The organism is Cytobacillus dafuensis, assembly GCF_007995155.1.
Taxonomy (GTDB): Bacteria; Bacillota; Bacilli; order Bacillales; family Cytobacillaceae; genus Cytobacillus; species Cytobacillus dafuensis.
The window spans coordinates 4,437,065-4,494,735 of the sequence record NZ_CP042593.1 but is presented as its reverse complement, the minus strand read 5'-3'; the positions used below and the strand labels follow the sequence as shown (position 1 = coordinate 4,494,735).

Genomic DNA, 57,671 nt, shown 5'->3' with positions numbered 1-57,671 from the left:
TAAATAATCTTCCATATCAAGTATGTTAATAATCTCAATCTTACTTCCGTTAGGCTTTAAAAAGAAGCTGCCTCTGTATGTAATTCCGTTGCTTACCCTCACTAAAGATGAACCGTCACCAATTTGCTCTTGCAAGTCAAAGCCTTTTACAGCATTTAAATTAGATCCATTCATACTGACGGATACGTTTGAACCATCTTTTTTTACTGTAATGCTTGTGCCTTTTGGTACGGGCGTTATTTCTCCAGTATCTTTGTTGTATAACTGATAATTTCCATTCACAGTCAAGGTTACACTAGCTGATAAGTAGACGGAAACATTTACTTCGAACGGATATTTTACTAGTTCAGCAGCTTTAGAGTCTGTTGGTAAATAGACTAGAAGTAAAAGTAAACTAGCAAGGATAGAAATGAATTTTTTCAATTTATTTCACCTCGCTAAGAGTTCCGGATACCCATCCCTTTACTCCAGCAGAAGTTTCAACATTATACCAAACTTCACCTGCTGCGTTTGTGAATGTTGAGATGTATTTCAATGTTGTTCCACTTTTTAGGGTTTGAAGGATTGGATAGGTTGTTGTTGCTCCTTTACGCAAATGAACATCCCCAAATGTAACAACCTGAGTAGGTGTGCTCGTACTAGGTTTATTTACTGATACATCATTTGAGAAAACCCATCCTTTTAAAGTAGAGGAGAGCTCAACTCGGTACCAAAGACCTGTTGCTGCATTAAATTTATCAATGACCTTTAATGAAGTGCCTTTTGCTCTAGTAGCAACAACTTTATAGTTCTTTGATGCACCAGAATGGATATTAACGGATGCGTTGGCATAAACGACAGAAGGAAGCTCTCCTTCAACTGGCGGTTGTGTCGGTGGTGTACCAGGATTTGTACCTATTTGTGATATTTGGGATTTAAGATTATTAATTTCTTGCTGCTGTGAAGCAATCTTATTCTCCAGCTCTGTCATTTTCGATTTCATTGGATTTAATTGGGAGGTAACCCAATCAACACTTGCTAGGACTACATTACTTGAAGCATTCATTGCTTGGGGTGTAAATATAATGGCTCCTGTCCCAATGCCAAGTGTTAATGCTCCAGCAACGATAAGTTTTTTAGACCGGTTCATTCTTTTTCCCCCTATGTATTATTCAGAAAAAAATTGGGGTATTTATCCTAATACCCCAATTCATGTTCATATAGTAGACTATCATATTTATTTCTGTCAGGAAATAGATTACAAGTTTTTAGAACTTGTTAAAGTATTCTTCTAAGCCTTTCGTAATCCCGACTGCAGCTTTCTTGCGGAATTCCGTTGTTTTTAGTAAAGCTTCTTCCTTCGGATTCGAAATGAAGGCAAGTTCTACTAATATACTTGGAAGCTGATTCATTCTATTTACATAGAAGTTTTGCTCTTTAACGCCTCTATTGTAAGTTTTCAAGGAAGAAATCATGTTTTTCTGAACGGCATCTCCCATTGTTTTGCTTCTTGGACCATTATAGTTAACGGTTGAATTATAGTATGTAGTCGATCCATTTGATGTGGAAGAGAAAGAATCTGCATGAATACTAATAAATGCATCCGCATTTGATTTATTGGCAATGGTTGTTCTTTCGTCCAATTCTAAAAAGATATCTGTGCTGCGTGTTAATGTAACAATGGCACCATATGCTTCAAGCTCTTGTTTAAGCAATAAAGCTGTTCCTAAGTTTACATCTTTCTCTTTTAATTTAGTTGGACCAACTGAGCCAGAATCCTTGCCTCCATGTCCTGCGTCAATAATGATTTTTTTCCCAAGAAGACCGTATGGTACGATTTTGATTGACAGTTTGTCTGAATAGTCTCTAAAGGTAAAGGAATATCCAGGCTCAAAGGTAATCACGACAGATTTTTCGCCACCTGAGGAGAAGGATTCTATCGATTGAATACCCTTGATTTTCTCTTTAGGGATTTCTACATCTGTTATACCACCAGTCAGCTTTAAGCGATTGGAGGATAGAACTTGATAAGAAATTGGGTATTTACTTGGCTTCACCCAGTTTAAAAATTGATCTCCATCCACAGTAGTTACGGTTGGAGAAAGTAGTTTTTTCTCGACTAAATGCAAAGAATCCATTACAGAGCTAGGTACCCATCCTTTTTTTCCAGTTGAGCTTTGAAGGTTGATCCAGTGTTGGCCAAGAGAGTTCGTAAAATCGCCTAATACGGTTACTTTGCTATTATATTTAAGTACTTCAGTGACTTTATATTGCGTGGAGGCACCGGAATATAATGATATATTATTTGCTCCAACAATAAGCGTTGTTCCTGCTGTAATGGCAGGTTGTGTAGATACAACGGATGCGCTTACCCAAACGGTTTTATTGGAGGTTGTTACAGCTTGATACCATACATCTCCACTTTCGTTTGTTACTTGTTTTATGGCTTTTAGCATGGTGCCCTTCGTTGCTTGATCAACGACAGCATCGTTTGTGGAGGGACCACTTCTTAAGTTAGCCACGTCTGCACTTACATATAAATTTAAATTCATTGCTTCTGAAGTACCAACCGTACCAGCTGGAATCCAGCCCATTAGGGAAGGAGTCACTTCAACTCGCAGCCAAGTTGCTCCATCTGGATGACTGAAGTGATCGATAACTTTTACTTTTTGGTTGAGCGAAAGCTTACTGACAGATGCGTATGTTTCAGACGCTCCTTTTCTTACATCTAACCCGTTTTGATGACTATAGACATAGCTGCCAATCTCAGGAATAGGATCCGTTGTTTCAGGTGGACTTGGAAGATTCGAACCTGGTTTAAAGGCACTTTCATGAATCCAGCCCTGTACTTTTCCTAAATCAATTCGATACCATGTTTCTTGCTTGGCATTTTTAAATGTATCAATAATCGTCACTTTTTGATTTTTAGTAACATATGTAACAATGCCGTACGCATCGGTAGCCCCTTTTCTTACGGGAGCTTTATCTGCTTGAATGATTTTGGTTTCAGTACTTGGTGGAGGAGGATTCAAATCACTTGCTGGCTTCAAATAGTTTTGCATAACCCAGCCAGTGGTCGAACCTACTTCAATGCGGTACCATACTTCGTTTTTGCTATTTTTGAAGCTGTCGGTAATTTTCACGACAGTCCCTTTTGATAGCTTCTTAACGACTTCATAGGAGGTAGTCGCTCCTTTTCGAACATTCACATTGTCTTCAGTAATGGCAGCGTTTTTTCCGATTTGCAGCCCGTTATTTCCATTTGGATTTGATGAGAAATGGCTAGCTAAGCCCCATCCCTGTTTATCCCCTAAATCAACACGATACCAAGTCTCACCAATAGAGTTCATGAATTCATCGGTAACAGTAACGCTTTTTCCTGATGGAAGAGAAGTTACAAGAGGATATGATGATGTTGCGCCTTTTCTAATTTCAACATTTTGGTCTACTAACATATTTGCCGGGGTATTTAGATTTTCTGCATGTACGAGGGCAGGAAATAAAGCGGCAGTAGCAAGAACCGAGGAAGCAATAAGTTTTTTCAAAGTTTTTTTCCCTCCGTCGACAAAAGTTTTGATTACTTATCCTATTCTAGCGAATTTTGTCTAATGTTCCAACCCAGAAAAGCAAATATAGTAATTTATTATTATGAAAATGTAATAGGGATCATTTTTTATTAGGGAATTATAAATAATTAATTGGAAAATTAATAATTAAGAGGAGGCCGATAGAAGGAAGGGGAGGCTGATAAATTCAAAGATTAGCTAATAAACAAGATATCATCCTAAAAAAGAGCAGCTCTTTCAAAGAGCTGCTCTAAAAATCAAAATCTAGTATTCTTCATTATTGGCAGCTTGTTCTGACGCTTGTTCTGACTGCTGGGATTGTGAAGATTGATTATCAGTTAAATTTTTATCTTTCGTGTTATCTAGAGTATCATTTAAGGTTTTGCTAACTTCAGCGAGTGATTCTTCATCTGGAATATAGTAATAAATATTATTGATATATTCGTCAGTTCCTTCAATAGCTAGGTTTTGAATTTCGGTATCTTTTAATTTTGTATATAGTTTCATGAAGCTAGCAAATTTTGAAGGAGGAATGTTTGTTTTAACATTATCACCCAAGTCTCCTAATATATCATTAATTTTTGTGATGGAGCTGATGGAGGTTCCTTTGTCGATAATGGCTTTAATGACTTGCTTTTGTCTTTCGTTTCGTCCTTTGTCACCTTGTGGATCCTTTTTTCTCATCCTTACGTAGGCAAGCGCTTCATTTCCATTTAGTTCCATTGGTCCTTCGTAAAAAGTTTTCCACTTTAAGCTTCCTGTTAATTGGGATTTGAATGTAAATGGAACATCGACTTCAATTCCTCCAAGCGTATCCACAATATCCTCAAAGCCTTCAAAGTTAGTCGTAATATAATAATCAATTGGTACATCGAGCAATTCATCTATTGTTTCTATTGTTGATTCAACACCGCCATAGCTATAAGACTCAGTGATCTTCGTTTTATATCCAGCAGCTGGAACCATTGTTCTTGTGTCACGCGGGATGCTGAGCATAGAGATTTCCTCTGTTTTCGGATTGACAGTAACTAACATTTGTACGTCAGCTCTTTCGCCGCCCCCTTGCTCCTCAATTCCTAATAAAAGAATATTAAAGGCATCCTTTGTAATCTGAACTTCTTCTGTGCGGTGATTTTTCACCTTATCACGATCAATTTCTTGATACATCTTATCAGTAGCCTTTTTGGCGTGGTTAGCGACATCGTATGCAAAGTATCCCCCGCCTCCAATCACAAGGAGCAGGATCAAAAGGACAAAGGTACGCCAAAGGCGCTTTTTCCTGCTTTTTCTCCTGTTAGACCTAGATTTAGACATTCTATCCCTACTTTACGTATTTTAGTTAGTTTTAATGGTCTAGTAAAAAATAATTAAACCAATAGTTAATTTTACCCGAAATAATATGTGGTCGTAAATATAATTATTTTCCCACTTCTTCCTCTAAATATAACCGATCCCCCTCAGTAATCACGCTTTGTCCATTGGTAAGCTCGACCATCCAATTCGTAAAGCTTTCCGTTTGATCTTCTTCTACAAATGTTTCAATTTCCACATTGTCAAGATAATGGATGTCTTTAATGGAGTATACAGAGGATCGCAGTTCGTTTTCGAGTTTCCCAAGCCATGTGTAGTCAATTTTTGTATGCATGATTCTCATTAATTTTCTTTCGACAATGCCTGTAAAGTCGATTCCTTCGGAGGTTGCTTTGCCGTATGCACGGATCAGTCCGCCAGCCCCAAGCTTAATCCCGCCAAAGTAGCGGGTAATGACCACGACGGTGTCTTTTAGATGCTTTTTTTTCAATACTTCAAGGATTGGAACTCCAGCAGTGCCGCTTGGTTCCCCGTCGTCATTCGCTTTTTGAATTTGATCATGTTCACCGATCATATAGGCAGAGCAATTATGTGTGGCATCCCAATGCTTCTTTTTTATTTCCTGAATGAATTCTTGAGCGTCTGCTTCTGATTCCGCTCTGGTCACATATGCGATGAAACGTGATTTCTGAATCACAATTTCGTTTTCACCATAACCTTTTACAGTATAGTAACGGGGCAGCATATAACCGCTCCTTTCTAAATCCGTCAATTCTTTTCTAAATAAATTAGGCTACCTCACTTCGCTGTAGGTAGCTTTCGCCTTTCTTTGTCTAGCTACAGCGTCTACGAGTATTCGCCTTTCTTTGTCTGGCTACAGCGCCTAGGGGCTCGAGGTCATAAGCCAAGCCGTCAAGAAGGTTAAAGAACAACCTTCTCGTCGACTCGTCTTATGCTTGTCGCCCCTGATCGAGGCGCTTTCGCCTTTCTTCATTATAATTCGACATTCATCAAAACATCAATTAATAGCAAGGAGGTAATATGCTTTTCCGCAAAATTTAATGAATTTGAAAAATATATCAATTTTGTAATAAAACTTTAATATAGTAAAAATGCGACCATGATATAATAACACTATCTTTGTGGTGAAAATCACAATCTTTCTTCTTATACGGAGACTGATGCAAAAGATACATTATATAGGATATAAGACATGGGTCAAGAATACAAGCATGAGTCTTTTTAACGATTTTTAGTGAAAATTGTATAATTTGATTAGTTGATAGATAGTATATCCTGCCAATTCAAGCTAAAATAATGGTAATAAGAAAAGGCTTTTTTTAGAAGGGGAAAATATTTAAGCAAATCAATACTTCTAAAAAAAGCAGTTTAAAGCTCTCTAAGCTCCGCCTAATTGTGTTGGAGTCTGCATAAGCAGAGCACTTATGTAGGTTACATATTACCGGAGGAATTCTATGAGCATTAAGAAATTTGATACAAAAGCGTTAGATTTGATACTAGAAAAAATGATTGAAACAGTAGGAATCAGCAAGGATGAGGTTTTTCGAATTGGCGAGCAATGCCGCAAAGAGCATTTAACCTTAACGGATGAGTTGAAAGATGTGAAAGTTCTCGTCATGAAGGCGATTGATGAAGGAGACAGGCTAGAGGTTCAAACTCGGTTTGCCAGAAAGCGTCTTTCAGAGGTTAGTATGCACTTTAAGGATCACACGGAAGATGAGGTTCGTGATGCCTATGAGAAGGCTCATCGCCTGCAAATGAATTACTCCATGAATCAGCAAATGGAGAAACAGCTTCGGGACCGGCGGGATGATATTGAAAGAAGACTTGTCGGTTTAAATGAAACGATTGAACGGGCAGAACACCTTATTTCCCAAATTACGGTTGTCATGAATTATTTAATGAGCGACCTTAAGCTAATGGGAGAAATGCTCGAAGATGCGAAGCTAAAGCAAGACTTTGGTTTAAAGATTATCGAAGCCCAGGAAGAAGAGAGAAAGCGGTTGTCTCGTGAAATTCATGATGGCCCAGCACAAATGATGGCAAATGTCATGATGCGTTCAGATTTAGTTGAGCGTGTGTATAAGGAGCGCGGCGGAGATGAAGCGTTAAAAGAAATTCGTGATCTTAAGAAAATGGTCCGCAGTGCACTATATGAAGTTCGCAGAATTATTTATGATTTGCGACCGATGGCTCTTGACGATTTAGGACTAGTGCCTACCCTCAGAAAATACTTGCAGACAACCGAAGAATATCATAAAACGATCAAAATTAATTTTACCAATTTAAAGGAGGAAAAACGTCTTCCAGCCAAGTATGAAGTCGCTCTTTTCCGACTTATTCAGGAATCCGTTCAAAATGCCTTGAAGCATGCGGAGGCAAGTGAAATAAAAGTTGGGCTGGAAATTGATCCTTCAAAGGTTGTTGTCGTTATTAAAGACGATGGAAAAGGCTTTGATATCCAAGAAAAGAAAAAGAATTCATTTGGCATTATGGGCATGAGAGAAAGAGTTGAATTGCTAGAGGGCCAGCTATCAATTGATTCAAAGGCTGGAAAAGGAACGATCGTCATTATACAAGTACCTATCAATCTGAAATAATTAGCCTTTGTTAAATATGACTGCAGCTGTTTTATAAAAGCTTGTGGGGGTACAAGTCAAAACGGGAGCTAAAGATGGGTCCATGTTTTGCTGGATTAGCTGATAAAACTGTGTAGTTGACTGTTAACGGACATAGATTGGCTGATAGTCAACAGCATTCATGAACAGGGCCAATGAATAAAATGTTAAAATAAACCGGGAATTTTTAGGAGGGAATACAATTGACTACAAAGATTGTCATAATCGATGACCATCAGTTGTTTAGAGAAGGCGTGAAAAGGATTTTAGATTTTGAAAAATCATTTAATGTAGTTGCTGAGGGTGACGATGGCGGTGATGCTGTTGCTCTTGTAGAGCAATATCATCCAGATGTAATTATTATGGATATTAATATGCCGCATATTAACGGCGTTGAAGCAACAAGACAATTAATTGAAAAGTTTCCAGAGTCAAAGGTTATCATCCTATCTATTCATGATGATGAGAACTATGTATCGCATGCTTTAAAAACGGGTGCAAGCGGATACCTTTTAAAAGAAATGGACGCAGATGCATTAGTAGAAGCAGTTAAGGTAGTAGCAGACGGGGGATCTTACCTGCATCCAAAGGTTACTCATAATCTTGTAAATGAGTATCGCCGACTTGCTTTAGAAGAATCTGGACAAGGTATGGCGTTTATGCAAAAGGTCGAAATTCGCCGCCCACTTCATTTATTAACACGCCGCGAATGTGAAGTGCTTCAGCTTCTGGCAGATGGCAAAAGCAACCGTGGAATCGGTGAGGCAATTTTCATTAGCGAAAAAACCGTAAAGAACCATGTAAGTAACATTCTTCAAAAAATGAACGTTAATGACCGTACACAAGCCGTAGTCGTTGCTATTAAGAATGGCTGGGTGGAAGTACGATAAACGTGCTATGCAGCAAAAAGACAGGAGGGTTATCGTCATGTGCGATAGCTCTTTTTGTACATTAAGAAAGTATAAATTGTCAGCATAGAAGATGTTTCGACGCAGTTGCCGATTTTAGGAATTAAGTACGACGGACAGGACAAGGAAGGCTTCGATAGCGATTAACATCGCACGAAGGAAAAGCGATAGCTTTTACGAGGATGTCCTAGTCGGGCGAATGCCACAGGACGTTGAATAAACTTCCCCGAATAAACACCGTACGAAGGAAATGCGCATGCATTTTCGAGGAACTCATGCCTTCCGCCCCAATCAACAACAAAATAGCATTATCAACACTGAGCTTTTACACAGCCTTCCACTAAAAAAACACATGACAAGTTATCATGTGTTCTCTTAGGTGCTTACTTTAATAGTGCAGCTGCTATGGTTTGTAGGATCGTCTTCATTCCGGAACCTCTCCTCTGTACACATTTGATCATTATTATAATTTCCTCAATCTCTTTTGGAGAAGAAACCTCTAATATCCAATCAGCTAGTGCCTCACCACTAATGGTATCGTTTATTGTTGGGACCTTTATGGATTTAAACCGACATAGTTCGCCTTTTAATAAACTTATTTTAAATTCCTGAAGAGTGTTAGGCTCATCCGAACTTACTGTTGAAAAGATTTTGTTACCCATCCCTTATCCTCCCTTGTGAATAGACAACGAGGGCCTTTATTTCATAATGCGTATTTTACCATAGAAAGGCAATGTAACCAATTGTTCTTTAAAAATGTATAAATTATGACATTTTGCACCATTACCTTTACAAATTTTGGATTATTAGGCAAAATAGGTATAAAGTAACGCGGCGGGGTGACGAAATGTCTAGTTTAGCCAAATTATCAGACGTACTTTTGGTCGATACCTATACTAAGGCTGTTGCTATTCAAGTAGATCCTGACTTTATTCATTATTTAATCGTTGAAATAAGAAGAAGAGGATTAGATTTAGTGATTGAAGAAAAAAATAAGTTAGAAATGTCTGTCCAATGATTTTTAATTTGAGCTTTAGAAGACTCCCAATTTTTCTAATCAAAAAGTAATTTATTCGAGCTGCCTCCTCAACAAACCTCCACTTTCACCCAAATTTAATGCATTTCCAATCATTTTCATATAAAATGGACTCTAGATATTAGTTGAAGCTTAAGGATGGTAAATTTTTTATGAAAATAGCAGTTGTCACGGATAGTACATCCTATATCCCGAAGAACTTGCGGGATAAACTGAATATACATATGATTCCACTTAGTGTCATTTTTGGGAACGAAACATATAAGGAAGAAGTTGATATTACTGCTTCCGAATTTTATAAAGAGGTTAAGCTTAAAGGGTTGCCGACGACTTCACAGCCTCCAGTCGGTCAGTTTGTCGAGCTTTTTAATAAGCTTTCAGAGGATTATGATGCTGTTATTAGTATCCATCTTTCGAGCGGCATTAGTGGCACATACCAAGGTGCTGTTACTGCGAGTGGCATGACGAATGGGATTGAGGTATTCCCTTTTGATTCAGAAATTAGCTGTATGGCACAGGGATTTTATGTTCTTGAAGCTGCTGAAATGGCTGCTGCGGGAAAATCCATTCAAGACATTATGGCCCGATTAGAGGAAATAAAAAAATCCGTTCGCGCTTATTTCATGGTTGACGACTTATCCCATTTACAGCGGGGAGGAAGACTTTCGAGTGCTCAAGCATTAATCGGCAGCTTGCTCCAAGTAAAACCGTTACTCCACTTTGTAGATAAAATGATTGCCCCTTTTGAAAAAATTCGCACGAGCAAAAAAGCAATGAAGCGAATTGTTGATTTGCTTGAAGAGGATGTTAAATCTGGAGAACCATACCGAGCAGTTATTATTCACGCAAACCGGGAAGAAGGGGCAAAGGAATGGGCAGCAGACCTTGAAGCACGTTTTCCAAATGTTGAATTTATGATTAGCTATTTTGGTCCCGTCATCGGCACGCATCTTGGTGAAGGCTCGCTGGGGCTGTGCTGGATGAAGAAATAATAAGGTATTCAGTACTATCATTTTAGTGAAAAATAAGAAAAGTGGTCCCAGGGGAAGCTTATGAGACCATTTCATGATGGAAAAAGTAAAAATGTGGTGTCAAGAGAAGTCTATGAGACCACCTCAAGCAGAAAAAAGAGAAAAAGCGGTCTCATAGAGGGCTCATGAGACCACCTCAAAAAGAAAAAAGTAAAATAGTGGTCTCAAAGAGAGATAACGTGCCATTCCTTAGGGATGGCGTGCTTAATATATTGTTTGTATGATTTTTATCCCGCATTAACGGGCAGTAAGACCCCCACCTCAAGATTGAGAGAGAAGCGAGGAAGATAGGTGGGGGATAACTACCCGTAAAAGCCCCTATAATGAACACAGACTAAAAGCGCCACATCGTGTGGCAACGTCTGCGTGACCCACTTCGTGTGGGCCGCAACTAACCATCAGTGGGGGATGAAAGCCGACTAAGAACACCACGTCCTGTGGCAACGTCGGCACTAGCACGTCCTGTGCGTCGAAAAACTCCCACTGATGGAAGTTTCACTTTATCATATTCCAGAGGTGATTCCATGAGGTTTGCCGTATTTGAAAACACAATCATCCCCGATAAACTATTAGATTCTACAGAAAAAACACTCCCAATTTCCTCTATCGAAAAAATTCCACATCAGCAAATAAATCCTTCTTATCAATACAATCAAGAGCTCCAGCAACAACTATCCGGTAAACAGCTTTTACTTGATGATCTGGCCTATCCGATCTCAGAAGTCCATCAGCATTACGAAAATGGTTATCTCCAATACCGAAAAGGAATCATAACAGAAAAAAATAAGCTTTCCTGCAACCGCTGCGGTAATAGGGACAAGCATCTCTTTGCCTGGTTTCCATGTGCGCGATGTGGGGAGAAGTGCTTTTATTGCCGGAAGTGCATCATGATGGGGAGAGTGACCACATGTACGCCCTTGCTTAGCTGGACAGGTCCGGAATCTCAGCTAAATGAAACAGGCCCCCAACTGAATTGGAGCGGAACCTTATCCGAAGGACAGCAAACGGCTTCGAAACGAGTGGAGGAAGCTGTTCTAAATAACAAGGAGTTACTTGTGTGGGCCGTATGCGGAGCAGGTAAAACAGAGGTTCTTTTTGAAGGAATTGACGCAGCACTTACGACTGGCAAAAGAGTGTGCCTCGCGACTCCTAGAACAGATGTTGTGCTTGAGCTCACCCCCAGACTTAAAAAGGTATTTCCGAATATTCCTGTCGCCTCACTTTACGGAGGCAGTGAGGATCGCCATCTCAATGCACCGCTCACCATCACGACCACCCATCAGCTTCTTCGTTTTTACCAAGCTTTCGACACAGTCATTCTTGATGAGGTAGACGCCTTTCCTTATTCAGTTGACGAAACGCTGAAATTTGCCGTCCGTCAATCCCGTAAACAAGTCTCTTCCATGATCTATCTGACCGCAACACCAAATGAAAAGTGGCAAAAGGAATGCAGCCAAGGGAGAAGAGAATTCGTCACGATTCCAGCACGCTTTCATCGCCATCCTCTTCCAGTTCCCCATTTTACATGGTGTGGAAATTGGGAAAAGCAGCTCAAAAAAGAGAGGCTTCCACAGAATGTTTTTCAATGGATAAAAAAGCGACTAGATTCTCAAAAGCAATCTCTATTATTTATTCCAAAAATCGATAAGATGGAAAGAATTCTTCCCATCGTCCAACAACTGCATCCCAAAATTGAAGCCGTTCATGCTGAAGATCCGCTGCGAAAGGAAAAGGTACAAGCCATGCGCAACAAGGAAATCCCGATGCTTCTCACTACTACGATTTTAGAAAGGGGCGTCACTTTTCCAAATATTGATGTAGCTGTGATTGGTGCAGAGGATCGAATCTTTACAGAAAGTGCCCTTGTCCAAATTGCAGGTCGTGTTGGAAGAAGCTCACATGCACCTGGAGGCGATATTACTTTTTTTCACTACGGAAAAACGGAGGCCATGATACGCGCAAGAAAACAAATCCTTCATATGAATGTTGAAGCGAGAAGGAAAGGACTGATCGATTATTGAACATTGTCTCGTTTGCCTAACGGAAATAACCCCTCAGATTGGCTGGACTAGCCTTTTTTCAAAAGAAAATACGGCCCCCATTTGTGAGATATGCTTTGATAAATTTAAAATTATTGAAGGTGGAACTTGTGAAAAATGTGACAGGCCATTAGCTCACCTAGATGTGAAATATAAAAGCGGTAACCAATGTACAGACTGCATCCGCTGGGAGCAAGATCAGGAATGGGCAGGAACTCTAGTAAAAAATTTCTCTCTCGTTACTTACAATGATTTTGCAAAGGAGATGGTTGCTCAATTTAAATTCCGTGGTGACTACGTCCTTGCAGCTGTCTTCGCTGCTTTTATGAAAAAGAAACTTTCCTCGATCCAATTTGACGTGATGGTTCCTATTCCACTGAGTGATGAGCGCCTATATGAACGTGGCTTTAATCAGTCGGAAGCGTTAATTCAAGCATGTGGCCACGAACCAAGGAGACTTCTCTCTCGAATCCACACCGAAAAGCAATCAAAGAAATCGCGTTCTGAGCGTATCCATCTCTCACAAGTCTTTCAAATCGTGCACACCATACCCAATCAAAAAATCCTTCTCATTGATGATATTTACACAACGGGGTCAACTCTCAGACATGCAGCTAAATGCTTAAAGGAAGCGGGTGCTCACTCGATAAGCTCGGTTACTTTTGCAAGAGGTTAAGTAATTTTCAGTAAACTGTCATTTTTTAAATGGAAGACTAGGGATATAATGGAGGAAAAAAACAATTATGTTCATCATAAGGAGGAGCAAAAATGGCAGAGTTAATAAATTGTCCTAATTGCGATAGTATTTTTGTGAAAAGTCAATTTCGAGATGTTTGCGAGAAATGCTGGAAAGAGGAAGAGAAGGCCTACGAAACCGTTTATAATTTCATGCGCAAAAGAGAAAATCGCGCCGCAACAATGAAACAGGTTGTTGAGGCAACAGAAGTAGAAGAAGAACTAATCTTAAAATTCGTCAAAACTGGCCGCTTAAAATTAACGCAGTTTCCGAACTTAGGGTACCCGTGCGACAAATGCGGCTCCATTATTAGGTCGGGGAAAATCTGTGATAAATGTACAGAAGAGCTGAGAAAAGATTTAAATATTCACTCCGCAGAAGAAGAACGCCGAAAAGAAATTGAAAAAAGAGATAAACAGGCGACGTATTTTGCAGTGGATGAGAAGTTTCGGAGACGGGGTAAATAGTGGATTTGAAAATATTGTCATGAAACTTCTTCCTTTTCAAAAATAATGTTTAAAAAATCGTCACTTTTATCCGATAATAAAAATATAGAAATAGTTCGGTGTGAAAGTGAGGGGTATAAATGAAAATCAATAACTTCGGGGCATCCGGTGTGAATCCGTACAAACGCCAGATGAATAAACTCGACCAAGTCGACAAATTAGCTAATAAAGCTGCTGATAAAGTAGAAATCTCAACAGAAGCAAAGGAAATGCAACATGTCACTCAAATTGAGAACGAACGACAAGCAAAAGTTGAGGAATTAAAAATTCAGGTTGAGAACGGAACTTATAAGGTTAATCCAAAAGAAGTTGCGAGAGGAATTTATCAGTTTTATTTTAAGAAATAATCATTTTATCCTCCGACCGTTTAGTTAACAAGTCTTTCTATTTGGAGCGTGAAAGATAAATGCAAGTTAATTTTGAACCAAAACTTACATCTTTTGTATCAAACGATCACCTTCTTTCTATGAAAGAAGGTGAAACTTATTCTGCTACTGTTAAAGAGAAGCTTCCTAATAATGAAGCCATCCTTCAAATAAAGGGGCAAGAGGTAAGAGCGAAATTTAGCGGTCAGATTCCACTGGAAGGCAAGGTGAGCATTGAAGTAATCGATGCGAAGCAAAGTCCGCCGATTGTAAAAATAAGTCCGCCTGCAGATTCCTCAAAACCAAAGGAATCTATTAATATTGATCAAATTTTGCAGCAGTTTACTGGTGGGAAAAACGTCTCCGCAGAACTTCGCGCAGCGGCTCAATACTTATTGGATAAAAACTATCCACTAAATAAAGAAGTGATAAAAAGCTTACAAGACTTTATTCAGAATACGAAAGGCACGATAGACCAGAAGCTTGAAACAATCGCTGCATTGGTAAATAAACGGTTAGAGGTTTCTCCGGTTCATCTCAATGCCATTCATGAGGCTCTACACGGAAGTCCTCTTGGTAAGATGATTAACGAGCTTGTTCATTCCTTTAATTCTAAGCCTAATTTAAATGAGCAAGCCATGATGAACAAAGACGAAATTGTTAGTAAAATATTAAAAAATTTCTCTAATGCTTTCAAAATGGAACTGTCAGAATCTTTGGATGAGTTATCAAAAGATAATCCACAAAAAACTCTCATAAATGAGCTTCAGCTTGCAATCAAAAAAGTACAAAAAGAGCCCAATCTTGAAAAGGTATTCACATCCATCCGCGAGCAAATAATCAATTCAAGAAACGTTTCAGATTCTCATCAAGATATATTAAAAAATATGATGAGCACTGCTGAAGAATTTGCAGAAAATGGCCGGGAACTAACAGCTAGGAAGGAATTAAGCTCTACTCTAGCAGGTCTTGAAAATGAAATAAAACAGTCTAGCAGTCAGAATATTATTTCTTACAATATACAAGATGATTTTCTACAGCCGCTATCGATCCAATCGAAGGATGTAATCGTGACAACGATTACAAAAAAGCTTTCACAAGTCGCACTCGATTTTAAAGAATTGAAGCAGAGTGTAGCTAGAAATCTACAAACGATTCAGCAGCAGCTGTCTACTGTTAATCATTCTACTAATCAAGTAAAGCCATTGCTTGAAGCAACGATTAAGTCATTAGATCAAGCGATTTTACGAAGCGACTTTATGCTGTATACAGATATGTCTACGGAAAAGAAGCTGCTTCAAGCAAGCTCACAGCTTGCTGAGGCAAGAAAGCTCTTAAGCAAGGGGGAAATTGCTGGAGCCAATCGATTAGTTTCAGAAATAAAAACGATGATGGATAAGCTTATGTTTAAGCCATCCGATGTCCGTGTGAAGCATTTTGTTTCAAACGAACTATTGAAGCTGGAACAACCGACATTAGAGAAACAGCTAGGTCAGCGTTTTGATGAAACATTACATACTTTGAAGCAGGGAACTTCTTCGAGACAAGCATTAGAATATATTCGAAATCTAGGATTGACTTATGAAGCCGATCAAGCACATGCATTGCTCTCTAAAGCAGGAGGAGTCAATGAAGGGGCGGATTCCTCGCTAAAAGGAATACTGTTGAAGTTATTGCAGACAGCGGATCATGGGCAAACTCAAAAAGTAGAGCAAATTTTGCAGCAAATGACGGGTCAGCAGCTGTTGAGTAAATCGGATTCGTTTTCTTTACAAAGTATGATGTTTACGATTCCGTATCCACTTCAGGATCAGATAGAGAATGTAAAGGTGTATATCAATTCGAAAAATAATCAACAAGGTGTAGATTGGGAGAATTGCAGTCTCTATTTTTTATTGGAAACGAAAAGAATGGGGGAAGTAGGGATTTTACTAACCTCAGTTGATCGAACTTTGTCATTTACGATAAAAAATGATCAAGCTAATTTTAAAGAGCGAATGGAGCCATTGGCGGAAAAAGCAAAGGAACGTTTGCAGGAGATTGGCTATCAAATTGGAAAAGTGCAATTTACGTCCTTAAGTCCTGAAAATAGAGAACCTGAAAAAGAGAAAAAGCAAGTGAAATCGCCCGTCACACCGAATTTTACTGAAGGGGGCTATAATTTCACAATATGAGACCGAAATATTTTAACCAAATTAACCGAAAACATTTGAACGGACCAACCGCTGCAGTGATTCGTTACGATGAAAAAGATGACACCCCTACTGTCGTAGCCCAAGGAACTGGACAAATGGCAGCAAAAATTATTGAGCTTGCAAAGGAACACGGTGTTCATATGCAAGAAGATTCGAGCCTTGTTCAAAACCTATTAGACATTGATTTGGGAGAAAATGTACCTCCTCAACTGTACTCGGTAATTGCAGAAATTTTATTATTAATAGAAGAAATGGATGCAAGTTATTAAAATCGAAAAAAATTAACCGATATTATCTATGGTTAAGGAGGAGTTCGTTTGGAATTTCTAACAAAAGAATTCATTTATCAAAAATCTTCACAAGAAATTACATCGCTTTTATATGAAGCTTGTATCAATAACTTAGAAGAAGCGATATCAAATATTAATCAAAAGAATTATATGGATGTAAATCGCCAATTGCAAAAGGTGAATGATTTATTAGAGCGGCTGGGAGTCGGAATCAACTATGAAGCTGGAATCATCGCCGACCAGCTAGATGCCCTTTATAACTATATGGCCAATCGTGTTATTGAAGCGAATATGAAGAAGGATGCTGCAATGCTCGAAGAAGTGTTGAGAATCTGTGAGGCTTTGGCGAGTGCTTGGAATACAGCAATGAAAAACAATGTCAATCAAAATCAGAGCGCATTAAAGAAAACGAATGCATACGAACAACAAATTCGAATTCTTGACCGTAATCCATATTAAGCTTAAGAGGAGAAATAGAGATGAAAATCAATCATAATATTCAAGCATTAAATGCATACCGTAATTTATCAAATACAATGAATCAAACATCTAAAAGCTTAGAAAAGCTATCATCTGGATTGCGAATCAATCGTGCGGCAGATGACGCTGCAGGACTAGCCATTTCTGAAAAAATGCGTTCGCAAATACGTGGTCTTGATATGGCAGAACGGAATGCATTAGATGGAATTTCGTTAATCCAAACAGCAGAGGGAGCCCTCAATGAAACGCATAGTATTTTGCAGCGTATGAGAGAATTAGCTGTACAAGCTGCAAATGGAACGAATGATAATAAAGACCGTGGTGAACTGCAAAAAGAGGTAGATCAGCTAGTTGCAGAAATTGACCGTATTGCGAATGATACAGAGTTTAATACGAAGAAATTGTTAGATGGCAGTCTAAAAACAGGAAGTGGTTTGGTTTTCCAAATTGGAGCGAATGAGGGTCAGAATGTTGTGTTGGAAATTGAATCTATGAAGGCAGCGGATTTAAAAGTATCTGGTATTAAAATTGATACTCAAGCTGATGCAGATAAGAATATTACAGTAATTCAATCAGCAATTGATGCCGTGTCTTCTGAACGTTCGAAGCTTGGAGCGATGCAAAACCGCTTAGAGCATACAGTCAACAATCTCCAAACATCAAATGAAAACTTAACATCTGCTGAATCGAGAATACGTGATCTTGATATGGCAGAAGAGATGACACAATTCACACGAAATAATATATTAAATCAAGCAGGTCAAGCTATGTTAGCGCAAGCGAATCAGCTGCCGCAAGGGATTTTACAATTATTGAAGTAAGAAAAAAGAGGAGGTTGCACTTTCGCTTCCTCCTCTTTTTTCTATCCTTCGTCTACAATAGAGAAAAGCGTTTTATCTTGGAGTGATGATGGTGGAAGTTAATAAAATTAAACGAACAGAGATGAGTAATGTTCAAAAGAAAAAACAGGTAGCTACAGAATCTGTTTCTTTTTCGGATGTTGTATCAAAAAAGAGAGAAAATCTCGTTCATGAAAAGCTGATGCTGCTTCAAGCAGATATTGAAGATCAAGGAAAAAATTTAGCGCAGTCCCGAACGATAGAAGATTTAAAAAAGTATAAACGCTTAGTAAAGTCATTTATGGAGGAAGCGGTCAATAACGGCTTAAAGCTTGAAGAACAGCGTGGATTTTTTCGTCATGGACGTACGAAGGTATATAAACTAGTGAAAGAAGTAGATCAAAAGCTGATCGATTTAACGAATGAAGTCTTGGATAAGGAAAAGAAAGGCTTAGATATTTTAGGGCTAGTCGGAGAAATTCAAGGCTTATTAATTAATATTTATACGTGAATAGATAAAGGTAAATAATCGGACCTATTAACCGATATACAAGGGGAGAGGACTACTATGGCAGCTTCAGCAATCATAGCAGTGTTGGAGAAATTACTAACCCTTCATCAAGATTTGTATGATATCGCCAAAAGGAAAACAATCATCATTAAGTATGGTGAGTTAGAAGCATTAAATCAAGTCATGAAGGATGAAAATAAAATCATTGTCGCTATTCAATTGGCTGAAAAGGAAAGGGAGAAAGCCATTCTTCTTCTGTCAAAAGGGGATCCTGTGAGGGGTACTCCTTCTACTATTCTTGAATGTCTAGATTGGATAGATGAGAAAAGCGATCAAGAAAAGATCGTAGAATTAAGGTCAATGCTGTTAGATACAATTGAAGTTTTAAAAGATATAAATAACTTGAATCAGCAGCTTCTAGAGCAATCTATGCAATTTGTGAGACTAAATTTAGATTTATTTAGTCCTGAATCAAATTTAGATAATTATTCAAAAACAGCAAATGAAGAATCTGAGACTATAAGGTCATTTTTTGATTCAAAGGCCTAATCTTTAGATTATGACTGTTCGAGTTTAAGTTTTTTATAGGAGGAAAAACGATGCGTTCTACATTTATGGGTTTAGAAACAGCACGCAGGGGAATGTTTACCCAGCAAAGTGCTTTATACACGACTGGACATAACATTGCAAACGCAAATACTCCAGGGTATTCAAGACAAAGGGTGAACTTTGTTCAAACGACGCCATATCCCTCGATTGGAATGAACAAACCTCAGATGCCAGGTCAAATGGGAACGGGCGTTATGGCAGGAACGATTGAGAGAATCCGAGAGAGCTTTTTAGATGTTCAGTTTCAAAATGAGTCCAATAAGCTAGGATACTGGGAATCAAAGGCTGTTTCATTAGACAAAATGGAAGATATCATGAATGAGCCAAGTAATAATAGCTTAGCTGCTGTCATGGGAGAATTTTGGCAATCATTACAGGATTTAAGTGTTCATCCAGAAGATGATGGAGCACGTTCTGTTGTTATTGAACGTGGACAATCGGTAGCAGATACATTTAAATATCTCTCTGAATCATTAAATCAGATAAAAAGTGACTTTGGTAATGAGATCAGTGTCAATATTAAAGCAGTTAATTCATTATTAAAACAAATTGCTGACGTTAACGAGCAAATTTCTCAAGTTGAGCCTCATGGATATTTGCCCAATGATCTTTATGATGAAAGAGATCGTTTAGTGGATGAACTTTCTCAATTCGTTAATATTAAAGTAGAAAAGAAGCCTTCAGGTGGTAATGCACTTGATATTGCAGAAGGTTCATATACGATTAAAATGGTTGGAGCAGATGGTTCAGAGTTCTTTTTAGTGAATGGATCTGATTACAATAATATTGGGATAAAAAGTGACAAACCTGCAATAGACACAGATCAAGATGGCATACCAGATAAACCAGATGGCAAGATAACTGGTTTTACAGTATATGACGTTCCAAAGTCAAATGAACCAACAAAACCTCCAGTTCCCGTCTATGACGTGCCTTTTGTTGCGGGTTCTGAAGTTGTTTTTTCGCAAGGGAAATTAAAAGGTCTTGTTGAATCATATGGGTATGATGTAGGCGGAACTGAAAAGGGAATTTATCCAGATATGATTGAAAATCTAGATAAGCTAGCTTACTCATTTGTTTCGCTTTTTAATGAAGTTCATAAAAAAGGATATGATTTAGACGGTGCTGGAGGTAAAGATTTCTTTGTACCATTACCAGCAGGAGGTCATAAGGACGCGGCGAAGAATATTAAGCTTTCTGGCATAACGACAAGAGAATTAGCCGTATCATCCATTCCGGGTGATGGCGGAGATGGAAAAAATGCCATCAATTTGTCAAATATCCAAGGCTTTGTTTTATCTGATGGCACAGTTAAGCTTGAAGGTGTCAGTGATCTTGATATAGCTTCATTAAATTTACCGATTAAGACAGGAACGGTTAACTCTTTCTATGAAGGAATGACAGGACGCTTAGGTGTTGAAAGCCAGCAAGCGAAGAGATTGGCTGGCAATAGTGAGTTATTACTGATTTCTGTAGATGAACGTCGTCAATCCGTGAGTGCGGTTTCGCTTGATGAAGAATTTACAAATATGATCAAATACCAACACGCCTACAATGCTTCAGCGAGAAATATTACGATTGTTGATGAAATGTTGGATAAAATTATTAACGGAATGGGAGTATCCGGCCGTTAAGGAGGTATATAACGAATGCGTGTAACTCAATCCATGCTTGCAAATAATATGTTAAGAAATTTAACATCGAGCTTTGATCGATTAGGGAAATACCAGGATCAACTTTCAACAGGTCAAAAGATTAACCGTCCCTCTGATGATCCGGTAGTCGCGATGAAGGGGATTACGTACCGTAGAAATTTAATGGAAGTAGAGCAATTCAAACGGAATTTCTCTGAGGCTTATAATTGGGTAGAAAATAGCGATGCAGCACTCGATAAGGCAAAAAAAGGGTTAGATCGAGTTCGTGAGCTTTTAGTACAGGCTAGCAATGACACCTATGATGAGAGCCAAAGAAAATCAATGGCAGAGGAAATTAAGCAATTAAAAGAGCATTTAGGTGAAATTGCAAACACGAAATTCGGAGATAAGTATTTATTTAATGGAACAGATACGTTAAATAAGCCGGTTGATTTAACTCAAACTCCTATAGTGGTTTCAGATAATACAAACCCAGTTGAAATTGAGTTATCGAAAGGCGTCACCATGCAAGTCAATGTAGATCCTACTAAGGTATTTAGTCAAGGTTTATTTGACGACATTGATAATATTATTACAAAATTGACAGATCCTGCCACTACAGGGGATGATATTGATGGTTTCTTAGCAGATGTGGATAAACATTTGGCCTCAATGACAGATACACGTGCAGAATTAGGTGCAAGAGTAAACCGTCTTGAATTGATGGAAGAGCGTATAGACGAACAAAAAGTAATTTCTACACGAGTGATGTCTGATAATGAAGGAATAGAAGTAGAAGAGGTTATTACAAATTTAAAGATGCAAGAAAGTCTGCATCGAGCTGCATTATCAGTAGGAACTCGAATCATTCAGCCGACATTAATGGACTTTCTCAGATAGGAGCTATTCAATTTGAATAGCTTCTTTTCACTACATAGAAAACCTCCTATAAAGCGTATTAAAACGACTTAACGATTACGAGGTGATTTCGTTCATGCAATTGCCACAATTACGTATGCAATCACAAACAGCACAATTAGGAATGGATATTTCACCCCCTGTCCAATCCATTGAACAGCCCGCCGCACAGCTCGATTTGCAGCAGCCGGCTGCTGAAATGTACATTAATCGTATTTCAACTCGATTAACAATTGATCAAACAGCAGCTTGGGAATCGATGGGGATCAAAAGTGCCTTCCGCAGTATTGAAGAGAACGCGGCTCAAGCCTACCAAGATGTATTGGCAGGAATGGAAAGAAGGTCATTTGAGGGCGACGAGCTCATGAGAATTGAAAATGGCGGAAATGTCATCGCCAATCAAGCAGAGCGAAATGGGGAGGATCCAATCTATGACTTTAATATTGGGTTCATACCACCAAATTTCAGTGTGAAAATTCATTTCACACCTGGTCAACTAAACATCCAGTGGAAAACCAATCAAGTGATCAATCAAACAAGACCACAAAAGCCGATCATTGATTATCAAAAAGGCGATATTACGTACCGAATGAAACAGCATCCTTCATTAAAGATCGATGTTGTGAACCTACCGTAACTGAGATAGGATAAAGTTCAACTAACCATTAGTCGGGGGTCATTTCCCTAACAGATGGTTAGTTGAACTTAGCGGGTTCTTAGCGGCGCTTATCTCCCGCCAAAACAATTTTTGAGTTCCTTATGCTTGAAGTAGGAGATTTTAGCGCCGTTTAGAACGGGATAAAACAAAAATGGCTTAAAAAGGAATGTGGCTTATGAACATAGAAACGAAATATCATAGTGTAGTAGAGATCATTGAAGATGAAGTTTGGCATTTTGAAAAAGGTATTCCCGGATTTTTAAGCGAAAAACAATTTGTCATTTTAAATCTTCCAGAAAACGATGTCTTTTCAATTATGCAATCCGTTACAACACCAAACCTTGCATTCGTTATCACAAACCCATTTCAATTTTTCCTAGACTATCAATTTTCAATTGATGACCCTTCGATAAAGCAATTAGAAATTGAAACAGATAGTGATGTGCTTCCATATGTCATTCTAACAGTTCAAGAACCGTTCGAAAAAACGACGGCAAACCTACAAGCACCTCTTATCTTTAACACAAAAAACAAGCGTGCCAAACAGCTGATCTTAAGCGACAGCAGCTATCAAACTAAGCATCTACTCAAACCAGCGCACGTTATCAAGGGGTGACGGTATGCTTGTATTAACAAGAAAAACAGGCGAAGCGATTCAAATAGGTGATGGAATTGAAATAAAGATCGTTAGTGTCCAAGGGGATCAAGTGAAAATTGGGATTAGTGCACCGAAGGAAATAGAGGTTTATCGGAAAGAAATTTATGATAATATTCAAAACGAAAATACAAAAGCGGTAGCGGAAGTAAAGGATATATTTTCCATTCTGTCACAAAACGACAAAAACTAAAATTTTTTATAAAAAACTATTAAAAGATTAATATTTATGTCGATATAAATGTTGTAAAGGGACAAAGGTACGGCCGACCCGAGTCCTAACAAAAAACTAACGTTCACAAGGATGTGAACGATACATTCAAGGAGGAAAATAAAATGATTATCAATCACAATATTGCTGCATTAAACACACACCGTCAATTATCAAGTGCTACAAGTGCACAAGGTAAATCAATGGAAAAATTAGCTTCAGGTCTTCGTATTAACCGTGCTGGAGACGATGCTGCTGGTCTTTCAATCTCTGAAAAAATGCGTGGTCAAATTCGTGGTTTAGACCAAGCTTCACGTAATTCACAAGATGGAATTTCATTAATTCAAACAGCTGAAGGCGCACTTAATGAGACTCATTCTATCCTTCAACGTATGCGTGAACTTGCTGTTCAAGCTGGTAATGAAGGAACGAATGAAGCTGAAGATTTAACAGCTATTAGTGACGAGATTACTCAATTACAAGCTGAGCTAGACGGAATTGCTGACCGTACAGAATTTAACGGTAAAAAGTTGCTAGATGGTAACTATGATTTTGATTTACAAATTGGAGCGAACACTGGTCAACAACTTAAAATTACAATTAACTCTGGTGCGGCTGGTTCAGGTTTTGATTCAACAGACTTAGGTGTTGCAGCAGCTGATTTAGTATGGGATGGAGCGAAAGCAAGTACTGATGCTAACCTAATAGCAATTGATGCTGCAATTGGAAAAGTTTCATCCGCTCGTTCTAATCTTGGTGCTAATCAAAATCGTTTAGATCATACAATTAATAACTTAAATAATGCATCTGAAAACTTAACTGCTGCAGAATCACGTGTTCGTGACGTTGACATGGCGAAAGAAATAATGAACCAAACAAAGAACTCAATTCTTGCACAAGCATCTCAAGCAATGTTGGCTCAAGCTAATCAACAACCACAAGGTGTTCTTCAATTATTACGTTAATATGTTTTAAAAAGGGATTGGGGAGTTTCCCAATCCTTTTTTGCATTTACATTGATTAACATAGATTTCTTCCCTTAATGAGGAAATCTATGTTAATCAATGGAACATCAAGAGGGAGAGAAAAAAATGACTGGAAAAGCAAGTCCTTTATTAATTCCGCAATATGTGCGTGAATTTTCATGTATTGGTTCTGCTTGTGAAGACTCATGTTGTGCTGGTTGGCGAGTAAATATTGATGAAGCTACATATAAAAAATATAAAAAAACTCAAGATAAAGAACTAAAACCCTTATTCGAAAAGAATATTATACGGAATAGATCTAATCCTTCATCAGTTAATTTTGCCAAAATTAAAATGCGAGATGGAGGAAGATGCTCTTTTTTATCTGAGGAGAATTTATGTAAGGTACAATTAAATCTTGGAGAAGACTTTCTATCGAATACATGTGCTATCTATCCACGAACCTTGAATAAAATAAACGGTGTAGTTGAGAAATCACTAACGATGTCTTGCCCGGAAGCGGCAAGATTAGCTTTATTGAACCCGAATGGAATGGAATTTGATGAGGCAGAAGAATTAAATACACATGGTTTTATCCTAAAAGAATTAGATACGAGTAATCCGAAATTAATGAATAAACCAATTAAGTATTTCTGGGAACTTCGTATTTTTACCATACAAGTCCTACAGGACAGAACATACTCTCTAAATGAACGTCTAATTTTCCTAGGATTATTCTTTAGAAAAGTGCAAGAAGCGGTTGACCATGGTAAATTAGATTCTTTTCAAGATATCATTGCACACTACGCAACAATGTTGGCAAATGGAGGAGCAAAATCTGATCTTTCTAACGTCCAGACACACTTAGCAATTCAAATGGAGTTATGCAAAGAGTTGCTTGATTATCGGGTAGCGCACGGGATAGGAAGCGAAAGATACAAGAAATGCTTATCAGAAACTTTACAAGGAATTGAATACACAAATGAAGCAGATGTAGAAGAGATTGCAGAGAGGTATAAGGAGGCTTTTGAAGAGTATTTTATGCCTTTGATGAGTGAACATGAATATATTCTTGAAAACTATTTAGTAAACTATGTCTTCAAAAATATCTTCCCGTTTGGGAATAAAACTATGTTCGATGATTATGTAATGCTTATCCTACATTATTCTATAATTAAACTTCATTTAATCGGTATGGCTGGTTTTCATAAGGGACTAACAACAGAATTAGTTATTACACTAATCCAATCATTTTCTAAATCAGTTGAACATAACAATGTTTACTTGAAAAGGGCTTTTAATTTACTGAGAGATAACGGATTTACAACAATGGCATATATGGCTATTTTAATTAAGAATTAAGGTCACTCCTCGAGGGAACATGAGGGTAAAGATATAGTCTATTCTGTAACTGAAAGGTACAGTCACAAAGTAAGCGAACCAACAACCACAAGGAGTTCTACAACTTCTTTGCTAATTTAAGATTATCTGAAAGGGATCCTAGTTTTGCTAGGGTCTCTATATTCCATTTAGGGGGATTTTAAATGAGTAATTTTGGTCGATAGTGGCTTTGACACATCTTCTACTCTTAGATGTGTGGATTGTGGCAATGAGGAAGAGTCCAAAGTAGGAAAAGTAGCAATGCCGTCTGGTGCAAGTGCTACCATAGAAGAAATAATTACGCAAGCTAAAATGGAAGCTGGAATCTAAAAAAAGTACCTTTATAAAGGCTAATAAATCGCCTGAATTTAGGTAATATTTTTTGTATTTGGAAATGATCCCTATACTGAAATTGATTCGAAATGCCTTGCGAAATTATGTTTGTTCTTTAAGAAGATCTCCGTATTCTTTTCCTAAGTAAAAATAAAAATGAAGGTTGATACCTCGAGGATGAAGAAACTCATTCCTTTCATTTCAGATTTTTCCAATTCCATTATTAATATTCCAGGTGTACTACCGATATAAAGAATAGGGATTATACCGAGGGGAGAATAAAAGATGTTGGAAAAAATTTCTACTTTTAATGGATCAATACAATCGAATGTTTATACATCTACTGCGCCACAAGTGATTAAGCAAACGACCCATGAGAATAAGGCTGAAATAGACCAACAACAAGATAAACATCAGCAGCCCCAGTCGAAAGATCAATTAGAAAAAGTCGTGAAAAGCATGAATGAATTTGTAAAAGCCTCAAATACCCATTTAAAGTTTCAATTTCATGATGAACTTAAGGAATATTATGTTTCGATTGTTGATAATACAACGAATGAAGTGGTGAAAGAAATTCCGCCAAAGAAGCTGTTGGATATGTATGCAGCTATGACGGACTTTCTGGGAATACTCGTAGACCGAAAAGTGTAAAAGGAGTGAATCGATAATGAGAATTAGTGGAATAGCAAGTGGAATGGATATTGATCAGATGGTTAAGGATTTGATGAAAGCTGAACGTGCGCCTCTTGATAAGATGAAACAACAGAAGCAAACTTTACAATGGCAGAGAGATGACTATCGTTCACTTAATACATTGATGCTTGATTTTCGCAGTACATTAACGCAGATGAAATTAACATCTAATTATCGTGCAAGACAAACATCATCAACCGATGAGTCAAAATTAACTGCTATTGCTAGTGGATCAGCGGGTAAATCATCTTATTCTATATCGAATGTGACACAATTAGCTAGCGCTGAAACACAAGTAAATGGTGGTAACATAGCCGGAATAGGAAAGACTTTTGATTCTAGCAAAGGGATTTTTGGACAAAAGGAAAGTATGGCTCAATCTGGAACGGATGTATGGAAACAAGGTGTTGTCGAATCAAAGACAATTAGTAATCCAAGTAGTGGCGCTACAATTACTACAGGACTCACCAATATTGATGATACGACAATTGATTCATGGAGTGTAAAAGTTAGTGGTAAGTCCTATAAGGTTATTACAGGCGGCACTCCCGGTGACAATGAAGTACTTGTGGATTCAAATGGAAATTTAACATTTAATAAAGAAATAGCTCAAGGAACTTCGATTCGTATAGATTATGTAGCGAAGGAAAAAACAGATTCATTTAAACTACAATACAATTCATCGCAAGTACAAATATCACGTGGTTCTATTAATAATGTGTCGTCAATTCTAATAAAAGATGGCAATGGTACTACCATCGATAATTTAACCATTCAAGGCAATCCAAATGATTTGACTCGCGAAATTAAAAATTCGAGTGGTGATGTAGTTGGTACTTTAAATTCGGAAACAGGAAAAATTACATTTACTGACAAGATGCCATTACCAGCTGAAGATGTTACAGATCCTGGTGACTTAAGAAATTTTGAAATAACGTACGACCAGAACTACACAACCTTTTCAATGGATACCCATACATCAAAAGGTCAGAAGCATGAGTCATTCTTAATTCAAGGAAATGAGTCATTGAATTCCGTTATAGGTAAGGTAAATGGGTCTAGTGTTGGTGTTACGATGTTCTATGATTCTAATACAGGACAAGCTTCCTTGACGCGAGCAGAAACAGGAGATTTTAATACAGGCGCAGGCAGAGAAATTAGTACGAGTGGAAGCTTTATCAATGATGTATTGAAATTCGGCACTGCAACTGTTACAGGTGGACAAAACGCTAAATTTGAAATAAATGGTTTAGAGACAGAACGTTCCTCGAATACATTCGAAATGAACGGTGTTACCTTTACAATTAAGCAAAAATTTACAGATGCAGTTAGTGTAAACGTTAGTAATGACTCGAGTAAAGTGGCAGAAAATATTAAGGAATTTGTGAAGAAGTATAATGAATTGGTTGATAAAATTCAATCAAAACTGTCTGAGGATCGCAATCGAACTTATTTGCCTTTAACAGATGAACAACGGGAAGAAATGAGTGAAAAGCAGCAGGAATTATGGGATGAGAAGGCGAAAAGTGGTTTGCTGAGACATGATCCGATTCTATCAAGCGTATTATCTGAAATGCGGTTGGATTTTTATCAGCCTGTTCAAAATAGTAATGTTGCAGACGCATATAATCAGTTAGCAAAAATAGGTATTACAACTTCAAAAGACTATCTTAAAGGTGGCAAACTAGAAATTAATGAAGCAAAATTACTGAAAGCGATTGAAGAAGATCCTGAATCAGTTGAAAATTTATTCCGTGGGGAAGGTACGACCGAGAGTGAAAAAGGAATTGTCCACCGTTTATATGATTCTGTATCGGTATCGATGGATAAATTAAAAGAAAAAGCAGGGAATTCTACCACAAATTCTCAACAGTATGCTCTTGGGCGTCAACTCGATAATGTTGATAAGCGAATCGACCGCTTTGAAGACCGCTTAAAAGACGTGGAAGCACGTTATTGGCGTCAATTTACGGCAATGGAAAAAGCGATTCAGCAAGCCAATTCACAATCGGCTTATCTTATGCAGCAATTTGGCGGCGGAATGTAAGGGATTTAAAGGAGTGTAATAAATGGTGGTAAATAATCCGTATCAAGCATATAAAAGCAATTCAGTGACAACGGCTTCTCCTGGTGAACTTACACTCATGTTATACAATGGTTGTTTAAAGTTTATTCACCAGGCTAAGATTGCGATTGAGAATAATCAAATTTCAGAGAGAAATACGAATATCATTAAAGCTGAGAATATTATTAGTGAGTTAATGGTCACTTTAAACATGGATCTAGAAGTCTCTAAAAATATGATGACGCTCTATGACTACATGCATCGCCGTCTTGTGGAAGCTAATGTGAAAAATGATATTGCAATATTAGAAGAAGTTGAGGAGCTTGTTGTCGAGTTTCGTGATACATGGAAACAGCTTATTCAGTTGAATCGCCAGCAGCAATTTAAAGAAAGCAGTCAAGTGTAATGAGTGCAGTTCAAGAATATTTTGACTTGACGAAACAGCTTTATATGATTCTGCAAGGACAAGTAGGTGCCGATGAAAGAGAGGATATCATTCATCAAGTAGAGGCTTTACTTGAAAAACGAGGTCCTCTACTGGTACAGCTTACTCCTCCTTATTCGCTTGATGAACAAGAACTTGGAAAGCAGATCATCCAGTGGGAACAAGAGATTAATCGTCTAATGAAGAACCTAAAGTCTCAAATCCAGACGGATCTTCAAGAACTAAAGAAAAAGAAGAATCATGTCCAAAGTTACTCAAATCCATACGAAGCAGTGAATGGATTAGATGGAGTTTATTACGATAAAAAGAATTAACCTCTGAGCTCTAGGAAAACAAACAGCTTTATTCCTTAAAATGAAACATAAAAAGGAGGGCTCTATGTGGATAGTGCTCTTATGTCAATGGCACTAAGTCAAAGTCAAGTTCAGCAACAAGCTTCAATCCTAGTGATGAAAAAAGCAATGAATCAAGCAGAAGGAAATGCTAATTTTATCAATGAGATGCTAGGGGGAGCTAACTTGCAAGCTCTGCAGCAAGCTGCACAACCGCATCTTGGCGGAACCATCGATCTAAAAGGATAAGAAAAACAAAGGAGTAGCCAATCGGTTACTCTTTTTCTTGAAAGATAATTCTATGATTCGCCCATATCAAATTAGAGGTGCGAAAATCTCTACCACAGAGCATTGAGCTTACACCTCCTTTTGTTAGACACAATTAACAATTGGAGGTGTTTTTTATTGGGGAAAATTTAAATATTTTACATTTACATGACCCTTTAAAAGATTCTTAATATTCATTCCAGTTGGTTTCACTTCCTAATACTAATCATTTATACTTCACAAAACCGTCAAATCCCACAAACTTTTTCACTGTACTAGCAGGAGTTTTATAGGGTAAAATAGAATTGTAATATATAGTCTTTATTAAAAGACTTAGTGCTTTTAAAGGAAGCCGTTACAGATCGAGCAAACCTTGAAAGCACGGCATTTGTATAATGAAAAGGAGGAGCTCACTTATGAATTTTAACATTCGTGGTGAAAACATTGAGGTAACTCCAGCAATTAGAGAGTATGTAGAGAAGAAGATTGCTAAATTGGAAAGGTATTTTACTGAAACTCCTGAATCAACCGTGCATGTTAATTTAAAAACGTATCAAGATAAAACTTCTAAAGTAGAAGTAACGATTCCGATGCCGAATTTAGTGCTTCGTGCAGAGGAAGTTCATGATGATATGTATGCAGCAATTGACTTAATTACTGATAAATTAGAGCGTCAAATACGCAAGCATAAAACAAAGGTAAACCGTAAATTCCGTGAAAAAGGCAATATTCCTGCTATGTTCGTTACTTTAGATGAGTCAGAAAGAACAGTAGTAGATGAGGATCAGGATCTTGAAGTTGTTCGTCAAAAGAGCTTTGATCTGAAGCCAATGGACAGCGAAGAAGCCATCCTGCAAATGAATATGCTAGGCCATAGCTTCTATGTGTTCACGAATGCTGAAACAAGCTTAACGAATGTAGTGTACAAGCGCAAAGACGGCCGTTACGGCTTAATTGAAGCACAATAATAGAACAAGACCTTCACTCTGACTGAGTGGGGGTCTTTTTACGCCTTTGGCAGATAAAGTGAAACTTCCATCAGTGGGGGTTTTTTTCATCCCCCACTGATGGTTAGTTAAACTAATGGGGCTTTTACGGGCGGTTGTCCCCCACCTATCTTCCACATTTCTCTCTCAATCTTGAGGTGGGGGTCTTACTGCACGTTAATACGGGATAAATTTTCCCTTTAATTGTTTTATTATTTGGTATAATCAAAATAATAAAACAATTAAAGGGTGATCCCCATGAACTTTGATTTTCATTATTATCCATATACGTCGCAACGAACAACGGTTATGGCTAAAAGAGGGATGGTTGCCACCTCACAGCCGTTAGCCGCACAGGTCGGTTTAGAAATATTAAAAAAGGGTGGAAACGCGGTTGATGCAGCGATTGCAACGGCCGCAGCCTTAACGGTCTTGGAGCCGACATCAAATGGCATTGGCGGGGATGCTTATGCACTTGTTTGGATAAACGGAAAGCTGCATGGATTAGATGCAAGCGGTCCTGCCCCGAAATCGATTTCGATTGAAGCGGTGAAGGAAAGAGGATATGAAAAAATGCCTGTCCACGGATGGCTGCCTGTTACCGTACCAGGTGCACCATCAGGGTGGGCAGAATTATCGAAACGATTTGGTAAGCTTTCATTGTCGGAAGTGCTGAAGCCTGCCATAGAATATGCAGAAAATGGGTACCCTTTGACCCCTACTTTAGGCAAGAATTGGGAGTATGCCTATCAAAATTTCAAGCAAATTCTTAAAGGTGATGAATTCAAGCATTGGTTTGAAATCTTTGCTCCTCATGGAAGAGCCCCGAGAGTTGGAGAGATCTGGAGTTCAAAGGATCATGCTGCAACATTGAGATCTATTGGGGAAACAAACGCAGAAAGCTTTTACAAAGGGGAATTAGCTGAGAAAATTTCCGCATTTTCTAAGAAGTATCATGAATTTCTATCAAAGGAGGATTTGGCAGGCTATCAAGCGGAATGGGTAGAGCCGATTAAAGTTAATTACCGCGGATATGATGTGTGGGAGATTCCCCCGAGCGGACAAGGATTGATCACGCTTTTAGCTCTTAATATTGTAAAAGGCTTTTCATTTATTCATCGGGATTCTGTTGATACCCTACATAAGCAAATTGAAGCGATGAAGCTTGCTTTTACAGATGGCCGCGCTTTTATTACAGATCCAAGGGATATGAGGGTAGCGGTGGAAGATCTGTTATCAGAGGAATATGCGGCTTCAAGGAGAGCTGAAATCGGCGAGTATGCCATAAATCCATGGCCGTATCAGCCGAAAAGCGGAGGTACTGTTTATTTGGCCACAGCGGATGGAGAGGGGAATATGGTCTCTTTCATCCAAAGTAATTATATGGGATTTGGCTCAGGGCTTGTTGTTCCCGGGACGGGCATCGCCTTGCAAAATAGAGGGCATGATTTCTCGCTTGATCCGCATCATCCTAATGCATTGAAGCCTGGGAAAAAGACGTATCATACGATCATGCCAGGATTTTTAACAAAAGGAGATCAAGCATTTGGTCCTTTCGGAGTAATGGGGGGCTATATGCAGCCGCAAGGGCATATGCAGGTGGTGATGAATACAATTGATTTTCACCTAAATCCACAAGCTGCTCTAGATGCACCGAGATGGAAATGGGTTGAAGACAAAAAGGTGCTTGTTGAGCCGCATTTTCCCTATCCATTGGCCCAAGCACTTATTAGAAAAGGGCATCAAATTGAAATGATGGTTGATTTAGGTGGCTTTGGCCGTGGGCAAATCATTTGGCGAGATATTAAAACAGGTGTGTTAATGGGCGGAACAGAGGCGCGAACAGACGGAATGATTGCAGCGTGGTAAGAGGATGAGAAACAAGGAAGTTTAACCTAGCCTAAAAAATGATAAGAACCTTACTAAGGTTGTCCTATAAGGTGTCTGGCATCCACTTAATACACAGTATCTAAATCCCACACACTTATTGATATTAGATATTGTTCGTGGAGCCTGACACCTATGCTTTTGGGACAGCCCTTTTTTCTTAGCAGTGACTCCCGTTTTCCTCTCCACCCCACATAAGTTGTCACTCCATTTTGAAAGTGGTAATATTAATAGGAATAAATTCGAGCTTTCATGGGAGGATTTAGCCGGAAAGCGGCGAAATTCTAAAAACAGGCCATTTTTTGGCCATTTTTAATCGCTTGTTTTAAAAATGCGTTTTGCCTAGGGCTTTCATTATTGTCCTCTCATATCCAATATAAAGGAGCGTTTTAAATGCTTGGGATTTTAAATAAAGTGTTCGATCAAAATAAACGCGAACTAAAACGCCTTACGAAAATAGCTGAACAAGTTGAGGCTTTGGCTTCAGATATGGAAAAGCTTTCTGATGAAGACCTTCGGGCAAAAACGGAGGAATTTAAAGCGCGATATCAAAAGGGTGAATCATTGGATGATTTGCTAGTTGAATCGTTTGCGGTTGTTAGAGAAGGAGCGAGACGTGTCCTTGGATTATATCCGTATCCTGTCCAAATCATGGGGGGGGCTTCCCTTCACGATGGAAATATTTCCGAGATGAAAACAGGAGAAGGGAAAACATTAACTTCTACGATGCCTGTGTATTTGAACGCATTATCAGGCAAAGGGGTTCACGTCGTTACGGTCAACGAATACCTTGCAAGCCGTGATGCGAATGAGATGGGGCAGCTATATGAATTCCTCGGTCTAACTGTCGGTTTGAATTTAAACGGTCTAAATAAAGAAGAGAAGCAAGCTGCATATGCTGCCGACGTAACGTATAGCACGAATAATGAGCTTGGCTTTGATTATTTGCGCGATAATATGGTTCTTTACAAAGAGCAAAAAGTACAGCGCCCGCTATTTTATGCTGTTATTGATGAGGTTGACTCGATTTTAATCGATGAAGCTCGTACACCGTTAATTATTTCTGGTACAGCACAAAAGTCGACTTCGCTTTATATTCAAGCCAATGCGTTTGTCCGTACTTTGAAAAAAGAAGAAGATTTTACGTATGATGAAAAAACAAAAGGAGTTCAGCTGACAGAAGAAGGAATGACGAAGGCTGAGCGTGCTTTTGGAATTGAAAACTTATTTGATATTACGCATGTTTCTTTAAACCATCACATTACTCAGGCATTAAAAGCTAATTCAAGCATGCATCTTGATGTTGATTATGTCGTTCAAGATGGAGAAATTGTCATTGTTGACCAATTCACAGGCCGTTTGATGAAGGGACGTCGCTATAGTGATGGTCTTCATCAGGCAATTGAGGCAAAAGAAGGTCTGGACATTCAAAATGAAAGCATGACGCTTGCTACGATTACATTCCAGAACTACTTCCGTATGTATGAAAAGCTTTCGGGAATGACGGGTACTGCGAAAACAGAGGAAGAGGAATTCCGCAATATTTACAATATGTATGTTGTTGTGATTCCAACGAATCGTTCGATTGCTCGTGATGATCGCGCAGACTTGATTTATTCATCCATTGATGGAAAATTCCGTGCCGTTGTTGAGGATATTGCTGAGCGTCATCAAAAAGGCCAGCCTGTTCTTGTTGGTACCGTTGCGATTGAAACATCAGAAGTGATTTCAAAATATTTAACGAAAAAAGGGATTCGCCATAATGTGTTGAACGCGAAAAACCATGGCCGTGAAGCTGAAATTATTGCTGATGCTGGTGAACAAGGATCTGTCACGATTGCAACGAATATGGCTGGTCGTGGTACGGACATTAAGCTTGGTGAAGGGGTTAAAGAATTAGGAGGCTTAGCCGTCATTGGAACGGAGCGACATGAGAGCCGCCGTATTGATAACCAGCTCCGCGGACGTTCTGGACGTCAAGGAGATCCGGGGATTACTCAATTCTACCTTTCAATGGAAGATGAATTAATGCGCCGCTTCGGTTCTGATAATATGAAATCAATGATGGATCGTCTTGGCATGGATGATTCACAGCCAATTCAAAGTAAAATGGTATCCAAGGCAGTTGAATCTGCACAGAAACGTGTAGAGGGCAATAACTTTGATGCTCGTAAACAGCTTCTTTCCTATGATGATGTTCTCCGCCAGCAGCGTGAAATTCTTTATACACAGCGTAACGAGGTATTAGAATCAGAGAATCTTCGCGAAATCGTTGAGAATATGATTACGACTACCATTGAACGTAATGTTGCAGGTTTTGCTCCTAATAATGGAGATGAGGAAGAGTGGAATTTACAAGGTCTTATCGATTATGTGAATGGAAATCTTCTTCATGAAGGAGATATTACAATCGATCAGCTCCGTGGCAAGGATTCAGAAGAAATCGTTGAAGTTATTTTTGCCAAAGTGAAGGAACGATACGATGAAAAAGAAGAAGTTCTTCAGTCTGAGCAAATGCGAGAATTCGAAAAGGTAATCGTGCTTCGCGCTGTTGATTCGAAATGGATTGATCATATCGATGCAATGGATCAGCTCCGCCAAGGGATCCACCTTCGTGCATATGGACAAATTGATCCACTGCGCGAATACCAGCAGGAAGGCTTTGCGATGTTTGAGCATATGATTGCTGCTATTGAGGAAGATGTTGCGAAGTATATTATGAAAGCTGAAATTCGCAATAATCTAGAGCGCCAGGAAGTGGCAAAAGGCCAAGCCGTGAATCCAAAGGAAGACGGAGAAAAGGTGAAGAAAAAGCCAGTCACCAAACAAATTGATGTTGGCCGAAATGATCCATGTATATGTGGAAGCGGTAAAAAGTATAAAAACTGTTGTGGAATTTAATAGATGAAGAAGGCCGGCGAGCCGCTAATGACAGCTAAGCCGGCTTTCTTTTTTGCTTTTTAGAAGGCTGTTTAGGGGTTAAAATACACAATAATTGCCTTTATTAAAAATAAAATTGACGAACACGTACTTTTATGTGAAATTAATTTATTGAAGCAGTATAATAAGTATCATGTTTTTAAGCTAATCGGAAAGTTTAAGTTTATTAACGTGCTAAAGTGAGATTGAGACTTTAATTTAGTCTCTGCAAAAAATATCGCGTAAGAAAGACTAAGGCATCGCCGGAAAAACCTAGCGGATGCCAAGTTTTTCTAAAAGTGGTTACGATTTAAACTAAATAAGAGGTGACGAAATTGGAATTAGCAGATATTCGAAATGAACTAGAAAAAACAGCTAAGCGATTGGCGGACTTTAGGGGGTCTCTTTGACTTAGAAAATAAAGAGGCACGGATTGCTGAACTTGATGATGAAATGCTTCAGCCTGGATTTTGGGATAATCAGCAGCAGGCTCAGGTTGTCATTGGGGAGCTTAATGGATTAAAGGATCAGGTTCATGAACTGTATGATTTAAATGAAACTTATGAAAACCTTGAGTTAACGTATGAGCTTGTTAAGGAAGAAAATGACCAAGAGCTGCAGGAAGAGCTTGAGAGTGAACTGAAGGAAATGACGAAGCGTTTAAACGAGTTTGAGCTTCAGCTTCTTCTTAGTGAGCCATATGATAAAAATAATGCGATTCTTGAACTGCATCCAGGAGCTGGAGGAACGGAGTCTCAGGATTGGGGTTCCATGCTTCTTCGTATGTATACTCGTTGGGCAGAGAAGAAAGGCTTTAAAGTAGAAACATTGGACTATCTTCCAGGTGACGAGGCCGGAATTAAAAGTGTTACACTTGGAATTAAAGGTCACAATGCATATGGATATTTGAAGGCGGAAAAAGGCGTGCACCGTTTAGTTAGGATTTCACCGTTCGACTCTTCTGGCCGCCGACATACTTCCTTCGTATCCTGTGAAATCATGCCTGAGTTTAATGATGAGATCGATATTGATATTCGCACAGAAGATTTGAAGGTTGACACTTACCGTGCAAGTGGTGCTGGTGGGCAGCACATTAACACAACAGACTCTGCTGTGAGGATTACCCATATTCCAACGGGTGTGGTCGTTACTTGCCAAACGGAGCGTTCACAAATAAAAAACCGTGACCGTGCTATGAAAATGCTTAAAGCAAAGCTTTACCAAAAGAAAATTGAAGAGCAGGAGCAGCAGCTTGCAGATATTCGAGGCGAACAAAAGGAAATCGGCTGGGGTAGCCAAATCCGTTCTTATGTTTTCCATCCTTATTCCATGGTAAAGGATCACCGGACTAGCACAGAGTCTGGTAATGTTCAAGGTGTTATGGATGGGGACCTTGATCCTTTTATTGATGCATTTCTTCGTTCGAAATTAAGTTAAAATAATAGCCTTTGCCAAATATTCAATTCGGCAAAGGCTTCTTTATGTTGGAAAAATTGGCGTTTGCCTATGAAAAAATTGAGGCAATTACTTGACGTGGATTTTTCTTATGACTGCATCCATTACTGCTTAATGAGTGCCGCTTTTATCATTGAGGTATTTGCTATCACTTTTGTTTCCTGTTAACTTATCGGAAATAATACGAAAGGTTTCTTCATGCTGATCCAGCTTGAACTCGATATGCTTGAAATGGCTTCTAAATTCTGTTGCATTATTATTAATCGTGTTTTCAAGCTTGCAAAGGCCATCTTCCACATTCCCTAATCGACCTTTGACATCGCTTAATTCGCCTTCGACATTCTCTAATTTAACTTCAACATTCTCTAATTTAAATTCAACATTCTCTAGTCGATTTTCGACATTCTCTAATTTAAATTCAACATTCTCTAGTCGATTTTCGACATTTTCTAACTTAACTTCAACACGATCTAATCGATTTTCGACATTTTCTAACTTAACTTCAACACGATCTAATCGATTTTCGACATTTTCTAGCTTAACTTCAACGGTATCAAATCTCTTATCCATTAAGTCAAATCTATTCGAATGCTCTTTTAACTCGGCCAAAATTTTATTAAGAATTTTCTCCATTCTCTCACCTCCTTTTCAAGATTATACCACGGAAACATAATAAAAAATCTTTCAATATTAATTAATAGTATAAGGAAATATTCCATAACCTACTACAAAATGAGTTCAAACAATCGAATTCAGTTTATTTCTTTAATACAGCAATCTAATGGGATTTACACATGATTATTCCCCATGCTATACTCTGTCGGTAACTGTCGAAAAAAAGATTAACTAAAAAAATTAAGGCTTTTCGAGGCTGTGTTCTTCACATGAATAGAAGATATAACATTGACAGAGAACTAAAGGAGAAGTTGTATGGGGAAAAATAAGCTTGATTCCATAAAAAACTCAGAATCGGGGATTCTACGAGAGTATATTTACGTACTGATTGGTGCTGCAATCATTGCGTTTACTTTTAACGTGTTTTTGCTTCCGAATCGGGTCGCCTCTGGAGGGGTGAGCGGAATTAGTACGATTTTGAATGAGCTTGTTGGCTGGGAGCCTGCGTACGTACAGTGGGCATTAAATATTCCACTTTTTATTGCTGGAGTAATCTTACTAGGTAAGCAATTCGGTGTAAAAACACTTGTAGGAACGATTTTTCTTCCTTTTGTCGTTTTTTTAACAAAAGATTTTGAGGCATGGACCCATGATCCTTTGCTAGCCTCTTTATTTGGCGGAATCGGCGTTGGTCTGGGTTTGGGAATTGTTTTCAAAGGGAAGGCATCTACAGGCGGGACAGATCTCGCTGCCCAAATCATTAATAAATATACCGGCCTTTCTTTAGGGACATGTGTTGCGATGATTGATGGTTTGATTGTTCTTACAGCAGCGATTGTGTTTGATATTGAAAGAGGCCTTTACGCCTTGCTGGCCCTCTATGTAACAAGTAAAACGATTGATATTGTTCAGATAGGGTTTGGTCGTTCAAAAATGGCATTGATTATTACGGATAAACAAAATGAAATTCGTGAAGGAATTTTGAATAAAATCCATAGAGGAGTGACAAAACTAACAGCATACGGTGGTTATACTGATCATGAGCGCCCTGTTCTTATGTGTGTCGTTGACCAGACGGAGTTCACAAAGTTGAAACAATTAGTCAAATCCATTGACCCGACAGCGTTTATCGTGGTAACTGACGCTTCTGAGGTCCTTGGTGAGGGTTTCAAACGGGTGTAGAATATTGGTATAATGTAGCTGTAGTATGTAATTTTTCCAGAGGGGGATTTTGCAGTGAAAAAGAAGCTTCTTGCATTACTTATGGGTACTTCTCTTGTTCTTGCAGCTTGCGGTGGCGCAGATGATACAAAAGAGAAGGACACAGGTACAACAAAAGGTGGAGAAACCACAACAGCTGCTGGAGATGCTCAAAAGCTATATGATCAAAAGTGCTCAAGCTGTCATGGCGGCAACCTTGAAGGTTCTGTAGGTCCTGCACTTGATAAAGCAGGTTCTAAGCTTTCCAAGGAAGATATTGAAAACATTATCGCCAATGGTAAAGGTGCAATGCCAAGTGGTCTTCTTAGTGGTGATGAAGCATCACAAGTTGCTGAGTGGTTAGCAGCTAAAAAGTAATTAGCTCTCGAAAGACGTTCTGTTCGCGCAGGACGTTTTTTTAATTCATATGAACAATTTTTCACTGTCTTTGGATGATAGAGGAAAATGACGGACAGTGGTCTATTTAACACTTTTTCTGACCACTCATCCGCTGAAAACTACAAGCGATGGTCCATTTATCTTCCTTTCTGACCACTTCTCCTCTTAAAACTGCAGGCAGTGGTCTATTTAGCACTTTTTCTGACCACTCATCCGCTGAAAACTACGAGCGATGGTCCATTTAGCTTCCTTTTTGACCACTTCTCCTCTTAAAACTGCAGGCAGTGGTCTATTTAGCTCTTTATCTGACCACTCATCCGCTGAAAACTACGAGCGGCGGTCTATTTAGCATCCTTTCTGACCACTTCTCCTCTCAAAAACTGCAGGCAGTGGTCTATTTAGCTCTCTTTCTGACCACTCATCCGCTGAAAACTACGAGTGTTGGTCCATTTATCCTCCTTTCTGACCACTTCTCCGCTAAAAACTACGAGCGGTGGTCCATTTATCTTCCTTTCTGACCACTTCTCCGCTAAAAACTACGAGCGGTGGTCCATTTATCTTCCTTTCTGACCACTTCTCCTCTTAAAAAATAGATTATTAGGTGTAAAAAAATAGATAGAATAGGTAAATTTTCATATTGAAAAGAAAATGTAATAATTTTTCAACGTAATAAGACAAATTATGATGTTATAATGGGGTGTACGGAAATTACCAAGAGCATCCTAGTTATGTTCTGTTCAAATGTTGTCGTTTTTTATCGAAAGATGTTTTAATAAAATAATATGTGATGAATTCGTTTTACTATATAAAGATTAATAGAAGCGAAGCAGCTTCCGCTTTTCTTTGTCTAGCTTCAGCGACTAGGGGCTCGAGGTCATAAGCCAATCCGTCAAGAAGGTTAAAGAACAACCTTCTCGCCGGCTCGTCTTATGCTTGTCGCCCCTGATCAAGCCGCTTCCGCTTTTCTAAATAAACACAATAGATTAGGTGATGTTAATGATAGAAATGCAAGATGTATATAAGAAGTATCCAAACGGAGTTATTGCAGCCAATGGAATAGATGTGCATATTAAAGCAGGAGAGTTTGTGTATGTGGTAGGTCCGAGCGGTGCGGGGAAATCTACTTTTATCAAAATGATGTATAGAGAAGAAAAGCCTACGAGTGGAACAATTATGATCAATGGTGTAAATCTTGCAAAATTAAAATCTAGCAAGGTACCGCTTCTTAGACGTAATATTGGGGTTGTTTTCCAGGATTTTAAATTGCTTCCGACTCTAACTGTATACGAGAATGTTGCATTTGCTCTAGAGGTAACAGAGGAGCAGCCAAAATATATTAAAAAACAGGTCATGGAAACTTTGGATCTTGTAAACTTGAAGCATAAAGCTCGGATGCTTCCGACTGAATTGTCTGGAGGGGAGCAGCAGCGTGTATCCATTGCACGTTCCATCGTGAATTCTCCTAAAGTGGTTATCGCAGACGAGCCGACAGGTAACCTTGATCCAGATACTTCATGGGAAATCATGAACATCTTTGATGAAATTAACACGAGGGGTACGACTGTGGTTATGGCAACACATAATAAGGAAATTGTAAATACCATTAAACACCGCGTAATTGCAATAGAGGGCGGGAAAATTGTCCGTGATGAACAAAGAGGTGATTACGGATATGAAAGCTAGAACCTTAAACCGTCATTTAAAAGAAAGCTTGAAAAGCCTTGCTAGAAATGGTTGGATGACCTTTGCATCTGTTAGTGCTGTTACGGTGACCCTTTTATTGGTCGGAGTATTTTTTGTTATCATGATGAATATGAATAAAGCGGCTACTGATATTGAAAAGCAGGTAGAAATCCGCGTTCATATTGATGTCGCTGCCAATGAGCAGGACCAAAAAGCGTTAGGCCAGAAAATTGAAAAGATCCCTGAAGTAAAATCGGTTCGCTATTCCCCTAAAGATGAGGAATTAGATAATCTTATTGAGAGCTTTGGAGAAGAAGGGGAAGCCTATAGGCTGTTTGAACAAGATAATCCATTAAATGATGTCTTCGTTGTAAAAACGAAGGACCCGAACGATACAATGATGGTTGCTAAGAAAATTGAAAAAATGGATTATGCAGCTAAGGTAAACTATGGCCAAGGAAGTGTTGAAAAACTCTTTTCCTTTATTAATTCAAGCCGAAATTTCGGAATTGTGCTGATCGTAGGATTGTTGTTTACGGCGATGTTCTTAATTTCTAATACAATTAAGATTACGATTACGGCAAGAAGAAGAGAAATTGAGATTATGAGATTAGTAGGAGCAACGAATTCCTTTATTCGATGGCCATTCTTCCTTGAAGGGCTGTGGCTCGGCATTCTCGGTGCAGTTCTGCCAATCATTCTTATCGCTACATCCTACCATTATTTCTTTGATTTCTTAGAGCCGAAGCTAAAAGGCAATTTTATTGAGCTTCTCAATTATAATCCTTTTGTATATCAAGTATCTGCATTGCTTCTTCTAATGGGTGGTCTCATCGGGATCTGGGGAAGTATGATGTCTGTAAGGAAATTTTTAAGAATATAGTAAAATTTAGAGGAAGAGGCTGCGGCTTCTTCCTTTTTTCGCTAAAAGGAAAGGTTAAGTCTATTAACGTGCTAAAGTAAAGAGTGTGTTCAATTAAATATCTGCTAATAAGATCGTATAATAAAAACTAAGGCATTCGCCAAAAAAGACTTGTCGAATGCCAAGTTTTTCTGATTTTAAAAAGAAATCTCCTCACGATCCAAGCTATATTCCCGCTTGTAATAAAATTCTCATAACCCGTCCCTTTTTTTCATATATTGAATTATTAATAATCATCTATACCTATTTGAAATTAGGTAGATGTGAAGGAAAAAGCGGTGAGAAAGGAAGAGGGGTATGAACAGGAAGTGGATAGCGCTGCTAATGACTGGTTCCTTGTTGACCGGAGCTGGCGGTACCTATGCAGGAATGAAGTGGATCAGTCATCGTGCACTTGAGAATAACATCGAAAACCATTCTTCCCAATTAGATGAGGGGAATTTTCCAGCAGAGATGAGTGACGAAGATCTAAAAAAAGTAGAGCAGGCATATGGCTTAATATTAAACAGCTATGTAGAGAATGTAGAAGAAAAGAAGCTTGTAGAAGGGGCTATTCAAGGGATGCTTGCGTCCCTCTCAGATCCATACTCTATCTACATGGACGAGGAGACCGTGAAGCTATTCAATGATACGCTTGAGTCTGCATTTGAAGGGATTGGAGCTGAAGTAGGCATGGAGGAGGGGAGAATTATTATTGTTTCTCCATTTAAAGATTCTCCAGCGGAAAAAGCAGGCTTAAGGCCGAGGGATCAAATTTTAAAGGTAGATGGTGAAAGCATTGAAGGCTTGGACTTATTTCAAGCAACTTCCAAAATACGTGGGGAAAAAGGGACGAAGGTAAAGCTGGAAATTGCCCGTCAAGGATTGAAGGAGCCCCTCGTTATTCATGTTAAGCGGGATAAAATTCCTCAAATCACCGTTTATTCTGATTTAAAAAAGCAAAGCGGAAAGGCAATCGGTTATTTAGAGATCACTTCGTTTTCGAAAGAAACGGCAATTGAATTCAAGGAGCAATTACAAGAACTTGAGAAAAAAGGGATAGAAGGCTTAATTATTGATGTCCGAGGGAATCCAGGAGGACTTCTAATATCCGTTGAGGAAATTTTGAAAGAGCTTGTCACAGATGAAAAACCATATATACAAATTGAAAAAAGAGACGGGAAAAAGAAAAGATATTTTTCAAGCTTGAAAGAGGAAAAGGACTACCCGATTGCTGTTCTGATTGATAATGGCAGTGCCTCTGCTTCAGAAATATTGGCAGGTGCCCTTAATGAAGCACAGGGCTACGCCCTAATTGGCGAAAATACATTTGGAAAAGGGACTGTTCAGCAGCCGTTTCCGATGGGAGATGGCAGTAATATTAAATTAACTCTCTATAAATGGCTGACCCCAGATGGAAATTGGATTCATCATAAAGGCATAGAGCCAACACTTAAAGTAAAGCAGCCAGCTCTTTATCATACACCTCCCCTTCAGGTTGAAGAAGCCTTAGTGAAGGAAATGAATAATGAACAGGTGAAAAATGCACAAGAAATCCTTGAAGCTCTAGGCTTTGCCCCAGGTCGTAAAGACGGCTATTTCAGCGAAACCACAATGAGTGCTGTAAGAGCCTTCCAACTGCAAAATGACTTAAAGGCTACCGGTAAAATTGATAAAAAAACCGCTTTGGCACTTGAACAGGCAGTAGCTGAAGAAAAGAAAAAAGAAGAAAATGATATTCAGCTGCAAACAGCACTGAGGTTTCTTGCTCGGTGATAAGTATCACATTAGCATGGAGCGTGGTCTCTGTGCTTTTTTTACGTGTAAAATAAACTTGTCGCCGGATTCGTTGAGCAAGCCTAGATGTACGAAGTAATCACCTGCACAGTGAAATGAAAATGACGGTATTTTACATAAAAGGTTAAGAGTGAATACTCTTGATTGTTTTTTTCACCAATATTGGCATAGGCTTTAAGAGTACAATTTGGTAGAATATAGAGTAATAGATATTTGTGTTTGTAAGTGGAATGCAACTTTTTTACATACTTTCAATCGTATTTATCAGTAGAGGTAGGTGGATGGCTTGGCTTTAGAATGGCTGATTGAAATATTAAAAGGAATAGGAAAGCTTTTTCTTCACCCTGTTTTCTATTACCTTTTCTTTATTGCGGCAATATTGGGCGTTTCTCGTGTGAAGCGGGAGAGAAGGGATTTTCATGTACGGGCAGAGAATGCATATTTTGAGCTAAGACAGCTGCTGCCGCTCGGAATCTTAATTGGGCTTGTAACTTCTCTTATTTCAATATCCGCAGGTCTTGTGATTCCGATGGAGACCATTCTCTTTACTGCTGCTTTTACAATTTTATGGAGTTTAACAACAAAGATAAGGTGGATGGCGCCTGCATATACATTGGGCTTCGCCTTTTTTGCTACGATATTTGCTATTGAGCAAAAATGGCCGCTTCCATTCTTCTTAACCTCGGTTTCGGATCAGGAGCAGACGGTTTTTCCATCTATTGCTGTTCTTCTAGCTCTCCTTTTAATTGGGGAAGGGATCCTTATTTTCAAAAATGGACGGAAGGGAACTTCTCCTAAATTGATAAAAAGCAAGCGGGGGCAAAGGGTTGGCATTCATGAGGTGAAACGCGTTTGGCTACTTCCGTTGTTTTTAATTATCCCTGGTGAGGCTTTGCAAGCTCCATTTGAATGGTGGCCAGTTTTTTCAGTTGGCGGAGGCACTTATTCCATTATACTCGTTCCTTTTGCTGTCGGATTTTTTCAGCAGGTTCAAGGAAAGCTGCCTACTGAAGCCGTTAAAGCAGTCGGAAAAAAGGTTATGGTGCTTGGAATTCTCGTTTTGCTTTTATCCGTTTCAGGCTATTGGTATCCACTCGCAGCCATTGCCGTCGTGACAATTGCGATTATTGGCAGGGAACTTATTACATTAAGGCAGAGAATGATAGAGGGAAATCTTCCATTCTATTTTTCAAAAAGAAATAATGGCGTGATGATCCTAGGAATCATTCCTGGTTCTCCAGCTAGCAATATGGGTTTACAGGTTGGTGAACTTATTGCAAAGGTGAATGGCGTATCAGTCCATGATAAAAATAGCTTCTATGAAGCACTTTTGAAAAATCGTGCACATTGCAAGCTGGAAGTGTTTGATGTAAACGGACAAGTTCGCTTCGCACAAAGAGCCTTATACGAAGGAGATCATCATGAGCTCGGCATTCATTTTGTGCAGGATGAGGTTAGAAGGGGTAGTGAAGCGGTTTAATGTAATTTTTAATAAATAATCGGAATCTATCTTTATTCTTCGGAAACGGATTCATAAATAAACGGAATTTAACTTAAGTTTACTTACCGGACTCTATTATCATTAAAAACTGGAATGAATAATAAATGAAAGTGAATAGTATCCACTAAATAAATTCAAAGAGAAGCGATGAAGTCGTTTCTCTATTTTTTTTAAAGGGAGGTTACAATTCTGAAATTATACACAACATGATAGTTAAAATCTATAGTCTTTCAAAAACGGGGCTAATGGAATAAAACACTAAAGCAAATACGGTTATTTATGTGGGATTGTGATGAAATGTACTTAAACTAAAGTGCAAGAAAAAGCAAATGGGTCCCACAATATATCCATCAAGCTAAACCCTGTAAGGACGCGAATAGTTATATTCTTATATGAACAAGCATACCTAATTGTACATATAATGATTTAAAAGTAACTTTGGGGGAATGAACTTGGATATAAAGAAGGATGGTATCTGTATAACTTCCGTTACAGGTGGGATTCTCAACTTTGGTGGGGCAGTTTTTATTAAACCGATATCTGTATCAAAATCAATTGTTGGGCCTGGAGGAGGCAACACAGGGACAATAGTTATAACTAATTCAAGATAACAGGGGGAGTTACCAGCGTAACAACTTAATGGGGTACGATCCCGGGGGGAGCTTCCATTCGGCTCTTTATCCTGAGTCCGGGATTAAACTCGCATTCCCTTCAAACAAAAGTTCAGGGCCATTTAAAGTTATGAAAGCGATAGAAGAATATTTTGAGATTTAACTTCGTACATCTTTATGATGTTGTCGATTAAAACTCGCATTCCCCTGGTGGTGGTGCATTTTAGCTTGGGAACGATAGATACTATAATGACAAGTTGTTCAATTAACTACCTAATAAAACAAGAATTAAGTTTTATTCAAGAATCGGGCAGATAATTGAATAAAAAAGGGTGCCCGCCTTTTCTAAGTAGTTCAAATAAAAGTAAGGGGTATAATGTGAAAATCCAAAAGTCATTGTTTATTTTTATTTTAACCTTGGTTCTATCCGCCTGTAATCAACAAACCATTGAAGACCCTGCAGACCCATGGGTTAATGGTGAATATAATCTTTCTTATAAGGAAATAGAGGATGTTATAGAGGAACAGGGACTTGAATTAAAAGAGGCTGTTCTATCAAACGGCGATTTTATGAGTGAGTTGAACGGGGTTGAACCGAAAAGCTATCGGTTAGAAGGGAACCCTTTATCGGTTTATCTATTTCCTGCAGGAGCTGAAAGGGCTGAGGGAGTCAAAAGCTTTGAAGAATCAAGAACCGGGGAAGAACTGGAGAAGTATAGAGCCTATGGGATTGAAAATGTATTGGTGATTTATGTGGACAACGCAAATGGAATAAACGCCAAACTATCTGAGGCATTAGGGAAGTTAAACAAACAAATAACAACATCCATCTATAATTAACGGGGATTCACGGAATAAGAATTGCGCTCTTTTACTTTTAAGGGTAATTTAGTTGAAGAATATAACCGAATAAAAAGACACCCTTTTACAAAGAATGTCTGCAATTAGTTATTTCATTTGGCTTTAACCTTCTGCTTTTGACATCAATAGCCCGCCACTCCATAGTATTTTTATTACTAAAAGTGATAGTCACCAAATCAAATGGGAAATCGTGTGCACCTTCAAATGTTGTTAGCTGCAAGGTGACGTTGAAGTAGCTGTAGGTTTCGTGTTCTACTTTCTTTTTGATTTGGAGAATCTGTTCGCAATAAAACTGCTTCGGTTTGCCGAAATGTTTTTCAATTGCTTTATCGATGGATGGAAATAGTAAATTGAGTATTACATCATTACGCAGCTGTACATCATTTTTAGTTACGGTTTCAGCTTGAACGGGAGAATAAGAGAAAAAAGTTAGGAAGGCAATCAATATTAAAAGGCTTTTTTTCATAAAGAACCTCGCTTATTGGCTTTTTCTTATTTTGCCCACTTTACAAATAATAAAAATGACCACCAAGAGTGCCGCAAACACTCGTCGGTCAACAATAACAGATTCCGGTAAGGGATCAGCCTATAGAAAAAATATACTTCTCCATTACTTTGATGGAGAAGGGAATTCTATATCCCCATCATCATCCGAAATTCACGATTGATGAAGATGCTCTCTTAATTGGCATGAAGGTGTTCATCTCTTCCGCTTTAAAGCTACTGGAAAAAATTAAAATAAGAAGGATATTGGCTACTTATACAGTCAATATCCTTCTTATTTGGCTAGTAGGAAAGTATAAGTTTTTTAACGTACTAATGTAAATTCCAAATTACTATAGGTATTCTATTAATAACATCGCATAAGAAAAGCTAAGGCTTTCGCCGGAAGAAATTGGCGAAAGCCAAGTTTTTCTAATCTGGATTGCTTAATCCATTTGTTAAATTGTAAGTGGCACATTAAATTCATTTCCCTGTTGATTCAGACGTAATGAACAGGAGTCTTCGAAATAATATTCCATTTCCATGCATATAGTGGGGCATAGGGAGGGTATGCCATGTGCGATGTAAAAAACGAAATAACACAGATACAAATAACCTTTCGAAAATGGCCAAGATCGAAAAAGATTGTGCTTATTTCTCTTTTGAGCAGCATCGGGGCTATTTTTCAATCGGCAGGAGGGTTCTTGCCTGGGATTGGGTATTTTATAAGTCCCGTGGCTACAGCACCAATTATTCTTTGCTCTATTTTTTCGATTCCGCTTGGTCTTGCTTCCTATGTTTTAACAGCCCATTTACTTTTGATTCTGCAGCCGTCCGAGCTCATTATTTTTCCATTTACCACAGGTTTATTAGGGCTTATGATTGGCAGTTCTTTTCATTTTTTTCGTAAAAAAATCAGTTATACCTTGAGCGGATCGGCCGGGTTAACAATAGGGATTTTCCTTTTATTATATGGTGTAAAATTCCCCGTGTTAGGGCCTGCGGTTTCTCATCAAATTAGTGTTTCAGTTATTGGATTGATTATTTTATTCTCTATTTTTTATAGCTGGATCTGGGTCTTATTGAGCACTAGAATCCTAAAAAGAATCAAAAGAATTATATGACTACCGGCCGTCTAGAATTTCACCATTAATGGGAATCATGAAACACTTATGACAAATAAATCCGTGAAGGCAGTGGTTCATTCCAACGGTTTTCACCCATTCTCCAGTAGTATTTCGATGAGTGTCAGTTCATTTTTCTTTAATGCCTCTGTAAGCATACTTTCAAATTCCTGTACATTTGCAGGCCGTACTCCTCTAATGCCAAAGCTTTTCGCTAGCTGAACAAAATCGGGGTTTCCAAAAGCTGTTCCAAAATTATTAGCTAACTTTTTCATCATCATTTGTTCTTCCAATTTCAGCTTGGAATCATGGAGGACAATGATCACGAAAGATAATCCTAATCTTGCTGCTGTCTCGATATCAGCAAAATTCATTAGGGCTCCACCATCCCCAGTAATGCAGACTACCGGATCTGCCGGGCATGCTAATTTAGCTCCAATTGACCCAGGTATGGCTATTCCCATTGAAGCGAATCCGTTTGAAATAATAAGTTTCTCCGGCTTTTTGGGCTGATAAGTGCGGGCAATGGAGACTTTATGAGAGCCTACATCCGAAATAACAATCGTATTTTCACTGGTTAATTTTTCGATAGAGTGCAGAAGAGATGTGATGGATAGAGTTGAAGCAGATTCTTCATAAATATGGTAGGCCTGTATCATTTGTTCGCGCAAATTTCCGGATGGGACCCACGATTTTACTTCGATTTCAAGATCGTTAATGGCTTGCAAAGTCCGTTTCACATCCCCAACTAGTTCGCTTTGAAGAGGATAATATTCATCCGATTCTGCAGGAACCGCATCAATATGGATAATCGGCACTTTCTTTTTATTCCATTCTTTCGGCAGATGTTCTGCAAAATCAAATCCAATTACAATCAGTAAATCGGATTCCTCAATCCCACGTAAAACCTTATCCTGCTCATTGAAACCAAATGTAAAATAATTGAGCGGATGGCTTTTAGGCAAAATTCCTTTTGCTTTCATGCTATGAGTTACAGGTGCTTGGAGGCGGTCAATGAATGCTTGCACCTCCTGGGTGGCTTCTCCTCTTACAACCCCGTTTCCGATGATAATAAATGGCTTTTGACTGTTGCTGATACGCTGAATGGCCTCTTGAATCGCTTCACTTTCAGGCCTATAGATTGGAAGCGGTGTGACAGTCATTGCATTTTCAGGAATCATTTGTGATGTTAAGTTTTCCGGTATTTCAATAATGACCGCGCCTGGCTTTTCCATTTTTGCCGTCCGAAACGCTTTATGTATTACTTCGGCAATCGTTTGTGAATCCTTGATTTGGATGCTCCACTTCGTCGCAGGTTCAAATATTCCTGCAATGTCCAAATATTGATGGGATTCTTTATGCTGTTTATCAAGTCCTGCCTGCCCAACTAGCGCGATAACAGGTGAATGATCCAGCGTTGCGCTTGCGATTCCGGTTAATAGATTGGTTGCCCCAGGACCCAAGGTGGACGTGCAAACACCCGCCTTTTTGGACAGCCTTGCATACACATCCGCCATAAAGGCAGCTCCTTGCTCATGCCTCGTATTCACAAACTGAATCTGTTTTGATTTAGATATAGAATCAACAAGATCAAGTGTCTCTTTTCCCACTATGCCGAAAATATAGTCCACACCTTCATTTTCTAAACATCGAATAAGAACATCGGTCGCTTTCATATGATCCTCCAAAAAAATATTCCACTTTCAAATTTTGGTTAATCATAGTCTTACCAATTGGCTAGAAAACTTCCATGGATTTTACTAGCATTGTCATTTCTGTTAATCCACAAGAATCCGAATGGCGTCCTGATCGTAACTTTCCACTCCTTTTTTGAAGGCTAATCTTGTTTTAAATCGATAAGATAATGTGCCTGTCGATACTTGTGCAGAGTTCGGCAGGGGGAAAGTGAAAGGAATTTTATTGATAGCTTCTGACTGAATGCTCTTCGTTGTTAAAATAGTGATTGATTCCACAATTTTTTCGTTTTCTTCTGCCCCATCATTGATGACCAAATCACAATCTATCCTTTTTAGCTCTTGTAAAATAGTGCCCCCCTTAATCAAGAAATATCCTTTTACAAGCTCACCAGGTTTATATGTTTCCTTTTCAAGTATGAGATCGATCTTTGCTGAACCTATTCCTAATAATGCCATATATTTTCTTAGTATCATGAATATCCTCCTGTTTTCATTTGCCTTTAATCTTGAAAAAATAAAAACCTTTACCAGAGCCGGCAAAGGTTTTCTTAACAATAAAAGACCTTTACCAATAGGCAAAGGTCTTGCTAACAACGATTTCGCTGCCAACAAAGCCGAGAGATTGGGAATCTCCGAAATGACGACTTCATTGTAAAAGCTACTCCCCTTTAAAAGGATGTAGTATTAAATTAATAATTTTAGTTTAAAGATTCTTCTTTCATAAGTCAACTACTACTCTCTGAATCTTAGTGCGTTTCTTAAACTGTCAGAATATCATCACATGAATACCGAATTTTCTCTTATTCAGTAATCGGGCCATTTAATGGAGGAAGAAACCCAAGAAAATTTGAATATATATGGTAATGCTAGTGTGGTATTTGTGAAAGATTGTACTTAAACTATAGGGGGATTTAGTTGATGGTAAAGATGAAATAAGGACATATAAAATATTGATTGAAAATTGTCCTCATGGGGCGTTCAAAAAGGAATTTGCAAAACCTGTCTGCATATGCGATTTCTGCAATTAATTTAACTATAAATCTCTTAATCAAGTACACTATTTTTGTCTTATGGAACAACTCGTAAAAAGCCCTGCTTTTCTGTAACCAAAACAGGGGTTTTGTACTATAAATCATTGGTTCTGTCCATTACTATTCTCCTGTTTTTGAATGTTTGACAGAATAATACAAAAATTATAAACATTCAGTGATATTATTGATTTTGGTGGAAATTGCCGAAATTTCGATAATATGAGGGGGAAAAAATTTGAGGAAAAAAGTTTTGTCGATCAGTTTATGTTCTGTTCTATCTCTTACATTCCTAGCGGGAGTAGATTCCTGGACAGTAAAAGCAACAAACGAGCAAAATCTACCCACTACATTAGAAGCAACAGCCAAGGGAAAGGTTCTCGAGTGGAAAGGGATGCCACTAAATGGACTGATCCCGGAAACCGCATCAGACGCAACCAGAATTGAACTAGAAAATGGAATGACAAAACCAATCTATTCTACTGACGAGGCGATAATTGAAGACTTATTCGTTGAGACAGAGATAGACAGCGACAGTGATGGGAAACGTGACCGCGTCTCTATTAAAGTGTACCGTCCAAAAACGGAACCAGGTGTTAAAGTACCAGTCATTTATGAGATGAGTCCCTATCGCTCCGGAATTCTAAATGTTCCTGTCTTTAATGTCGATGTAGATTTAAATCCTGTTAAACATCCTGGTAACGGGAATGGACGAGGAGGAAAACCATTCGCGCTTGTGGAAGGACAAGCTGCCAATCTTGGTTCCTTAGGGAATTACTATGTCCCTCGTGGTTATGGTGTTATTCTTGCGGAGAGTATTGGGACAGGCAAATCGGATGGGTGTCCAACAACGGGCGATGAACGAGAAATTCTTGGTACAAAATCCGTTATTGATTGGTTAAACGGACGGGCGAAAGCTTATACAGGAGATGGGAGAGAGGTATCAGCTGATTGGTCCACTGGTAACGTTGGGATGACAGGTACTTCCTACAATGGGACCTTACCAAATGCAGTTGCTGCAACAGGTGTGGATGGACTAAAAACTATTATCCCAGTTGCAGCAATTAGCAGCTGGTATGACTATTATCGTGCTAACGGAGCAGTTATAGCTCCTGGAGGCTACCAAGGTGAAGATACAGACAATATGGCTGAAGCAGTCCTAACTCGTAAAAATCCACAAGTATGTAAAGATGTCATTGCAGAGTTAAAAGCTGCACAAGACAGAGAAACAGGGGACTACAGTGAATTCTGGGCACACCGTGATTATGTAAAGGATGTCAAGAATTTAAAGGCTAGTGTTCTCGTTGTTCACGGGCTGAATGATTGGAATGTTAAGACAAAACAATTTGCACAGTGGTGGGAAGCTTTAGGAGAAAATAATGTCCCTCGTAGATTGTGGCTCCATCAGGGTGCCCATTCAAGTCCATCAGGCAATAACTGGCCACAATTACAAAATAGATGGTTTGACTATTATCTGTATGGGATTGAAAATGGGGTTATGAATGAGCCAGCTGTTGATATTCAGCGTGAGGACAGAACTTGGAGTAAGGAAACAAGCTGGCCCGCACCTGGCACAGTTTCGACAAGACTTCATTTAACAGGCACGGGAAATGATTTAGGGGCGTTACATCTAAATCCTGTTCCGAACCAGCCGCATAACACGCAAACAATCATTGATGATCCAATGAAAAAGGCAAATACTCTCATTGCCAATCCAGAGTTGAATTCTTCAAACCGGTTGGCTTATGTGACTCCGGAATTAACTGATTTGGTCCGGTTGAGCGGGACGCCTAAAGTCAGCATCCGTGCAAGTATTGACCGTCCCGTTGCCAATTTAACAGCATTGCTCGTTGATTACAGTAGTGCAAGTCCAGTAATTGTATCGCGTGGCTGGGTGGATCCACAAAATCTCCATGCCGCAGATCGTTCCGAATCACTAGTTCCTGGCAGAGATTACACTTTTGAATGGGAAATGCAGCCTAAAGATTATGTATTTAAGGCCGGGCATCGGATCGGGATTGTCCTTATCGCTAGCGATTACGACTACACCATTCGTCCTAAAGCCGGTACAAAAATTAATGTAATTCCAACTCGCAGTGAAATTACATTGCCAATTGTCGGCGGGCGTAACGCGTTTAATCAATAGGATCAAAAAAAGGAGGATTAGGCTTCATGACTAATCCTTCTTTTTTTGAGAGATAAGAAAGTATAGATTTCGACTTTTAAATATGTCCAGCTCCAACGCCTTTTGTTGATTGGTATTACCTCCTCAATGGAGCATAAATAACTTGATAAAGATACAGTTGGTATTAGTAATTATTTGAAATAAAATCTAATATAAGTTCATTTTTCATAGTAGATATCTTCAATAAAGTTGAGTAATGATCTTCCATAAAAGGGCCAGATTGTTGAGGAAGAGTTGCCGATTTTACAGAAGGTAAATTAGTTTAAGATTAATGGTGGTGAACCGTATCATAAGTAAGGTTTTATATAAATAAGGTTTTTTTATTCCTAATAAAGAAACTCGCCATGCTTGGCGAGTTTTACTTTTTATATACCAATAACGATGCCAATACGACTGCTATTTCGGCACGTATTTTAAGAAAAGCACCTCAAAACGGAACCCTTAATGCTGAAATGCACCATGGTTGAAGAGTGCTTGAAAGTTTGATTAAGCTACATGTTGGTATATATATAGAAAAAGTCATGCGGAGTGTTAGCCTGAATTTTTTAATATGTTTTTAGAAAAGCCCAGGAAGAAAGGTTATAGCTTGTTTCGAACCTTCCCCGGTTTAATTGTTGTCGCTGAATTTTAAGCTGATGAATTTTTCTTCCATCATTTCGCGCATGGCGTATTTAACGCCTTCTCTGCCTACGCCGCTGTCTTTCCAGCCGCCATAGGGCATATTGTCGATTCTGTAGGTGGGAATGTCGTTCACAATGACACCGCCTGTTTCCAAGCGGGTGGCCGCATAGAAGGCACGTTCAATGCTTGGCGTGATGATTCCGGAATTCAACCCGTAGCGGGAATCGTTTGCTTCGGCAATTGCATTGTCCAGGGTATCAAACGGTGCAATACAAACGACTGGTCCGAAAACTTCAAAACGAGACACTTTTGAATCGCGGTTCACATTGGTTAGAACCGTTGGTACCAAAACATTGCCTACCACCGTTCCACCGCATTCGATTTTCGCACCTTCCTGAACGGCCTCATTGATCCAACTCTGCAGACGATCTAAAGACTTTTTCGAAATAACCGAGGTGATATTCGTTTTTTCATCCAGTGGTGAACCAATCACCAGTTGCTTCGTTCTGCTGACGAATCGCTCCAAAAATTCGCCGTATAAGGATTGATGGACATAAATCCTCTGAATTGAAATACATACTTGGCCATTATAGGAAAAAGCCCCCATGACCGATCGCTCGATCAATTGGTCAATATCGACACCTTCGTCGATGATAAAGGGTGAATTAGACCCAAGTTCAAGTGTGAGTTTGCGAAACCCGGCCTGCTGCTGAATGATATGACCGACTTCCACACTCCCCGTAAAGGTCACCTTTTTTACATAGGGATGTGTGGTTAATGCCTCACTTAAAACATCCCCCTTTCCCGGAATAATGTTTAGCACTCCGTCCGGCAGTCCCGCTTCTTTAAAAGCCTCTGCTAAAAATAAAGAAGAAATCGGCGTTTGTTCGGCTGGTTTCAACACGATCGCATTCCCTGCAGCAATGGCCGGCCCGACCTTGTGGGCAACAAGATTAAACGGAAAATTGAACGGGGTAATGGCCGTCACCACCCCAATTGGCGTGCGAATCGTAAATCCAAAGCGGTTTTCCCCGCCTTCAGCCGCATCCATCGGAATTTGTTCCCCGTAATTACTCTTGGCGGCTTCCGCTGCGAAACGATAGGTTTGCACCGTGCGATTGATTTCCTCTCGTGCATTACGGATCGATTTGGCGCCCTCTAACGCCATGATTTCTGCACATTCCAAGCTTCGTTCCTCCAGGATGTCGGCGACTTTTGCTAAAATTTTGGCACGGGCATGCGCCGGATAGTTCCTAAATTTTTGAAAAGCCGCATTTGCCTCGACAATCGCCTCTATGGCATCTGCTGGCTCTGCCTGTCCAATATCTGAAAGAAACTCATTTGTATGGGGACTATATAAAGGTTCATACGTTTTTGCTTCTCGCCATTTTCCGCCGATCCACAATTGCCATTTCTTTTTCACCTGATAAACCTCCTATAATTTACAAATATAATCACCAAGTGTTTTTGATAACTTGACATTCTCCGAATAATCAACATCCACATCAATCAGCACAATTTCGTTACTCGATAGTGCTTTTTCAAGCATTGGAAGCAATTCATCAGAATGAGTCACTTTCATCCCTTTTACCCCAAAGCTTTTGGCAAAATCTAAAAAGTTTGGATCTGTAAATTCAATATCCGCTGACCGATTAAATTTATTCAGCTGTTTCCATTCGATTAAGCCAAATTTCGAATCATGAAAAATAATGACCACAAACGCTAGTCCTAGCCGTTTGGCTGTTGCAAGCTCGACCCCATTCATGAGGAAACCACCATCACCCGTTACCGCAATTACTGGTTTTTCCGGATGGGCAAGTTTCGCGGCAATGGCTCCAGGTACGGCAATACCCATCGTTGCCCAGCCATTTGAGATAATCGTATGATTTGGCTTTTCAGGCTGATACAAGCGGGCAATCCACAATTTATGGGCCCCAACATCTGAAATAATAATGGCTTCGCCTTTCTCTGCTTTTTTTATATCAGCAATGATTCGCTGTGGTTTCACAGGGCTTCCTGACAACTCATCGGAAGCATGCAATTTTTCCACCAGCTGCTCCTTTAACTTCACAACTGCAGGCCACAGTTCTTTCTTTTCAACCAAAGGGCTTAACGCCTCTAGTGCTTCCTTCACATTTCCAACTAATTCAGCTTCAAGTGGATAGTAGGCATCGACCTCCGCTGGAAGGCTGTCAATATGAACAATTCTGTTCCCCGCTTCGTCATTCCAATATTTTGGTAAGTATTCTACAAAATCATAGCCAACTGTAATAATTAAATCCGCTTGATCAAATCCGCAAAGAACATAGTCTTTGGCTTGCATTCCTACTGTATATAGTGTTAAAGGATGATTGGCTGGCAGAACGCCTTTCGCCATAAAGGTGTTTACGACCGGAATATTTTTTGCTTCGGCAAACTGTCTTAACTCTACGGCAGCCTCATCGCGAATCACGCCGTTTCCTGCTAAAATAATTGGCTTTTTCGAACGGTTTATTACCTCGGCTGCTTTGTTCAAAGAACTTCTTGAAGGACTGGAAGATGGCTTTTGCGATACTGGAAGTGGCTTTCCTTCTGTTTCTTGCATGGCGATATCCTCAGGAAGCTCAATATGAACAGCGCCAGGTTTCTCCAGTACGGCTTGTTTAAATGCTTTACGGACGATTTCCGGAATCGTGTGGGCTACCCGGATTTGTTGATTCCATTTGGTGATTTTATCAAAAACATCGACAATATCTACATATTGATGGGATTCTTTATGGATTCTCTCCAAACTCGCTTGGCCTGTGATGGCGACAAGCGGTGCATGGTCAAGAAAGGCATCCCCGATTCCAGTTAGTAAATTGGTTGCACCCGGCCCAAGTGTGGCTAAGCAAACACCGGGTTTACCGGTTAAGCGGCCATAAACATCAGCCATAAATGCGGCCGCCTGTTCATGATGAACCAGGATTAGTTCAATATCTGACTCAATCAGAGAATCAACGAAGTCAGTGTTCTCCTCGCCGGGGATCCCAAATATGTATTTAACCCCTTCATTCTCTAAACATTTCACAAATAAATCCGAAGCTTTCAATTCATCGCCCCCATTTCCTATTTTTTTTCGTTTGCTTATTTTCCCTCGCGGTGGAAAAAATATGTAGATATGTATAAACTTTTAAAATCCGTATAAATTAAGCTCATATGTCTTTTTAAGGGGCTGGATTCAGATGAATATCGTTGATATTTTGATGGTAATCGTGATTGGATTAGGAGCGCTTATTCTTCTCGGGTTTATTTTTTTTCTTGTTTACTTATACATATTTGACCGTAATCAAAAAGCCCACTCGATTTTACGCAACTATCCCGGGCTTGGCAGGATGCGTTATTTTTTAGAAAAAATAGGTCCGGAATTTCGCCAATATTGGTTCAATAGCGATACGGAAGGGAAGCCGTTTTCACGCGACGAATATGAGCATATTGTTAAAAGTGCTAAATACAAAAGGGATATCGTGGCATTTGGATCAAAACGGGATTTTGATGAGGAAGGTCTCTATATCCGCAACGCGATGTTCCCAAAGCTAGCGGAAGAAATAAAAATGGACCGTGAAACAAAAGTGTATACGAAACGATACATTCTAATAAAGGACCCGCTTTTTTCCCAACGTGAGGAAAAATGGGAGAACGAGGAATCACTCGCCCAGTTATTGCATGATGATGATGCAGTGGTCATTGGCCCGAACACCAAATTTCCATTTGTTCTGAAAGGCCTTATCGGCATGTCGGCAATGAGTTATGGAGCACTTGGGAAAAGTGCCATTACTGCCTTATCAAAAGGATTGGCATTGGCAAAAGGCGCATGGATGAATACCGGTGAAGGTGGATTATCCCCTTATCATTTAGAAGGAGGGGTCGATATCATCATGCAGATTGGCCCTGGCCTATTTGGGATTCGAGACAAAAATGGCGAGGTTGAATGGGACGAGTTGAAGAGGAAAAGTGAAATCCCCCAAGTAAAAGCCTTTGAACTTAAACTTGCTCAAGGAGCCAAAACGCGTGGCGGCCATATTGACGGTGAAAAAGTAACTCCGGAAATTGCGGAGATTCGCAAGGTAGAGGCATGGAAATCCGTAGATAGTCCAAACCGCT

The 57,671-nt window shown here is 39.0% G+C and carries 53 protein-coding genes and 1 pseudogene (2 of these 54 running past the window's edge); 42 read left to right on the top strand and 12 right to left on the bottom strand.

The window, feature by feature from the left end:
* From FSZ17_RS21435 to FSZ17_RS21415, 5 genes are all read right to left on the bottom strand, one after another.
* Positions 1-423 carry the start of a SpoIID/LytB domain-containing protein gene (locus tag FSZ17_RS21435; RefSeq protein ID WP_057773047.1) on the bottom strand. It extends 909 nt beyond the left edge of the window, so 423 of the gene's 1,332 nt are visible here — the first part of the coding sequence; the start codon lies at positions 421-423; its stop codon lies off the left edge, out of view.
* A gap of 1 nt (position 424) precedes the next feature.
* Positions 425-1,129, bottom strand: a complete 705-nt coding sequence (locus FSZ17_RS21430; RefSeq protein WP_057773049.1) for an SH3 domain-containing protein — start codon at positions 1,127-1,129, stop codon at positions 425-427.
* 118 nt (positions 1,130-1,247) lie between these two features.
* Positions 1,248-3,524, bottom strand: coding sequence for an N-acetylmuramoyl-L-alanine amidase (locus FSZ17_RS21425; protein ID WP_057773051.1), 2,277 nt, complete (start codon positions 3,522-3,524; stop codon positions 1,248-1,250).
* Positions 3,525-3,809: 285 nt separating this feature from the next.
* Entirely contained in the window at positions 3,810-4,859 is a 1,050-nt protein-coding gene (locus tag FSZ17_RS21420; protein WP_057773053.1) for an LCP family protein, read from the bottom strand.
* A 103-nt stretch (positions 4,860-4,962) separates the two neighbouring features.
* On the bottom strand, positions 4,963-5,601 hold the full coding sequence (locus FSZ17_RS21415) for a YigZ family protein (RefSeq protein ID WP_057773055.1): 639 nt from the start codon (positions 5,599-5,601) through the stop codon (positions 4,963-4,965).
* 730 nt (positions 5,602-6,331) lie between these two features.
* On the opposite strand from FSZ17_RS21415, the gene FSZ17_RS21410 reads away from it, so the two are divergent.
* A complete protein-coding gene (locus tag FSZ17_RS21410; protein WP_057773057.1) occupies positions 6,332-7,477 on the top strand; it encodes a sensor histidine kinase in 1,146 nt (381 codons plus the stop codon).
* A 221-nt stretch (positions 7,478-7,698) separates the two neighbouring features.
* Positions 7,699-8,385 carry a response regulator gene (locus FSZ17_RS21405; protein WP_057773059.1) on the top strand — a complete coding sequence of 229 codons (687 nt, stop codon included), beginning with the start codon at positions 7,699-7,701 and terminating at the stop codon, positions 8,383-8,385.
* A 401-nt stretch (positions 8,386-8,786) separates the two neighbouring features.
* Here FSZ17_RS21405 and FSZ17_RS21400 read toward each other — a convergent pair whose 3' ends face one another.
* Complete coding sequence (locus FSZ17_RS21400; protein WP_057773061.1) at positions 8,787-9,065, bottom strand: hypothetical protein; 279 nt, start codon at positions 9,063-9,065, stop codon at positions 8,787-8,789.
* A 185-nt stretch (positions 9,066-9,250) separates the two neighbouring features.
* Here FSZ17_RS21400 and sda point away from each other — a divergent pair, with 185 nt between their 5' ends.
* The 28 genes from sda to prfB all read left to right on the top strand — a co-directional run bounded on the left by sda (position 9,251) and on the right by prfB (position 36,825).
* Entirely contained in the window at positions 9,251-9,421 is a 171-nt protein-coding gene (gene sda / locus FSZ17_RS21395) for a sporulation histidine kinase inhibitor Sda (protein WP_082625278.1), read from the top strand.
* A 170-nt stretch (positions 9,422-9,591) separates the two neighbouring features.
* Complete coding sequence (locus FSZ17_RS21390; RefSeq protein WP_057773063.1) at positions 9,592-10,431, top strand: DegV family protein; 840 nt, start codon at positions 9,592-9,594, stop codon at positions 10,429-10,431.
* A 563-nt stretch (positions 10,432-10,994) separates the two neighbouring features.
* Positions 10,995-12,491 (top strand): ATP-dependent helicase ComFA, encoded by a 1,497-nt coding sequence (locus FSZ17_RS21385; protein ID WP_057773065.1) that lies wholly within the window; start codon positions 10,995-10,997, stop codon positions 12,489-12,491.
* A gap of 163 nt (positions 12,492-12,654) precedes the next feature.
* Positions 12,655-13,185: a ComF family protein gene (locus FSZ17_RS21380; RefSeq protein WP_322107591.1), complete on the top strand. Its 531-nt coding sequence runs from the start codon at positions 12,655-12,657 to the stop codon at positions 13,183-13,185.
* Positions 13,186-13,277: 92 nt separating this feature from the next.
* Entirely contained in the window at positions 13,278-13,712 is a 435-nt protein-coding gene (locus tag FSZ17_RS21375) for a TIGR03826 family flagellar region protein (RefSeq protein WP_057773070.1), read from the top strand.
* Between the two features lie 119 nt (positions 13,713-13,831).
* Positions 13,832-14,098, top strand: a complete 267-nt coding sequence (gene flgM, locus FSZ17_RS21370; RefSeq protein ID WP_057773072.1) for a flagellar biosynthesis anti-sigma factor FlgM — start codon at positions 13,832-13,834, stop codon at positions 14,096-14,098.
* Positions 14,099-14,157: 59 nt separating this feature from the next.
* Positions 14,158-16,290 (top strand): hypothetical protein, encoded by a 2,133-nt coding sequence (locus FSZ17_RS21365; protein WP_057773075.1) that lies wholly within the window; start codon positions 14,158-14,160, stop codon positions 16,288-16,290.
* Positions 16,287-16,580 (top strand): EscU/YscU/HrcU family type III secretion system export apparatus switch protein, encoded by a 294-nt coding sequence (locus tag FSZ17_RS21360; protein WP_057773077.1) that lies wholly within the window; start codon positions 16,287-16,289, stop codon positions 16,578-16,580. The genes FSZ17_RS21365 and FSZ17_RS21360 overlap by 4 nt, the downstream gene beginning before the upstream one ends.
* A 48-nt stretch (positions 16,581-16,628) precedes the next feature.
* Complete coding sequence (gene fliS, locus FSZ17_RS21355) at positions 16,629-17,060, top strand: flagellar export chaperone FliS (RefSeq protein ID WP_057773079.1); 432 nt, start codon at positions 16,629-16,631, stop codon at positions 17,058-17,060.
* 20 nt (positions 17,061-17,080) lie between these two features.
* The gene (locus FSZ17_RS21350; RefSeq protein WP_057773080.1) at positions 17,081-17,902 is read left to right on the top strand and encodes a flagellin N-terminal helical domain-containing protein; all 822 of its coding nucleotides are present in this window, start codon (positions 17,081-17,083) and stop codon (positions 17,900-17,902) included.
* Between the two features lie 91 nt (positions 17,903-17,993).
* A complete protein-coding gene (locus tag FSZ17_RS21345) occupies positions 17,994-18,431 on the top strand; it encodes a YaaR family protein (protein WP_057773081.1) in 438 nt (145 codons plus the stop codon).
* A 57-nt stretch (positions 18,432-18,488) separates the two neighbouring features.
* Positions 18,489-18,980, top strand: a complete 492-nt coding sequence (locus FSZ17_RS21340; RefSeq protein ID WP_057773083.1) for a flagellar protein FlgN — start codon at positions 18,489-18,491, stop codon at positions 18,978-18,980.
* Positions 18,981-19,030: 50 nt separating this feature from the next.
* The gene (gene flgK / locus FSZ17_RS21335) at positions 19,031-20,674 is read left to right on the top strand and encodes a flagellar hook-associated protein FlgK (protein ID WP_057773085.1); all 1,644 of its coding nucleotides are present in this window, start codon (positions 19,031-19,033) and stop codon (positions 20,672-20,674) included.
* 15 nt (positions 20,675-20,689) lie between these two features.
* Positions 20,690-21,574: a flagellar hook-associated protein FlgL gene (gene flgL, locus FSZ17_RS21330; RefSeq protein ID WP_057773088.1), complete on the top strand. Its 885-nt coding sequence runs from the start codon at positions 20,690-20,692 to the stop codon at positions 21,572-21,574.
* A gap of 94 nt (positions 21,575-21,668) precedes the next feature.
* Entirely contained in the window at positions 21,669-22,229 is a 561-nt protein-coding gene (locus FSZ17_RS21325; RefSeq protein ID WP_057773090.1) for a DUF6470 family protein, read from the top strand.
* A 196-nt stretch (positions 22,230-22,425) separates the two neighbouring features.
* A complete protein-coding gene (gene fliW, locus FSZ17_RS21320; RefSeq protein ID WP_057773092.1) occupies positions 22,426-22,866 on the top strand; it encodes a flagellar assembly protein FliW in 441 nt (146 codons plus the stop codon).
* A 4-nt stretch (positions 22,867-22,870) separates the two neighbouring features.
* Positions 22,871-23,098, top strand: a complete 228-nt coding sequence (gene csrA / locus FSZ17_RS21315; protein WP_057773094.1) for a carbon storage regulator CsrA — start codon at positions 22,871-22,873, stop codon at positions 23,096-23,098.
* Between the two features lie 143 nt (positions 23,099-23,241).
* Positions 23,242-24,081: a flagellin Hag gene (gene hag, locus FSZ17_RS21310; protein WP_057773096.1), complete on the top strand. Its 840-nt coding sequence runs from the start codon at positions 23,242-23,244 to the stop codon at positions 24,079-24,081.
* A 126-nt stretch (positions 24,082-24,207) separates the two neighbouring features.
* Positions 24,208-25,443 carry a flagellin lysine-N-methylase gene (gene fliB, locus FSZ17_RS21305; RefSeq protein WP_057773098.1) on the top strand — a complete coding sequence of 412 codons (1,236 nt, stop codon included), beginning with the start codon at positions 24,208-24,210 and terminating at the stop codon, positions 25,441-25,443.
* Positions 25,444-26,079: 636 nt separating this feature from the next.
* Complete coding sequence (flaG, locus tag FSZ17_RS21300; protein WP_057773100.1) at positions 26,080-26,445, top strand: flagellar protein FlaG; 366 nt, start codon at positions 26,080-26,082, stop codon at positions 26,443-26,445.
* A 16-nt stretch (positions 26,446-26,461) separates the two neighbouring features.
* Positions 26,462-28,534, top strand: coding sequence for a flagellar filament capping protein FliD (fliD, locus tag FSZ17_RS21295; protein WP_057773102.1), 2,073 nt, complete (start codon positions 26,462-26,464; stop codon positions 28,532-28,534).
* Between the two features lie 22 nt (positions 28,535-28,556).
* A complete protein-coding gene (fliS, locus tag FSZ17_RS21290; protein ID WP_057773104.1) occupies positions 28,557-28,958 on the top strand; it encodes a flagellar export chaperone FliS in 402 nt (133 codons plus the stop codon).
* Complete coding sequence (locus FSZ17_RS21285; protein WP_057773107.1) at positions 28,958-29,311, top strand: flagellar protein FliT; 354 nt, start codon at positions 28,958-28,960, stop codon at positions 29,309-29,311. Before fliS (FSZ17_RS21290) ends, FSZ17_RS21285 begins: the two co-directional genes overlap by 1 nt.
* Positions 29,312-29,377: 66 nt before the next feature.
* On the top strand, positions 29,378-29,578 hold the full coding sequence (locus FSZ17_RS21280) for a putative motility protein (RefSeq protein ID WP_057773109.1): 201 nt from the start codon (positions 29,378-29,380) through the stop codon (positions 29,576-29,578).
* A gap of 434 nt (positions 29,579-30,012) precedes the next feature.
* Positions 30,013-30,564, top strand: coding sequence for a ribosome hibernation-promoting factor, HPF/YfiA family (hpf, locus tag FSZ17_RS21275; RefSeq protein ID WP_057773111.1), 552 nt, complete (start codon positions 30,013-30,015; stop codon positions 30,562-30,564).
* A gap of 276 nt (positions 30,565-30,840) precedes the next feature.
* Positions 30,841-32,451, top strand: coding sequence for a gamma-glutamyltransferase family protein (locus FSZ17_RS21270; protein ID WP_057773113.1), 1,611 nt, complete (start codon positions 30,841-30,843; stop codon positions 32,449-32,451).
* A gap of 411 nt (positions 32,452-32,862) precedes the next feature.
* Positions 32,863-35,370, top strand: coding sequence for a preprotein translocase subunit SecA (secA, locus tag FSZ17_RS21265; protein ID WP_057773115.1), 2,508 nt, complete (start codon positions 32,863-32,865; stop codon positions 35,368-35,370).
* A 353-nt stretch (positions 35,371-35,723) separates the two neighbouring features.
* A protein-coding gene (gene prfB, locus FSZ17_RS21260; RefSeq protein WP_146846557.1) for a peptide chain release factor 2 occupies positions 35,724-36,825 on the top strand; the annotation gives its coding sequence in 2 pieces (ribosomal slippage) (positions 35,724-35,795 and positions 35,797-36,825; 1,101 coding nt in all).
* Between the two features lie 129 nt (positions 36,826-36,954).
* On the opposite strand, the gene FSZ17_RS21255 is transcribed toward prfB, so the two are convergent.
* Positions 36,955-37,476 carry a hypothetical protein gene (locus FSZ17_RS21255; protein ID WP_057773119.1) on the bottom strand — a complete coding sequence of 174 codons (522 nt, stop codon included), beginning with the start codon at positions 37,474-37,476 and terminating at the stop codon, positions 36,955-36,957.
* A gap of 297 nt (positions 37,477-37,773) precedes the next feature.
* Here FSZ17_RS21255 and FSZ17_RS21250 point away from each other — a divergent pair, with 297 nt between their 5' ends.
* From FSZ17_RS21250 to FSZ17_RS21210, 9 genes and pseudogenes are all read left to right on the top strand, one after another.
* Complete coding sequence (locus FSZ17_RS21250) at positions 37,774-38,640, top strand: YitT family protein (protein WP_057773121.1); 867 nt, start codon at positions 37,774-37,776, stop codon at positions 38,638-38,640.
* Positions 38,641-38,694: 54 nt separating this feature from the next.
* Positions 38,695-39,036, top strand: coding sequence for a cytochrome c551 (gene cccB, locus FSZ17_RS21245; protein ID WP_057773123.1), 342 nt, complete (start codon positions 38,695-38,697; stop codon positions 39,034-39,036).
* 1,017 nt (positions 39,037-40,053) lie between these two features.
* Complete coding sequence (gene ftsE / locus FSZ17_RS21240; RefSeq protein ID WP_057773125.1) at positions 40,054-40,740, top strand: cell division ATP-binding protein FtsE; 687 nt, start codon at positions 40,054-40,056, stop codon at positions 40,738-40,740.
* Positions 40,730-41,623: a permease-like cell division protein FtsX gene (gene ftsX, locus FSZ17_RS21235; protein WP_057773127.1), complete on the top strand. Its 894-nt coding sequence runs from the start codon at positions 40,730-40,732 to the stop codon at positions 41,621-41,623. The genes ftsE and ftsX overlap by 11 nt, the downstream gene beginning before the upstream one ends.
* A gap of 336 nt (positions 41,624-41,959) precedes the next feature.
* The gene (locus FSZ17_RS21230; protein WP_057773132.1) at positions 41,960-43,417 is read left to right on the top strand and encodes a S41 family peptidase; all 1,458 of its coding nucleotides are present in this window, start codon (positions 41,960-41,962) and stop codon (positions 43,415-43,417) included.
* Between the two features lie 307 nt (positions 43,418-43,724).
* Positions 43,725-44,918: a PDZ domain-containing protein gene (locus FSZ17_RS21225; RefSeq protein WP_057773134.1), complete on the top strand. Its 1,194-nt coding sequence runs from the start codon at positions 43,725-43,727 to the stop codon at positions 44,916-44,918.
* A gap of 473 nt (positions 44,919-45,391) precedes the next feature.
* Positions 45,392-45,550: a spore germination protein gene (locus FSZ17_RS21220; protein ID WP_185150650.1), complete on the top strand. Its 159-nt coding sequence runs from the start codon at positions 45,392-45,394 to the stop codon at positions 45,548-45,550.
* 25 nt (positions 45,551-45,575) lie between these two features.
* Positions 45,576-45,713, top strand: a pseudogene (locus tag FSZ17_RS24040) (penicillin-binding protein); the annotation flags it as partial.
* A 215-nt stretch (positions 45,714-45,928) separates the two neighbouring features.
* Positions 45,929-46,390 (top strand): hypothetical protein, encoded by a 462-nt coding sequence (locus FSZ17_RS21210; protein ID WP_057773135.1) that lies wholly within the window; start codon positions 45,929-45,931, stop codon positions 46,388-46,390.
* Between the two features lie 85 nt (positions 46,391-46,475).
* Here FSZ17_RS21210 and FSZ17_RS21205 read toward each other — a convergent pair whose 3' ends face one another.
* Positions 46,476-46,877: a DUF3888 domain-containing protein gene (locus FSZ17_RS21205; protein ID WP_057773137.1), complete on the bottom strand. Its 402-nt coding sequence runs from the start codon at positions 46,875-46,877 to the stop codon at positions 46,476-46,478.
* Between the two features lie 592 nt (positions 46,878-47,469).
* On the opposite strand from FSZ17_RS21205, the gene FSZ17_RS21195 reads away from it, so the two are divergent.
* Positions 47,470-48,018, top strand: a complete 549-nt coding sequence (locus FSZ17_RS21195; RefSeq protein WP_057773139.1) for a hypothetical protein — start codon at positions 47,470-47,472, stop codon at positions 48,016-48,018.
* A gap of 92 nt (positions 48,019-48,110) precedes the next feature.
* Here the strand turns inward: FSZ17_RS21195 and FSZ17_RS21190 are convergent, their stop codons facing one another.
* Positions 48,111-49,694 (bottom strand): acetolactate synthase large subunit, encoded by a 1,584-nt coding sequence (locus FSZ17_RS21190; protein ID WP_057773141.1) that lies wholly within the window; start codon positions 49,692-49,694, stop codon positions 48,111-48,113.
* A gap of 102 nt (positions 49,695-49,796) precedes the next feature.
* On the bottom strand, positions 49,797-50,189 hold the full coding sequence (locus FSZ17_RS21185; protein ID WP_057773144.1) for a sporulation protein: 393 nt from the start codon (positions 50,187-50,189) through the stop codon (positions 49,797-49,799).
* A gap of 792 nt (positions 50,190-50,981) precedes the next feature.
* On the opposite strand from FSZ17_RS21185, the gene FSZ17_RS21180 reads away from it, so the two are divergent.
* Positions 50,982-52,889 carry a Xaa-Pro dipeptidyl-peptidase gene (locus tag FSZ17_RS21180; protein WP_057773146.1) on the top strand — a complete coding sequence of 636 codons (1,908 nt, stop codon included), beginning with the start codon at positions 50,982-50,984 and terminating at the stop codon, positions 52,887-52,889.
* 646 nt (positions 52,890-53,535) lie between these two features.
* Here FSZ17_RS21180 and FSZ17_RS21175 read toward each other — a convergent pair.
* Complete coding sequence (locus tag FSZ17_RS21175) at positions 53,536-54,972, bottom strand: aldehyde dehydrogenase family protein (RefSeq protein WP_057773148.1); 1,437 nt, start codon at positions 54,970-54,972, stop codon at positions 53,536-53,538.
* 12 nt (positions 54,973-54,984) lie between these two features.
* Positions 54,985-56,619: an acetolactate synthase large subunit gene (locus FSZ17_RS21170; protein WP_057773150.1), complete on the bottom strand. Its 1,635-nt coding sequence runs from the start codon at positions 56,617-56,619 to the stop codon at positions 54,985-54,987.
* A 133-nt stretch (positions 56,620-56,752) separates the two neighbouring features.
* Between FSZ17_RS21170 and FSZ17_RS21165 the strand changes: the two genes are divergently transcribed.
* Positions 56,753-57,671 carry the 5' portion of an FMN-binding glutamate synthase family protein gene (locus FSZ17_RS21165; protein WP_057773153.1) on the top strand. The gene runs 683 nt beyond the window's last position, so only the first 919 of its 1,602 coding nucleotides appear in the window; it begins with the start codon at positions 56,753-56,755; its stop codon lies off the right edge, out of view.

What these genes read in the sequence shown, in the direction of transcription:
- ftsX (WP_057773127.1), top strand. Translation starts at nt 40,730, where the DNA reads ATGAAAGCTAGAACCTTAAACCGTCATTTAAAAGAAAGCTTGAAAAGC.
- FSZ17_RS21190 (WP_057773141.1), bottom strand. Translation starts at nt 49,694, where the DNA reads ATGAAAGCGACCGATGTTCTTATTCGATGTTTAGAAAATGAAGGTGTG.
- FSZ17_RS21195 (WP_057773139.1), top strand. Translation starts at nt 47,470, where the DNA reads ATGTGCGATGTAAAAAACGAAATAACACAGATACAAATAACCTTTCGA.
- flaG (WP_057773100.1), top strand. Translation starts at nt 26,080, where the DNA reads ATGTTGGAAAAAATTTCTACTTTTAATGGATCAATACAATCGAATGTT.
- fliB (WP_057773098.1), top strand. Translation starts at nt 24,208, where the DNA reads ATGACTGGAAAAGCAAGTCCTTTATTAATTCCGCAATATGTGCGTGAA.
- flgM (WP_057773072.1), top strand. Translation starts at nt 13,832, where the DNA reads ATGAAAATCAATAACTTCGGGGCATCCGGTGTGAATCCGTACAAACGC.
- FSZ17_RS21350 (WP_057773080.1), top strand. Translation starts at nt 17,081, where the DNA reads ATGAAAATCAATCATAATATTCAAGCATTAAATGCATACCGTAATTTA.
- csrA (WP_057773094.1), top strand. Translation starts at nt 22,871, where the DNA reads ATGCTTGTATTAACAAGAAAAACAGGCGAAGCGATTCAAATAGGTGAT.
- hag (WP_057773096.1), top strand. Translation starts at nt 23,242, where the DNA reads ATGATTATCAATCACAATATTGCTGCATTAAACACACACCGTCAATTA.
- FSZ17_RS21340 (WP_057773083.1), top strand. Translation starts at nt 18,489, where the DNA reads ATGGCAGCTTCAGCAATCATAGCAGTGTTGGAGAAATTACTAACCCTT.
- FSZ17_RS21230 (WP_057773132.1), top strand. Translation starts at nt 41,960, where the DNA reads ATGAACAGGAAGTGGATAGCGCTGCTAATGACTGGTTCCTTGTTGACC.
- FSZ17_RS21270 (WP_057773113.1), top strand. Translation starts at nt 30,841, where the DNA reads ATGAACTTTGATTTTCATTATTATCCATATACGTCGCAACGAACAACG.
- FSZ17_RS21185 (WP_057773144.1), bottom strand. Translation starts at nt 50,189, where the DNA reads ATGATACTAAGAAAATATATGGCATTATTAGGAATAGGTTCAGCAAAG.
- FSZ17_RS21430 (WP_057773049.1), bottom strand. Translation starts at nt 1,129, where the DNA reads ATGAACCGGTCTAAAAAACTTATCGTTGCTGGAGCATTAACACTTGGC.
- FSZ17_RS21375 (WP_057773070.1), top strand. Translation starts at nt 13,278, where the DNA reads ATGGCAGAGTTAATAAATTGTCCTAATTGCGATAGTATTTTTGTGAAA.
- FSZ17_RS21385 (WP_057773065.1), top strand. Translation starts at nt 10,995, where the DNA reads ATGAGGTTTGCCGTATTTGAAAACACAATCATCCCCGATAAACTATTA.
- FSZ17_RS21415 (WP_057773055.1), bottom strand. Translation starts at nt 5,601, where the DNA reads ATGCTGCCCCGTTACTATACTGTAAAAGGTTATGGTGAAAACGAAATT.
- FSZ17_RS21250 (WP_057773121.1), top strand. Translation starts at nt 37,774, where the DNA reads ATGGGGAAAAATAAGCTTGATTCCATAAAAAACTCAGAATCGGGGATT.
- secA (WP_057773115.1), top strand. Translation starts at nt 32,863, where the DNA reads ATGCTTGGGATTTTAAATAAAGTGTTCGATCAAAATAAACGCGAACTA.
- FSZ17_RS21325 (WP_057773090.1), top strand. Translation starts at nt 21,669, where the DNA reads ATGCAATTGCCACAATTACGTATGCAATCACAAACAGCACAATTAGGA.
- FSZ17_RS21365 (WP_057773075.1), top strand. Translation starts at nt 14,158, where the DNA reads ATGCAAGTTAATTTTGAACCAAAACTTACATCTTTTGTATCAAACGAT.
- FSZ17_RS21400 (WP_057773061.1), bottom strand. Translation starts at nt 9,065, where the DNA reads ATGGGTAACAAAATCTTTTCAACAGTAAGTTCGGATGAGCCTAACACT.
- hpf (WP_057773111.1), top strand. Translation starts at nt 30,013, where the DNA reads ATGAATTTTAACATTCGTGGTGAAAACATTGAGGTAACTCCAGCAATT.
- sda (WP_082625278.1), top strand. Translation starts at nt 9,251, where the DNA reads ATGTCTAGTTTAGCCAAATTATCAGACGTACTTTTGGTCGATACCTAT.
- FSZ17_RS21420 (WP_057773053.1), bottom strand. Translation starts at nt 4,859, where the DNA reads ATGTCTAAATCTAGGTCTAACAGGAGAAAAAGCAGGAAAAAGCGCCTT.
- fliD (WP_057773102.1), top strand. Translation starts at nt 26,462, where the DNA reads ATGAGAATTAGTGGAATAGCAAGTGGAATGGATATTGATCAGATGGTT.
- FSZ17_RS21285 (WP_057773107.1), top strand. Translation starts at nt 28,958, where the DNA reads ATGAGTGCAGTTCAAGAATATTTTGACTTGACGAAACAGCTTTATATG.
- FSZ17_RS21360 (WP_057773077.1), top strand. Translation starts at nt 16,287, where the DNA reads ATGAGACCGAAATATTTTAACCAAATTAACCGAAAACATTTGAACGGA.
- FSZ17_RS21205 (WP_057773137.1), bottom strand. Translation starts at nt 46,877, where the DNA reads ATGAAAAAAAGCCTTTTAATATTGATTGCCTTCCTAACTTTTTTCTCT.
- fliS (WP_057773104.1), top strand. Translation starts at nt 28,557, where the DNA reads ATGGTGGTAAATAATCCGTATCAAGCATATAAAAGCAATTCAGTGACA.
- FSZ17_RS21410 (WP_057773057.1), top strand. Translation starts at nt 6,332, where the DNA reads ATGAGCATTAAGAAATTTGATACAAAAGCGTTAGATTTGATACTAGAA.
- FSZ17_RS21390 (WP_057773063.1), top strand. Translation starts at nt 9,592, where the DNA reads ATGAAAATAGCAGTTGTCACGGATAGTACATCCTATATCCCGAAGAAC.
- FSZ17_RS21255 (WP_057773119.1), bottom strand. Translation starts at nt 37,476, where the DNA reads ATGGAGAAAATTCTTAATAAAATTTTGGCCGAGTTAAAAGAGCATTCG.
- flgK (WP_057773085.1), top strand. Translation starts at nt 19,031, where the DNA reads ATGCGTTCTACATTTATGGGTTTAGAAACAGCACGCAGGGGAATGTTT.
- ftsE (WP_057773125.1), top strand. Translation starts at nt 40,054, where the DNA reads ATGATAGAAATGCAAGATGTATATAAGAAGTATCCAAACGGAGTTATT.
- fliW (WP_057773092.1), top strand. Translation starts at nt 22,426, where the DNA reads ATGAACATAGAAACGAAATATCATAGTGTAGTAGAGATCATTGAAGAT.
- flgL (WP_057773088.1), top strand. Translation starts at nt 20,690, where the DNA reads ATGCGTGTAACTCAATCCATGCTTGCAAATAATATGTTAAGAAATTTA.